Below are 57,385 nucleotides of genomic sequence, written 5' to 3' on the forward strand. Positions count from 1 at the left end.
CCGTATAGCGCAGTGCCTGATATGCCCCGGTCGGCGGCTGGTTATAAATGGTTTCCAGCGCGTAATCGACTGCACTGTCATTAGTTTCTGCACCGGCGGCAAAGCCGGTTGTAGCGCCCGTGTAGGCCATTCTCACCCCATAAAAAAAGGCCGCTCAGTGGCGGCCTGTGAAAGACAGATGATGGCTGGCTGATTAGCCGGCCGGGGTAGCAGAGCCGCCGGAGCTGACGGTTGAGGCGCTACCAGAGGTTGTCGCCGCAGCAGATGTCGTGCCGCTGGAGGAGGCCGGTGCGGGCGCTGCTGCCGGTGCGGGCTTTTCACCCTGCGGGATCAGGCCCAGCCGGAAACCGAAGAACCGTTCCAGAGAAAGCGCCATCCCGCTGGCATCAGTGGAATATGAGCCGAACACCTGCCCGCTGGGGGCGAAATTGCCGGTCGGGCCTGCAGGCTGGGAGAGCACATCATAGAGCTTCCCGACTTCATCAGCTGCTGGCGCCTGACTATCCGGGAGGCCAGCGACAGCCTTGTACGGCCAGACGCCTGTGCGGCAGCCTTCCGGAGCGGACTGCTCTGCAATGGCGACGGCCGCAGAGGTGCTGTCTGCCTCAATCTCGGCAGAGCCAAGTTCGTAGGTGCCGGCACCGGGCGCGGTTTCGTAAAGGGGGAAGAATTTCATGTCAGAATATCCTGATACTGATAGTCGATCCCAAGACTGAAGCGTATGCGGTTGCCCGTCTGATTCAGGTCCGGTGGGTCGAAACTGTGTTCATGATAGGCGAGGCCTTCCGGCAGGCCGGTTGCGGCCCTGAAGGCATTGGACATGGCCTTGCGGCTGGTCAGGGCTGGCAGAGAGCCGGTGCCTCTGGGCACCATCAGGTGCAGCCAGATAGTGCCGTCTTCCACATTGACCGGATCACCGGCCCCGGCGCGGTCAGACGTGCCGGACGTGGTTTCCATGACCCAGAATGGCCCGGTGGGCACGTCCGGGTTCTGTGCGGCCTGATCCAGCACCCGCGTCCCGTCCGCCTTTGCAGCGGCTGTGGCGCGAGCCCAGGCATCAGACCAGACTGCCGGTGTCGTCATGGCTTTCGCCTCCTGCTGCAATGAGCGTCCAGCCGCAGAGGGTTGGCCCGTCATAGACCGGCGTCGCGTCTGTCAGCGTGTAGGTTTTGGGACCGTCCTGCACCGTGTCGTCCTTGGCAGGCGTCCCATGGGCCGTCAGAGCGTCCGCCATCACCTGGGCAAGAAAGGCGGCGCTCCCCATGCCATCAATGATCTGGGCAGCCTGTGCCGGAGGCGCATAGGCCTGCATGGTTACGCCTGCGGGTTTGCCGGGGCGCTTAATGACCATGGGGCGGCCTTTGGCGCTGATCTGGCGGCGGCGTGCCTGTGTAATCCATCCCATGACCTACCCCCTGAATGGTGTCAGCATGTCAGCAGCACTTTGCGGCATGCCACCGGTGCCGGATGCTGTGGCCCAGCTGGTTGAGCCCACCCCCTGCACGCTTTCCGATTTCAGGTTTGGATCCCGGTCCCCTGCCGCCCATAGGGCAGATGCTGTCAGGATGACCGCCCGACTGATGACAGGCGGCAGCGTGCCAGTCTGCACCGTGCCGTCTATCATGGACGGCGGCACGTATCCGGCCTGATAGGTCAGGACGTAATGGCCCGGATGCCAGTGATGACGCGCCTCTGGCGGGCAGGAGAGCAGTCCGGCCTTGCGGTCGATAACGAGGCCGGAAATCTGCTCTGCCGTCCAGTCCGCCCCGTTGCGTTTCAGGCTCTGGATTGACAGCAGAGGCCGTGCAGAAAGCACGATCTGCCGCAGGCGGTCCGCCCGTTCGATCTGAATCTCTTCTGTCCAGAGGCCGGAAAGGATGGGCTGACCGATATAGGCCAGCGCCATGCTGGAGGCATCCAGCAGCAGGCGCGTAAGGCGCGCATCACTGCTGTCATCTGTGAGTCCCAGATCCGCCTTGAGGTCCGCCAGCAGCGCCAGCGGGACCGCATCGGCAGGACCATCAAGAGCGAGGCTGATCACGGATTATCAGCCCCCTGTGGGTTCAGCCGGAGCAGCGGCAGACATCACCAGCTTTTTGAGCGGCTGGCCTGCAGTCGGGAGACCACCACCAAACCGCGCATAGCCGAAGTAACCGGTCTGGAGAGCGTCAGCGTAACGCTCATTCAGGCGCACGATGGAGACCGCTTTGGTCGTGCGGAACTTGTAGTTTTTCAGGTTGCCGAACAGGAGCGGCGTTGCACCTGCCGTCGGGTCGGGCATGCTGTCATTCGGCACTACCGGATAACCGCACAGCGTATCCGGAACGCCAGATGTCAGGCTCGGAACCCACAGCGGCCGCCCGATGGTGTCTTTCAGCAGCGCGAACTGCTTCGTGGTTTCGTCGTTGCACATGAATTTCGCGCCCGAACGATAGGCACGGTCCACGCTGTAAATCAGTTCCTGCAGATCATCGTAGCTGATGCCTGCTGCTTTGGAAGTCGGGCCAGCTGCTGCTGCCGTCAGCACGCCCAGCGGCATGCCATCCCCGGTCCCGGTCGTCAGATGATCCGCCAGCGTGCGGCCAAAGCATGTCCCCAGACACGTCCGAATATAACTGTCCAGATCGATGAAGCTATCCTGCATCAGCGTCCAGGGCACCAGGATAGCGTCCGTCGCATACAGGAACACTTTCAGGGTGGAATTCCCGAAGTTCATTCCACTCTGGCCGATCTGGGTATTTTCGCCCACGATCTTGGCGCGACGGGACGTATCATCATTGGTCGGCCAGGGCAGATCTGCACCAGTTCCGGTGGTGATATCGTCAAATTCATCAAGGCCCGTGAAATACGCCTTCAGCGCCACCAGAAGCTGGTCAGAAAAGGCCGGCGGAACGAGGAAGCCACCGCCAGCCGGAGTGCTGGTGCCCATGCTGCCATCGTTTTTGAAGGACTGCTGACTGGCCATGACACGGTTGATGGCCAGCGTGCGGTCCGCACCATGAAGCGCTTCAATGCCACCACGCAACCAGGAAGAGAACACACGCACCTGCTGCTTCTCTTCGCTTTCCTGCTGATCCGGGCTGACGCCGCCGTCTTCTGCGCGGGCTGCGATGCCCTCGGCCAGCGTTTTGGTGGCATTCTCAGACTGCTCGATGCGGGTGATATGCCCCATCATCTGCTCGGCTTCGGCCATCATGGCATCGAACTGGGAGGCCTGCTCGGCTGTCATGGTCTCGCCGTTGGCCAGAGCGCGTGCGTCTTCAATCAGCTTCGCCCGTTTGGCGCGCAGTTCCTTGGATTTCATCAAATTGTCTCCGCTGAGGGAATGAAGGTGAACTGTCCGGAAAATCCGGAGAGTTGGGCGTCAGCTTTCGGCTTCGGCCAGACGGACCATGCGGCGGCGGGCCGCAATGTCCGGCACGGAAAGGGTGTTGGCGGCCGGCTTAGGCTGATGCTCAAAAACACCAGCTTTCAGCGTGGGGGCTGCCTTGTTCTGGCTGGCGGGCAGAATGGTGTCGATAAACCCGGCATCCTTGGCTTCCTGCGCGGTAAACCACGTTTCGGCATCCATCATCTGGGTGATGGCATCGGGTTTCTGTCCGGTTTTGCCCGCGTAGAGGCTGGCAAGCTGCCCATCAATCTTGGTCAGGACTCCCGCCGTATCCGTCATGTCGCCCTTATTTCCGACGACGACGCCCCATGCGTTATGGATCATCAGGAAGGCATTGGGGGCCATGCTGACGGTTGTGCCCGCCAGTGCAATGAACGATGCGGCAGAGGCTGCCAGACCATCCACGATCACATTCACAGGGCCATCGTGGCTTTGCAGGGCGGAATACATGGCCAGACCGTCAAACACATCCCCGCCAGGGCTGTTGATGTGCAGATCCACCGGACCTGTTCCGACAGACAGCAGTGCCTGAGTAAAGTCTTTGGCCGTAACGCCCCACAGGCCGATCTCGTCATAGAGGTAGATCTCCGCAGGCTGGTCTGCTGCGGCACGGGGGCGCGTGCTCAGCTCCTGCGGCAGTCCGGCCTGCGCATGCGCCAGGAGCGCCCGGCTGGAAAACCGGGCGGCTGCCGAATTGTATTTATACATGGTGCCTCAGTTCTTGTTGGGCGCTGGATTAACTTGCTTCACTGCCTGCTGCTCCAGCGGGACGTTCGTGCTGTTGACCAGCACGGTATCCCCACCCGGAACCGGCGGACGGCTGCGTTTGGCCCGGCCCTCATTAATGGTAATCTGCCCGCTGCTGATTTCCTGCGCTGTCACCTGAGCCGCCTTCAGCGGGTCCATGGAAAGCAGGCCCTCACGGTCGAACTCCACAAAGCAGGAGCCGGACGCAAACAGCTTGGCGTTCAGTTCTGCCTCAATCCGCTTCAGATCCGCATCAAGCGTAAAAATCAGGTAGGCCAGCGTGTTTTCAGACAGGCCGGTGCCCCATGAGGTGGTTTTCTCCGTCTGGTTCAGCAGATGAAGCGGGACACCAAAGAAGCGGGAAATATCCGCGACCTGATAGCCCCGCGCCTCAATGGTTTGCAGATCCTGCGGGCTGAGCTGGAAAGGCGTATATTTTGCCCCCTCATCCACAATGACTATGCGGCCCCAGTTGCTCACCCCGGCATAATTCTGCCGCAGCTGCGCCTGCATCCGGCGAAAGGCAGGGTCACTCATCTTGTCCGGCACCTGCATCACCCCGCTGGGGAGTGCTGCGTTCTGGTGCATGCGGCCGGTGCGCTCTTCCATCGTGCTGGCCAGCCCGATAGAGCCACGGGCAAAGGCCTGAATGCGGGACAGCCCCTTGATCCCGTCAAAGCCGGGTCCGGGAATGTGCAGCATCTCGTCCTGAGTGAAGGTCTCCTTCGTGCCATCCAGATGGGTGCAAACATAGAAATTCACACCGCGGATATCGGGCAACCGCACCACCTGCACCTGCCAGGGCTGGAAACATTCAAACCCGACCACCCTGCCCGCACCATCATACCGGATGGCACTGAAATGGTTGCCCGACAGCAACAAATTGATGCCCCACAGTTCCCGCCAGGCGAATGCCGTCAGAGACCGGCCCTGATACGGGATGACGTTCAGCAGAGGGGCAAGCCGGTGGTTTGGCTGCTCAATCCGCTGCCCGTCTTTCTCCCGCTTCCAGATCTTCAGCGGGAGGCCCGCAATCACGCCGGCTTCCAGCGTCACGCACCGATACACGGCGGAGCAGGACATGGCCGTGCGTTCCGTGACACGCGGTGCCCAGTCCTGATGATCCGGCCCCAGCCCGAGAAATTCCGACCAGCTGGGGATCTCGGTCAGCGGTGTCGTCGGGTTTTCCGGATTTCCGGAAGCCTGAAAACTTGGCTCTATGCGTTCCGTGCGCGGGGCCTGCGTGCTGCCGAACAGCCTGTTCAGGACTCCCATAATTCCTCCCGATCATAAATGCTGCGCTTAGGTGGCTCCGGGTTGCGGGCCATGCAGGACACAGCATCAAACAGCGCCATAAGCGGGTCGATTTTCTTCCCGCCTGCCAGCTGTTTGGTGATTTCCACGTTATTGCCCTTCGCCTGGGCTTTTGCGTTGCCAACAGCCCAGGCCATGATGGGCCGCGCCCCGTGCGAGAACGTGCCATCCGCTAGCTTGCGCTCCAGGGTTTTAATGGCCCCGGTCATCTTCCAGCCCTGGCTGACGCCGACGATGCGTTCCTGCTCAATGCCCGCCGCATGCAGAGCAAAGACAATTTCCGCGACCCCGGCCGGGTCCAGACCAACCATGCAGAGCTTGCCCGTCTGGTCGAGCTCTTTCACCAGATCCGCCAACTGTAGGTTGTCGTCCCGCATATCCTTAAGGATGACGAGGTCGCCTTCTTTCTCGAAATCCAGATAGCGCGGGGCCTCTTCTTTCCGGTGCTTCAGCACGTCATGAAACACCCAGCTGCGCTGCCAGTGCAGCCACTCGCCAGTCTCAGCGTCCCGCCCCAACACAGCCAGAGACAGGAAATCGTCCAGACCGCCGCCATCAATGCCGCAGACGATCAGGTCAGAGCGTTTCTTCAGCTCTTCCAGCGTCAGAGACTTGATGCCTCGCCGTTCCCAGTATTTGGCCCCGGCCCATGCTTTTTCCCGCAGGGACAGACCGACCTGAACATTCAGGTGCTTGGCCATCCAGACCCGCAGGACGCCTTCTCCGGCCTCCTTGGCCTGCGCGTATTTGTCACGCAGGAACTCTTCCGAGACTGATACCCCGAGATTGGGGTTAGTCATGTACCAGTTGTCCGGATCATGCTGGCCCTGTTTGTCCAGCACGGACTGGGGAAACTCGTAGATGACCGGCAGGAAGCGGGGTGCGCTGATCTTTCCATCCCGCACCGAGCGGGCATAGTCCAGACGGCTTTTGAACACCCCGGCCGGCTCTTCGTCGGCCTGCGTGCTGAGGTAGATCACGAACCCTTCCGGACGCGAGGCGATGCCACCCGTCGCTTCCATCAGCATGTTTTCCGCTGCGGGCTTTTTCCCGAACTCCCAAAGCTCGTCCACCAGAATGCCGGTGGCTTTCTTGCCGACAACGGAAGATCCGTCAGCCGCTACAACCTTCAGCGTCGCACCGGTCTCCCGGTGCGTGATGATGCGGGTGTAGTCCTGCACATGAAACAGGGCTTCAAGATCCGGATCAGCCCGGATCATGTCACGGGCGGGCTTGAAGGCGTTGTCTGCGGCTTCCTTGGTAGGTGCGAGGATCAGGAACTCAGCAGACTGCCGCCAGTTCAGGATCAGCACCGTCAGCATCACACCGGCGGCAATGGTCGATTTCGTGTTCTTCTTGCTGACCAGCAGGAAGAACTCTGTAATCAGGCGCGTGCCGGTATCCGGGTCATAGGAGCCGAAAATCGCCGCAGCGAAGTCCTTCAGCCAGTCCCGGCAGGACTCCCCAATGGTCGGCTCATGCAGCACATCCACGATTTTGAGCGCATTGAAGACCGCCATGCCCTGCTCTGCCGCCGCAGGAAACAGCGGTTTGCAGGGCACAAGGCTCTCCCCGGCCTTGATGCGTTTTTCCCAGTCTGGGCAGGCTGTGGTCCATGTCAGACCGGCGGCTTTCTCCGCTTTGGCCATCGATATGCGCTTGCGTGGCGCGGGCTTACGACGAGCCCTTACAGGCTTTTTCGGCGCGTCACTTGCCATTACTCACAACCAATTTTGGAGACGGCATGCGCGCAAAACGGCCCGATGCGGCCTTTTCTGCGGCCTCTTTCCGCTCTTCCTTCACGCCTTTTTTGCCAGCCTTCCCCTGCTCCATTTGCTGGATCTGTTTCAGGGTGCGCAGCGTTTCTGCACGATCCTTGGTGCTGATGGCTTTCATCATGGCGTTCCGGCGGCGCTCATTGTTGTCGTCTGCCGTTTCAGCCTCAATCACCTGGGCAATTTCCCCGTGATGGGCCGTCGTATCTTCCAGCTCACCGAGCAGGCGCGATGCCAGTGCGCTCATGCGCTCGTTCAGGAGATGATCGACAGGTTCAGCCGGGTTGGAACGGGGCTTTTCGGCAGGTGGAGCAGTAGTGCGCACGGGATAGTGCGCACTTTGCGTGGAAGTGCGCACTTTTCCCGGTTTGGTGCGCACCCATCCTTCTGCGCTGGCGCGCTTGCGGATGGCACTTTCAGAGACGCCATATTTTTCCGAAAGCTGGCGGTTTGATTGACGCCCAGCGCGAAAGCCAGTCTCGACCGCTGCCCAGTCGATAGCGGATTTTCTGGCCAACAGCCCCTCCCTTTGCGCTCAAAGTGCGCACTTCAAAAACTCAGAAACGGAAAAATTTTCACGCGTGGCACTGGCGCGGTTCAGGTGCCGGATGCCGTCTCAAGATTGACACTCCCCCCTACCCGCTAAGCGCATGCATGGCGGCCATGCATGACGTGCGAGCATATCGAGAAAATGCATATCAATCCCGCACCTCATGATGTGGCTGCATACCTTCACAAAATGGCGGAAAACTGCCGTTTTTCAGTATTCCACCGCGTTCCGCTTCGCCCGCTCCTGCGCCGTCTTGGCCGTGTGGCAGGAGCCGCACAGAAGCTGGATGTTCCGCTTGTCCAGGGGAGCGCCACCATCCTTCAGTTCCACGATATGATCCCCGAACAGGCGCGCGCCGGTGCGTCCGCACCGCTCACAGCAGTTTGGCCGCTCTGCCCTGATCTCTTTCATCAGGGCACGCCATTCAGGGCCGGTATAAAAGCCGTCAGCGCGCTTCGGCGGCTCTTTGGCTATGCTGGTGTCCAGAACGCCCACAAGCGGCTTCAGGCACGTCAGAACGGCTTGTTTGCGGCTCATGTGTCCAGCTTGGCCATATCGAATGACACAAGCTCCCATTTGGCTTCCGCGCCAGAGCGTTTGTGCAGGCGCACATAGTCCTTGGTCACGTCCAGGCGCACGCTGTTGGAAATGGCGGTCATGGCGCGCTGCCACTCTTCGTCATCAATTTCCAGACGGCGCAAGGCGAGGATCTTCGCGGCCTGAAGCTTGCCAGCCTGCCCAACGTCAAACGCATCCAGCACGATGGCTTTCAGGTTGGCGTTGGCACCTTCAGACCACCGCGTCAGCAGGCCATCAATGATGCTCTTTGCCGCCTGAATTTCCGGGCCGAACGAAATGCAGTTGCCGACTGCCACCGTAACGCGCAGCGTGCCGTCATAGCTCGACAACGTGACGTTGCCTTTCTCGCCGCCGATCCTGGTGCCGTACTGGTCGGCAACCAGCTCAAGAAACGCATGAACCTCAGCGAAGCAGAGCGTCTTGAAATCCCGCATGAACTGGCGCACCGGGTCGCCCTGCTGGTGCAGGCGGCGCACAAGGTCATCTTGCAGCTTGTCGGATGGGCGCACATTCGCTTCCGGTACCAACCGCCCGCGACTGTCCATCATGAAACCGTCAGGCACGGTTTGCATCGTCGTTCTCCGTCATTGTCAGGGTTGCCCGCCCTCGTTGCGTCAGGCGAGAAGATCCGCGCCGACCGCATCCGGGTTGGCGTGGCTGTATCGTGTCGTCGTGGCCAGCGAACTGTGACCGAGCTGCGCCTGCACCCAATGGACCGGCTGCCCGGCATCCAGCTGGTGAGACGCAAAAGCGTGGCGGAGCCAGTGCGCTGACGCATCATCAGGCAATCCCGCACGCTTCGCGGCCCGCTTCACCACGCGATGTGCTGCGCGAACGTGAAGCGGACCGCCATCATGGCCGGGGATTACGGGCGCATCTGGCCCGCCATCGACCTTCACGGCCACGATCTCTTTCCACAATGACGCCGAGACCTGGACGTGCCGGGTCTTGCTGCCCTTGCCGAATACCGTTGCAATGCCGCCCGACTGGCGGCGTGTCATGTCGCGCCAGCGCAGGCCGCACGCCTCGGAAAGCCGCAGGCCTGTGCCATACAGAAGCGCCAGCAATGCGTGACGGCGCGGGTCTTTCTCCGCCGAAAGCATGGCCAGCATCTGCTGACGCGAAAGGATGCGTTCGTTCAGACTGTCGCGCCCGCGCTCCAGACGGAACGCGGCACCCGCGTCATGCGGCAGAAAGCCCAGCTTTGCGCCGTGCGTGAGAACGGATTTGACCGCGCTCATTCGCCGCCGTCGCGTGGCGTCTGACGCGCCGCTCATGCTGTCGTGCCACTCCTGAAGGTCGGCAAGCTGCACCTCAGCCATCGGCTTTCCGGTGAAGCGGGCGAACTCCGCAACGTCTGCGCGGTAGGCCCGCGCCGTGTTCTCGCTGCGGTTATGGAGCCACGTTCTGACCAGCATGATATCAGCCGGGCAAAATGCCTCTTCTGGCTTCGCTGGCGCGGTCGATCTGGGCTGATCACCGCTAACCATTTGAAAATCCTACGTTATAGGGTCTTTCTGACCCCTCAAAAAGCGTCAGATAACTCCGGTTATCTGACGGGTTTGATGGGGTGTTTGCAGGTTATCTGACACATTGCCAGATAGGCCGTGTCAGATAATACCGCGTTATCATGTCGCTTTTCAGCGACCGTTTATGCCGTTATTCCGCGTGGGGTGCGCCGCCGATTTTGCGGCCCGTGCTACCGGGGCGATACCCGCGGGCCAGAGCGCAGCGGACCACGCCGGGGCGCAGGCGCTCCAAGTGGCGGGCCGTGTGTTCCGCTGCCAAAGCGGCATCCACCCGGCGCAGACACTCTGCGCTGACTGTTCCGAGAATGCCGCTAAGGCCCCCTGCCCTGACAAGAACCGACGCGCCGCACCGGGCAATGAGGCCACGGACCGCAGAGCAGCCCGCCAACGGCACATCTGCCCGGTGATGCGGCAGGCAAGGCGCTGCCAGCGGCACCACCGCACACAGCACACCGCGAACAGCCACCACAAGAACCGGCCATTTTCCGCGCAGCACAACGGCCCCACGGCAGACGCGCTGCTCATGATGGCTCATGCTTCTTCACTTTTCTGGAAACATAAAAAAAGCCATGGGCCCAGTTTGGACACACGACTTCGAAGATTCTAGCTGTTTAGTGTAAGTTAGGGGTAAGTGTCAAGCTATCACTATCGTGCCAACTATGAATATCAGAGCGATTTTTAATGGTCTGATATTCACCAAAAGAAGTTTAAGTTCAAATTTTTTCAGTTATAATTTAGTTTTTCTTATTGAGATCTGATTATGTGCAAAAGCTCCTTTGACTTGGGTAGTTGTAAAAGAAAGCGTATTCTTGTCGAAAGTTCTCCTGGAGTGTGGAGATATATTGCAAAAATTATTCCATATGGTTTGCCTGATGGTGGGTTTGCGCTAGTACCTAGCTATGAACATAATGAAGTGGGTATCTTTAAGATTCAATTATTAGACACTTTTTCCCACTTAATTGCTCCACCAGACCCTATAGCTACAGATTACCAGAAGGCGAGTAATCGTATTAAAATCTCTTTCCACCATGATGGTGCAACTCAAATTTCTGGAGCTGATACGACAGGCGCCATTATATCAGGCAGACATAAAGAAAGCGGAGAATTCAAAGGCTTAGGGATATTGGGACGCCCTTTCTCAGCTCCAACATTCACTGGAGCTGTATTGGGAATGACCGCATATGGATTATCTTTGTATCCGCGTACAAATATTACCAAAAATACCATTCGATTTTCTCGAGATGACATTGGTCGTAAATGGCAGCTTTCTCGCGGAGCGGTGATTTTAGAAATATATTTAATGCATCGAAAGCAAGAAGTGGAATTTTATAAGGTTGATAATGAAATTAGATGTCACGCTATACGTTGGAACGGCGCCACCGGGTTAAGGGAGAAAATGGATTTAAGGGTATTTAACCTCAGGTCAGAAGAAGTGTATTTAGGCGTTCGATGCTATACAAGAACTACGCCTAAGACAGACGGAAATATCTCTGGATATATGTTATCTACTCAGCGAGATAAAAACACCAACATGGGATTGCTTATTCTTTGCCCTCCCCCTCGTAAGGCACTGAACAGTAGATCCCTTGACAGAGGCTTACTACGTCCAAAAGTATGGATGCCCTTGGGCAGAGATATTGATAAATAATAATTCCTAATCACAAGTGGGAAATTCACTAATTCTATAGAATGATTTCCAACACATTGTGCTTTCCTATTTAATACACGAGAAATCTTGACGCTCTCTCTTTTAAGACTAGAATTAAACGCTAAAAATGTGGTCTGGAGAGTATTTCTAACGTTCCGGAGATATTAAGTCGTGACTTGGCAGCTTTTCAGTCCAGATTTGCCGTTTTTGAATCAGATTACTGTTTTTCAAGTTCGGCATGGCATATGGGAAAACATTGTAGCTTCTGCACCAGCTCTGGGAGTTGCAGCATCAATTTTCAGCGCTGGAGTTGCTCTTTATGTCGCAAAACTAGCAAGAAACATTGCATCTGAGCAAAAAGAGATAGCAAAAAACAAACTTGATTTAGACCTATTTGATAAAAGGTTAGAGATATTCAATTCATTTTTCAATAATGGAGGAGAAATATGCTTTAAAAAATTTAAAACAGAAGAAAATTTACAAGAAGTAGCACAAGATCTAATCAATTCATTTTCTAAAGTCCCATTTTTATTCAATGAAAAAGAAACCGGAATATTATCAAAAGCACGAGAAAATTTAATATTAATTGCAAGCATTAAAAGGAGTCAAATAAAAGAAAAAGGAGAGACGGAAGAAACAAAAGAAATAATTTCAAAATCAACAACTTTTACAAATACCGATCTTATTGATATTTCTAATATCATGATATCTTGTACACCGACCTTCATTTATGAAGGTCGTTCTTTACCCAAAAAGACCCCGGCAATAAATCCAATACCTCAACCAACTGCTCCAGAACAAGCTCAATAGCGCCTGAAACGCGCAGTTTATGGGTGGAGCCGGCCTCTGCAATAGCCTGCACGCTCATGCCGTCCAGCATCATGCGGCGCAGCAGGGTTTCTCCTGTTGTGCCCAAGGCTTTACGCACGTATTCGCACCGGCTCACAGCGGCGGCGCGGGCCAGCATGATGGTATGGGGGTCTGCTACGCCGCCTTTGCGGCCTGCTTCCGGGTCTCTGGCACCCAGCACACCGGTCTCATAGTCCCGCGCCCATAGCTCCGCAGCCGCCACATGGGCGTCTGTAATGGTGCCGGCCCGGCGCAGCGCATACAGCGCCCCAGACGAACGAAACCGCCTCTGCGGCGGCTGTCCCTTCTGCTCTTCAACGTAAACTTCCGTTACGTCGCCTTTGGCCAGTCTTTCCGGTGTTGGTTTAATCTCGCGCACGTTGCTGCCCCGTATTTTCTCGTGTACCGTCCTTTGGCGTCACGGGGTTTCTCGTGTGCATGCAAACGGCGCTGCAGAGTGGTGATTTCCAGTTCAGCCTCTGCGCGCCGTTTTTGTTCCTGAGCCAGTGCGGCCTTCAGACTTTCCATCGCATCAATGGGGTTTGGTCGCCCTTCCGCCCGCAAGCGCAGGTTACGCAACAGCATGCTCAGCCTGCTCGGCTTCATGCCGCCACCTCCAGACCCTCACGGAAATAGGCCTCATAGGCCGCACGGCTTCGCTCACAGGCAGGCAGACCATGTTTGGCCGCTATCTCTGGCCACTCACGGTTGAGGCGGCCAAAGTCGCCCAGTTGCCGCATGCTGGAGCTGTAGACTGAACACTGTTTGCGCCAGGCCTCATCAGCTTGTTGCTTCCATTCAGGCGCGGGCGCGGTGTCCGGAGCCGCATCAGCAAGCAACTCGGCCACCCCTTCCCCGGATATTGCACGCTGCACCGGAGCCTTAAACACGCCCATGGTACGCGGTGTTTCCCGGTTTTCGTCCATTTTCCGGCGATGCGCTGCAATGGCAGAGACGATCAGATCCTCAGAAACGCCCTGCCCCAGCCATCCCCGAGCAAAAGAGACCGCAAACCCGGCCTGATCTGCACCCAGACCAGAAGCTGACATCATCCGGGCAGCAAGTTTCTGCACCAGGGCATCATCCAGAGGCTGGGTTTTGGGTTTTTCGGTTTCTCCAGAAATAGAACTAGAAGGAATATGTATATCTCTCTCTTCTAGATCTATGGGAAACCCAGAAACCGAATTTCCCGTAACCGAAAACCCATTGGGTTTCTTGTTTGGGTTTTCTGTTTGGGTTTTTCCGCCAGATACAACACCCATCAGCGGCATGGTGCGCTGGGCCTGCTGCTCCTGCAGTTCACGCGCCCGACGGGCTGCATGAGCTTCCGGCGTCTCACCTTTGCGGCGGCGTCCGCCCTTTGCTCCATTCAGGCGCGCAGAGATCTGTTTCCGCGTCAGGCCTTCCGGCATAACGCCAGTCTCTTCCGCCTGCTGCCAGTATTGGTCAGCAAGAGCCTTGCGGGCTTCGCGCTCTTCCTTCTTCAGCAGCTTATCATACAGGTGCGGGCTATAGAGCGCGCCTGCGTCATCCTTAGCCATGAACCCTGCCTGCATGATGACTGGCAGCGTACGGGCCAGAGCATCAGGCTCCAGCCACGCTTGCCGCGCCACCTGTTCATCCGTCAGCACCAGATTACCTGCACGAAAGACGCATGAGCGCATTTCCTTCAGAGCATCGTGCAGGTTGGTAACAACCCCACGTAGCTCTGGGGACATGCTGCGCAGCATCCTCCATGGTGTGATTCCGTTCTGGTCAAACTCTGCCAGTTCAGGGCGCATTATTTCTTGCCCTTTGTCTTCTGAGCTGGCTGCTTACGGCGGAACATGACAACCATTTCCAGCCCCAGCGCATCCAGCAGCTTTTTGCTAATCTTGCGGCGGCAGTTCGCCATATTGCTCAGACTCGACTTATTGATGCCATGCAGCGCAGCAAACGCATCATTGCCGCCTGCCTCAGCCATCTTTGTATTCAGTTCTGAAAACAACTGGGAGGCAGTAAGAAGGGTATCGCGCACCATCATCCGGCCTCTCTATCTGAGACCAGGTGCGGCATGTTATCCGTCTGGATCTTATGTACGCAGGCAAGAGCCCGCTCCAGAATGAGCTTGGCATGGGCCAGCTTAGGCGCGATTTCCTGCGCCTCATGCGGGTCTATCCGTCCATCAGACAAAATGCGCATTGCCGTGGCGAGGATATCACCTGACGTTTCAGCAAAATCCCCCATATCCCGCCCAAAGTCTCCGGGGCCGATATGGTTGGGTATGGCCCAGTATCCCAGGGCATGGGCATAAGCTGTCAGGATAGGCGCATGGCCGCTAAAGCTGTTGGCAGCCTGATCCAGATCTATCGCGACATCCAGCGGCACAATATAGGGCTGGTTGACGTTAGCGTATCCGTGCAGCTGTGTTTTCTGCACCCGCGTATAAGACGCAGCGACATCAAACCCACGGATGATTGTCACGGCCTTGACCGTAGCCTCTTTGATTGCCGGAACCAGATCTTCCGAAAACGGCCTGATGGAATGATTTGTTTTCACTTTTGAAAACACCCCTGACCACGTTCACAAGCGGCATTGGGCGGCACGTTGCCGTGCCGCCCGCCATCGTCCATTCTCCCTTTACCACAAGCAAGAAAGGATGATTCCGATGTATTCTGATGATGAAGAAGCTTCTGTATCTTTGACAGAGTTCCAACAACTTCAGCAAAAAGTCTTGTCTCTTGAGTATGCCGTTCGTGCGCTGTTTGTTGCAGCATCCCGCACAGACAACCCTGATCGCTTCTGTCTCGATTTTCAGAAAGAGATGGACCGGCAGGTTGATCAGGACATTCTGAAAGAAGCCCGCGCGTTACGGGAGAACTGGGGCAACGTAGACCACGCGAAAAATCAGCCTTATTTTGGCCCGGAAGCCTGCAATTTAACAACCTACGTTTCCACTGGTGCATGGGAAGAGCCAGAAGGCGAAGCATCCAATGTCTATGACTTGCCCAGCAGCCAGAGCAGGCAGACTCAGAAAAAGCTGAAGGAACTGGAGGCGCTTGCAAAACAAGCAGGCGTTCAATCTGATCCAGAAGACTGACAAACTCAGCGTCTACTTTCTTCCAATCGGGTGTAACGCTGCTTTCTCCAGCACCCCGAACACCATTCAGCTGACACGCATCAGACGGGGTGGCATGGTTCTCTGCATGGATACTCATGCCGCTACTGCCGTATTGTTCCGCGCTTTACTGAATGCAGAGCTGTATGTGCTGGCTGGAATCTGGATACCGTTATCACCAGCAGCCTTTTTAAGTTCAGCATCGCGCCAAGCGGGAATTCTTTGAGCACGAACCCAGCCATAAATAGTGCTGTGATTTTTATGCCCCATTATCGCAGCCATCCGCTTCAGGCCGCCAAACAATGAGACAATCTCTTTGACCGGGTTATCTTCACACATACGAAGTCATCCTCCAGTCCAATAATTACGATTATCGCAATAACTTAGTCAATAGCTCCATTGCGTTTTTCGTAATTCGAACCGGACGAACGCAGTCCTTGCTGGTATTAAATAATCCATGAAGAAGACGATTGATAAAGATTGGTTTAAAAAAGCAATAAAAAAGGCTGGCTTTAAAAGCCAAAACGCCTTTGCGGAAGCTGTCGGCCTAACCGGACCAAAATTCACCAATACGTTAAAAGGTGATCGCCGCATTCAAGCCGACGAAATAGAAAAAATGGCTTCGGCTTTAGGGGAAAGTGATAAAGACATAAAAATAGCTTTGGGAATAGAAATTAAAAGTATATGCGAATATAAAATTGCAGGATATGTTTCTGCAGCTGATAGAGTTGTTCTTTATGATCAAGATGAAATGGAAACTGACGTAATAGAATTACCTATATTCTATTATAAGGGTGTCACTCTCAGGGTGAAAGGAGAGTCTATGACACCAAGATACAAACCTAATGAAATAATAGGTATCAGACTTCCTGGCTTAGAAAAACCGACTATGAACTTATTTGGAAAAGATGTTGTCGCGCAATTGGCGGACGGAAGGCTTGTTTTAAAGACCATTTATAAGGGTGAAGATGAAGGAAGTTATTCCTTGATATCTGTCAATCCAAACGTTCCACCAATAATAGGCGCAAAGATAGAATGGATTGCACCTGTAGATTTTCATATTTCGCTATAAGGAGTTTTTCCATGAAGAAGTTCATTTTTTTATCATGCATATTGATTTGCTCTTTCCTTAAACCAGCACATGCAGACTGGAAGCAGGTCAGGTGGGGAATGTCTGTAGATCAAGTTCAATCAAAGGTGAGCGACGCTCATAGTGTAAGCACTGACCCAGCTGTCCAATATCAGTATAACGTTGTTGGATCAGAGAGGGTTTTACTTGCAGAAGACGTCTACCATGTGGCTGATATGGTATATAGCGTTAGGTATATTTTTGGAACAACCAATCAATTAAAAGCTATTGTTATGAGGGGAGATGAATACAACTATATCAGGACATTTGATTTGCTGTCTGGTAAATACGGGAAACCAGCAAGTTACTCTGGCAATGGCGATGATATGTCGTATGCGATATGGAATGTACCAGAAAAGCATCTCATGATTAAACTCAACGAGTTGAGGGGGACCTCAATCAGATATGAACCTATAACTGACGCCTTATAATTTCGTTTTTCGAAATTTTTATGTTGCGAAAATCGCAATTATGAGTTTATGGTCTCTTTATCACAACCCGTGATGGAGAAACCGCTATGTCGCCCACACAGGCAAACAGATCCATTGCAACCCCACTCACTGTGGATGAAGGCAAGGCTGTCCTGCAGATCATTCGCCGCGTTATTGATGCGTCCTCAGCAAAGGACACAGCAGGCCGGAATAAAGTTTACGATCTGACAAATGAACTTCTGCGTGTGTGCCATAGCCGCACCTGCACGCTGGACCTTGCCGCCATGGCTAACCGCGAAACAGATCTCGCCCTCGTGCTGGAAGATCTGGGAACGCTCAGGCGCAGCCTGAACCGCAAGACGGGCCATATGGACTATGGCACCCGCCTGAATTTTGCGACGAACATGGCTTTCAAGAAAAAGCCTGCGCAGGTGGCAGCATGAGCATGCCCAATCTCTCGCCTGAGAAAAAGCGTGCAGAAGCTGCCCGTCATATCGCGCTGCTCCATGCACAGAACGAGACATTCCTTCTACATGCTGATGCGCTTGACCGCTACTGCGAGGCCTGCACTGTAAGCGGAAACATGGCCGCAGCTGCTGCATGGCGTCGGCTGGCTAATCAAACCCGCGGCGAAGCACACTGGTTTTCATTTCGCGCAGAAGTCCTTGAAGACAGCGCAAAGCACATTCTGGAACCGCAAAAATGCGCCTGACATCACTCCGCAAATTCGGCCGTCGCTTCCATTCTGCCGTGGTCGGCACGCCCCTGCCCTCAGCTCCGCCGTCCTATGGCATCCAGTCCCACGCCTGCACCGGCAAAGCCGAGGTTTATGATGCCACAGGGCAGTTCCCGGAATTTGCCTTTCCGCAGGTCTGCCAGCTGGAGCGCAAACGCACCCTCTGCGGCCATCCGCTCAATTACCGCCTAACCCTGCCGGATGGCTCGCAAGCCACAGCACCGGCGGCTTTGGTGCATATCCTGCCGGAAGATGCTCCCGGAACAAACCTGCTCGTGCTGGATATCCCGCGGGGCAGCGCCCTGCGTAATCCCATTCCGCTGCATAGCCTGGGAGGGGTTGATGGGTGAGACGCTGCCTGACCTGATGAGGCTGTCGGACGTATTGAAACGCCTGCGCGGCATTGTCGGCCGCACCTACCTGCTAAACCATCTGCGCGATTATCCCGAGTTTAACGGCCAGCCAACCCACCGAAGGATTGGGGGAAAGCTGGTGGTCCGCGCTGAAGATTACCCTCGCTTGCTCGAAAGTCTGGAATGCCGCTCAAAATCGTCAAACGCAAAGGAAGGGAAGCGCTTTACGTCCGTGGTACCGTCGGCGGAGAAAGCGTTTACGAATGCACAAACACTTCTGACCCGAAACTTGCAGAAGCTTTCCGGGCCAAAAGAGAGGCGGAACTCTGGCAGGCGAGCGTCTACGGCAAACGGGCGGTAGTCACGTTTTCTGATGCTGTGGTGGGGTACGTTAATGCCGAGCTGCGTAGCCAGACGACGCAAAGGCATTTGCTGCGGTTGGTTAACTACTTCGGCAAGATCAAGTTATCCGCCATTGGCCAGCATGAGTTGGATGGTGCCTATACCGCCATCCTTACCCAAGGCAACGAGGCCAAGGGCTCCACAAAAATACGGGCCGTTCTAACGCCCCTGCGTGCCGTGCTGGAATGGGCGGCAATCCGCGGCTGGTGCGATAAGCCGGCCTTTGAGCGGCCCAAAGTTGAGCAGGTTCGTATGCAGTTTCTTCGCCCGGAAGAGGCGACGGCGCTTGTGAACGAAGCTGCCCCCCATATCCGTCCCCTGCTCGTCTTCCTGATCGCGACCGGTGCCCGAATGTCTGAAGCTCTGGAACTGGACTGGCAGGACGTGGATCTGGATGGAGCGCGCGCGGTCGTCTGGCAGAAACAGGGGAACGAGCGCCACATCGACTTGTCGCCAGTGGCACTTATTGCCTTGTCTGGCATCCCGTGGCGTGAGGGGCGCGTGTTCCGCCCAGTCCAGAAGCGGCGCGATTCTCGGGGTGTGCTGCGCTGGGTGGTTGGGGATGCTTATCATGACACCAACCGGACTGGCGGCGGGCAGATCAAAAGCGCATGGGCTGCGGCGTGTCGTCGGGCTGGTTTGTCAGGGCATGAGCGCGTGTGGACACCCAAGGGCGAACGGTGGCCGAAAAAAGTGTTTGTGCCGGATATGTCACCGCACTGCCTGCGCCATACGTTTGCGACATGGCATTACTGCGTGCATCGGGACTTACTGAAACTGAAGGAAGATGGGGGCTGGCAGACCATCACTATGGTCGCGCGCTATGCTAAAAAGATGCCAGACCACTACCGGTCCCAGATCAGGAAATGGTGGACGTATGACGACTGGGTGGAAATTCAGAAATGTGTGCCATATCCGGGCCAAGTCGCCAGTGAAGAGAAAAAACCGAATTAAAACAGCAAGTTAAGAAACAGGTGACAGGCCTTCACACGGCGGGGGTCACAGGTTCAATCCCTGTCGCACCCACCACGATAAACCGCAGTTTTGTGCGGGTCTTGCGTGGTTTCCGGTTATTTCCCAAAAATACATTGGTCCGATTTGGTACGGAGTATTGGCCTTTGGCACGAGTAAATCCGTGCCAGGCGCCCGCGGCTTTTTAGCTATACTAGTATCTAGCAGCCTGTCGGGTTGGGCATTTTGCGGCTGATAACGCCGAGGCTGACCCGGCTTATGCTGCGTGAAGCCGTGCCATTCTTTTGCAGTTGTATGCGAGAGCGACGAGTGTCCATTCGGTCGTGACTTTTGCAAGGCTGCGCAGACTGAATCTTCTGAACCCCATGATGCTTTTGATAATTCCAAAGACCGGTTCAACGGTCTGTTTTCGTAGTCTGTAAACATCTCCGGCTTCTGTGGTTTCCAGCCTGTCCTTCATGGCAAGCCGCCAGGGTTCGGTTATCCGGCGTGGCTCCGTGTTTTCAGGAGGTGGCCGGAAATCATATGGCCTGCGGGCGCGAGGCCGTCCGATGGCGACCAGCGGATCGATGCCTTTTTTCCGCAGGTCCCGGACCGCCTGCCCGTTGGCGTAACCGGTGTCGGCGAGCACTGTCTTTGGGAGACCGATCGTGCTTTCCATCGACAGCACGGTGCTGGCAAAGGACGGCGCGTCCGCTGATGTGGCGACAACGTCGGTTGTCACGATCAACTGACTGCCTTCGGCGCAGACCACGGCCTGGGCATTGTAAGCCTGCCGGAACTCGTGAGCGTCCGAACGCCGCATGAGGCGGCTGTCGGGATCGGTCAGACTGATCTGCCGGTCGGGTGGTGGTTCATCATCGGGCGGTTTGGGCGCCCGGCCGCGACGCCCTGTTTTTGCGTCATACACCGCCTTCTTTTTCTCGTATGCCGATCGCGCCGCCTCGGCCTGCGCCTTCGCATCTGCTTCCAGCCGGGCGCAGGCTTCGTCCAGCTTCGCTTTCAGTGTTTCCCGTCGGGCAAGCGCTTCCGGCAATGCCTGCGGATCGCTGTCTGTGGCATCTGCGTGCTCCGCCTGGTCCATCAGTTTCGCGATATCCACCGCCAGCTGTTCGCGCAGCGCCCTGATCCGGTCGTAGCGCAGGGAACGGTATTTCGAAGCGTCGGCATCAATTTTCGTGCCGTCGATCGATACTACACCCAGACGCAGCAGACCCGTCTCGCGCGCCAGAAGCAGGACCTGCGCAAATGCAGCTTCAATGGCTGTCCGGTTCGTCCGGCGGAAGGTCGCAATCGTATCATGATCCGGATGCAGGTTCGCCGCCACGAAGCGTACCCCGATGTCGCGATATGTCGCCCGCTCGATCCGGCGTGAGGAAAACAACCCGTTCGCATAGCTGAAGATCAGAAGGGCCAACATCAGACGCGGATGGTACTGTGCCTTGCCACCCGTGCGCACTGGCACGCAGAACGCACTCATCGGAACCCGCTCAACGGCTGCGACAATGAAATGCGCCATATCGTCAGCAGGAAGCCACGACTTCAGATCAGGAGGCAGAAGATACGGCTGAGACCGGTCAAACGGGATGAAGCTGCTCATCTCACCACCTTACAACCTCACCCCTTCACAGGGTACCCCAACCCGACAGGCTGCTAGAGCGCCCACAAATCGAAGGACCAGGCTCCCATTTATTTTCCATGCCGAACCGTTTGCGAAGGTGCTTATAATCCTTGGCGGTGTGGCGGTTGCTACGCTGTCTTTGCGGCCAGCTTCCGGGGCTGTGGCGCTATAGAGTTCCGCAACCAGCCCTGTAGAATTCTGTAATGGTTTCGGCCCGGTGCAACGCATACAGCGCCTCAGCCTAACGATACCTCTTCGGCTGCGGATGTCTCTTCTGCTTTTCAATGTTAAATTTTCATTATCTCGTCTTGGGTATTCCATTCTTTTCTAGCCGCAAATTTTTTCTGCCCACCCTATAAACTAACAGCCAAGAATATAGTGCAACGCTCACCTTCTTCTCACTCTTGCCAATTCATGCGACGCTTTTTGTAAGCAGGGTGAATTTTCCTGTGCAATCTGCTTTCTTTACAAATGTGAAAACAAAAGGTGTCATAATGAAGCTGTATTACGCACCAGGCGCATGTTCGCTTGCGGCCCATATCATGCTGAACGAAACAGGCTTGCCGCATGAGCTTGTGCAGGTGAACCTGAAAGAGAAGAAAACGGCCGATGGTCGGGACTACACAGCCATCAACCCTCGTGGAGCAGTTCCGGCCCTCGAAGTTTCTCCGGGCGTTGTTCTGACGCAAAATGTTGCCGTTCTGACCTATATTGGTCAGCAATCTGACAATAAGGCTTTCCACCCTACTCCAGACACCATCGAATTTTACCGTCTGCTTGAGGCAGTGGGCTTCTGTGAGGATGTGCATAGCGCTATTGGTGCGCTCTTCGCGCCGGATGTGCCTGACGTCACGCGTGAGAAGTTGCTGGTCCTCATCAAACGGCGTCTAACGCAGGTCGAAGCGCAACTGGCAAGCGGCACAAATAGCTATCTGCTCCCTGTCGGGTTCACGCAGGCTGATGCCCTTATGGCTGTTATCCTGAACTGGACCGGGCCGCTTAAAATAGACATTTCCGCTTACCCCAAAGCCGTGGCGTTGCGAGATAGCGTTTTTGGCCGGCCAGCAGCCCAGAAAGCCCTGAAAGAAGAAGGTCTGATCTGAAAAATTTCAGATCATTTAGACAAAAAAATACGGATCAGACAGAGCAGTCTGATCCGTATTAGCGTTCTTATGCCTTAGCTTTTCAGTGCGCAGGAACTGCCGCCACTTCCGGGTTCAGGCGGTAGCCACCCCCTTCTGTAATCAGCAGCGTTGCATTGGCCGGATCGGGTTCGATTTTCTGGCGCAGGCGATAGATGTGCGTTTCCAGCGTATGCGTGGTAACTGCGGCATTGTAGCCCCAGACCTCATTCAGCAGCACCTGGCGCGGCACCGGGCGTGTGCCTGCACGGTAGAGGAACTTCAGAATGGCCGTTTCTTTTTCCGTCAGACGGATACGGCGGTTCTTCAGTGGTTCCTGAAGCAGCTTGGCAGACGGGCGGAATGTGTATGGCCCGATACTGAACACTGCGTCTTCACTGTTTTCAAACAGACGCATCTGAGCGCGCAGGCGGGCCAGCAGTTCTGCAATCCGGAAAGGCTTGGCTACGTAATCATTGGCGCCAGCATCCAGTCCGCGCACAATATCCGCTTCATCGTCTGAACCCGTCAGCATGATGATGGGCATGCGCAGACCGTCTTTCCGCAGTTCAGCACAGAAGTCACGTCCATCGCCATCGGGCAGGCTAACATCCAGCAGAAGTGCATCAAACCGGCTATCCGGCGTCTTCAGTTTTTCGCGCGCCTCAGCCAGAGACGCTGCTTCCTGAACGGTGAATTCTCCCTCAAGCTGCAGTTGCTCAACAAGGGTCTGGCGAAGTATCCGGTCGTCATCAACAACCAATATTGGACGTGCACCCGTCATTGGGTTTTCATCTCCTCAGTGTCAGCCTTCTGGTCGGGCTGTCTCGTCTGTTCGTCTTCTCATAAACTTGTCACGATTTCGCTCAGACCTCTAGTGTGAGCGTGCTATGCGACCTTCATGAAAAATCTGCGAACGGGCAATCTTTGACTATGATGATACACCTCTTGTCCGCTTCATACAGCGGTTCTGACGCACAACTGCATTGCGGACACAAAGTCATGAGCGCCGTAATTGGAAAGAATGGTCTGACAGAGCAAAAGCAGGAGGGCGATCATGCGACCCCCATTGGTATTTTCCCTCTCAGAAAAGTGTATTACCGGGCAGATCGGCTATTAAAGCCGAAAACAATACTTCCGGTTGAACCACTTAGCCCCCAAGATGGGTGGTGTGATGCCCCGCAAAGCCCTGATTACAATCGCTTTGTCAGGCTCCCTCACCCGGCCCGGCATGAGCAGTTATGGCGTGAAGACCATGTTTATGATCTCATAGTCGTGATGGGATACAACGATAATCCCGCCGTCTCAGGGCGCGGTTCGGCCATTTTTATGCATTTGCAACGTCCAGATCGCACCCCGACTGAAGGCTGTCTTGCCCTCAGCGAATCAGATTTACGCACCGTTCTGGCTGCCGGAGCGGATGCCGTGCAGGTCCACTCTCCGGGCTAAAGAAGGCTAACCGGCCTTCTCTTCCGGCTTCTCGTGTATGGGCGGAACCAGAGCGATGACGCATTGACCAACTTCAGGCGGAGACAGAGCTTCATCTTCTTCCGAGACAATCGTCATCGAAACCCCCTTCTGCAACACGAGGACCACCAGAAGGTTGCTGCTTTCCTGCAGGAGAGTTTCCTGATTGTCCGCTGTGACCTCAACGCTTCTAAACTGCCAGCCTTCCCGAATAAGTGTGTCCAGAAGCGTGAAATTCCACGAAGGTTCCCCCAGCACCTTGCCACGAGCATCCCGGCTCAGGCCGCGATACAAGTCCAGCCGCGCAATACCCGGACTGACCTGATAGACGCGCTGACGGCCAAAATGGGGGGCAAGATGGGCGCAGACCAGTCCATTATAAATAGCGTCAGGTGTTGCCGCGATCAGATAATCACCGGGACGCTCTTCCAGACTTTCCGCCCCTTCTTCTGATAGCACTTCTGCTCTCAGCACAGGAACGCCAGCCTTTTCAGCCCTCTGCAGATCCTGCCGGGAATTATCGACCAGCAGAACAGGTGCCCCTGCCCGATGGACGGCGATGGCGAGACCGGTTGACCAGTCATTCGCCCCGACAATCGCCAGAGCCTGTTCATCCGACAAGGTCAGCTTCAGTTTACGGCCAAGCGGACGCAGGGAAAAACCATGCAGGATCATGGTGGATGCGATCACAGCGAACACGGCGGGCATGACCAGATCGGCCCCCGGATACCCGGCATCCTGCAACCGCAGCCCGGCAATGCCGGCTACAGCAGCCGCAACAATCCCGCGCGGAGCAATCCAGCCTACAAAAATACGTTCTGCCCAGCTCAGGCTGGACCCCATGGTGGCAAGAAAAATCCCCAGCGGTCGCACCAGAAACAGAACGGCTAGTGTCAGCGCGCCAATGGACCATGAGAGGTTGGAAAGCTGTGTCCGCTGGAGGTCTGCCGTCAGCAGTACAAACAGCACCGAGACAATCAGAACAACCAGAGATTCTTTCATCCGCTGGATTTCGGCCATGCCCGGAATACGCAGATTAACGAGCGCCATGCCGAAGACCGTGGAGGCAATCAGCCCGGCCCCATCCATTGTAAGGGTGCCGAGGGCAAAAAGGACAAGTGCAATGGTGATCAGGATAGAGCTTTTCAGCACTTCCGGCATCAGGTCCCGCACCAGAAGCCAGCGCACACCCATTGCCGCCCCAATACCCAGCGCAATGGTCAGCCCGGCACTGGCCAGCATATGCGGCAGAATGAAGCCGAAGAAGGTGCCGGACCCCTCACCTGGGCGCATCAGCAGCACTTCCAGCACCAGCGTTGCCAGAATAGCCCCGACCGGATCATTCACAATGGCTTCCCATCGTAGAAAAGCCGCTATTTTAGGTTGGAGCTTGGCACTGCGCAGCAAGGGCAGAACAACTGTCGGCCCGGTGACGACAATAATGGAGCCAAACAGAAATGCCGGCCCCCAGCCCATCCCGCCAATATAATGGGCCGCCAAACTGCCCAGAATGAGATTGAGCGGGAGAGCTACGAGGGTGAGGCGCAGAACCCCTTCCCCCGCTTCTTTCAGTTGCCTGAAGTCCAGTATCAGGCCGCCCTCAAACACGATCAGAGCAACGGCAAGCGAGACCAGGGGATGAAAGGCCGCCCCCATCATCTCAGATGGATGCAGAATTTCCAGTACAGGCCCATAAAGCAGGCCAAGACTAAACAGCAGCACAATGGCTGGCAGGCGGAAGCGCCATGCCGTCCACTGCGCGAGCATGCTGCCGCCCAGAACACAAAAGAGGAAGATCAGTACACTTTCACTCATGGGTATCCATCTTAATAAACCCTGCTTCACGCCTGTGCGTGACACAACGGCAATGAATTATGCACAGGCCTAATAAGTTAGATACTCAATTTTTTGTCGAGCAGATCTACTCTTAAAGCTCTGTTGTCTCAGCGCCCTGTTCCGGCTTGCGCTCTAACACGGCAGCAAAAAAACCATCGGTTTCATTTTGATGCGGCGTCAGTGAAAACATGGACGTGCCGCGCAAGGATTCAGGCAGCGCCGTGCTGTCTGACGGCACAAGCTGGAAATCAGGATGGCGTTTCAGGAAGGCTTCTACCTGACTGGCATTTTCTGCCCGCAACACGGAACAGGTCGCATAGACCATCCGGCCACCCGGTTTGACGAGAGATGAGGCTCTGTCCAGAATTTCGGCCTGCTTGACCAGCAATTCTTCCAGATCCTGTTCCGTCATCCGCAACCGGGCGTCAGGATTACGCCGCCATGTGCCTGTGCCGCTGCACGGCGCATCGACCAGAACGCGGTCAAACGACTTCGCGCGACGCTTGGCCCATTTGTCCCCGGTTTTCAGCAGGTGACGTTCTACATTATGCACACCGGCGCGACGCAGGCGGCGCACCGCGCCATCCAGACGGACTTCAGACACATCGCACGCAGCAATATGTCCTTTGTTTTCCATCATCATGGCCATAGCCAGCGTCTTGCCACCGGCCCCGGCACAGTAATCCAGAACGCGCATTTCCGGGGTTACCCCCATGATGGCAGCAACAAGCTGGCTGCCTTCGTCCTGAATTTCGATCCGACCATCCTTGAAGGGCGTGGTGGACGTAACAGGCAGACGCCCGTTCAATCGCAGGCCCCAGGGAGAAAGCGGTGTTAAGATCGCATGCAGCCCTTCACGCCCCAGCGCATTTTGCGCATCCCGCCGGCTTGTGCGGAGGATGTTAACGCGCAGATCCAGTGTTGCAGGCTCAGAAAGGGCTGCCAGTTCGGCATCCAGCGTGTCGCCAAATGTTTCTTCCAGACGCGGCAAAAGCCAGTCTGGCAATTCCAGCCGAACCGCACGCGGCATATCCGCGTTATCCAGCGTGCCGCCAGCCAGAGCGGATACAACATCCTGCTCGGCATAGGTCAGCGCACCCGGAGCAAAGCGGCCCTCAGCAAAGAGGTCTGCAATTTCCCGCGCAGGCCAGCCCTTGAGCACAAGGTTGGCGGCAGCAAGAGTGCGCGGGGTAATATCGGCTCCGCACTTGGTCAGCCACCAGCCGAGCCGACGCCAGGCCCGCATGATTTCCCAGACCATGCCGGAAACTGCCCGACGGTCTCCCCCACCGATATAACGCCGTTCACGAAAAAAGCTGTTGGCAACGGCGTCAGCCGGTTTTCTGGGAGCAGCCTCCATAGCTGTCAGAAGATCAATGGAGGCACCCAGCCGAGCAGAAGGAGTCATAGGTAAGGTTCAGTCCCGACGATAGTTAGGGGCTTCACGCGTGATGGACACGTCATGAACATGGCTTTCACGCAGACCGGCACCAGTAATGCGACGGAAACGCGCATTCTGCTGAAGGTCTTTGAGTTCCGGAGACCCGGTATAGCCCATACCGGCTTTCAGGCCACCCACCAGCTGGTGGATAACGGCTGCCATCCCGCCTTTATAAGCAACGCGGCCTTCAATCCCCTCCGGCACCAGCTTCAGAGAGTCCCGCACTTCCTGCTGGAAGTAACGGTCTGCCGAGCCACGCGCCATGGCGCCAAGGCTGCCCATGCCGCGGTAGGATTTGTAGGAACGGCCCTGATACAGGAAGACTTCACCCGGAGCTTCTTCCGTGCCAGCCAGCAGAGAGCCCACCATCACGACATTAGCGCCGGCACCAATCGCCTTTACAATGTCACCCGATGTGCGGATGCCACCATCAGCAATGCAGGGAATGTTCAGTTCACGGCAGGCAACAGATGTTTCCAGCACAGCAGAGAACTGCGGCACGCCCACACCGGCCACGATACGCGTGGTGCAGATGGACCCCGGACCAATGCCGATTTTCACGCAGTCGGCGCCGGATGCAACCAGTGCCTGTGCGGCTTCCGGCGTGGCCACGTTACCGGCAACAATCTGAATGTTGCTATCAAGCGCTTTCAGGCGTTCGACAGCCCGCAGCACGCCGGAGGAATGACCGTGGGCAGTGTCCACCACCAGCACGTCCACCCCGGCGTCTACCAGCAATTTTGCGCGGTTAAACCCGTCATCACCCACACCGGTCGCCGCGGCGCAGCGCAGGCGGCCGAGGCTGTCCTTGATAGCCAGCGGGTAAGCAACGGCTTTATCCATGTCCTTGACGGTGATGATCCCGACGCAACGGTCGGCCTCATCCACCACCAGAAGCTTTTCAATGCGGTGCTTATGCAGAAGCTGGCGAGCTGTGTCCGGGTCTGCCCCGTCACGCACCGTCACCAGTCCGTCATGCGTCATCAGCTCGGAAACGCGCTGGTTGGGGTCAACAGCAAAGCGCACGTCACGGTTGGTGATGATGCCGATCAGCTTTTGCGTGCCCTGCTCAACCACCGGCAGACCGCTGATGCCGTTGCGCTGCATGATCTCGCGCACTTCAGCCAGCGTCTGATCCGGTCCGACGGTTACAGGATTAACCACCATGCCCGATTCGAAGCGCTTGACGCGGCGAACATGCTCAGCCTGTTCTTCCGGCGTCAGGTTCTTGTGAATCACGCCAAGGCCGCCCTGCTGCGCCATGGCGATGGCCATCTGATCTTCCGTCACCGTGTCCATGGCGGCAGAAACCAGCGGAATATTGAGCTCAATGGAGCGTGTCAGACGTGTGCGAACGGACGTCTGGTTGGGGACAACCTCAGAAGCAGCGGGAACGACGAGAACGTCATCAAACGCCAAGGCTTCGGTAACACGGCTGTAGGGGGAAGAAGTCATACAACGGGAACCCTTGACCAGATTGCGATTGGGGGCACCCGACAGCAGAGTATCGCCGCAGGTCACCGACCATTGGCGCTTCCTCTTATGGTCTTGCCCGCTTAAAGGCAAGAGAAGAGACGCAAAATTGACAGCTTTTTAAAATTGCTGCGGCTTCAGCGTTCCGGTTTTTAACGCCCTGCGGAACGCTTCCAGCGTGGCATCACTCACAAAATGCTCCATGCCCTCGGCATCCAGACGGGCTGTGACGGCATCCACCCCAAGGGCGAGCAGAAACTCTTCCACCAGTTGATGCCGCGCCCGGACAGTTTCCGCCAGCGCAACGCCAGTCTCAGTCAAAAATACGCCGCGATAGGGCTTGCGGGTGACAAACCCCTCCGCTTCCAGACGGACCAGCATTTTGGCGACTGTCGGCTGAGAGACGCCGAGCCGGTCGGCAATATCGACCTGACGGGCCTCCTGCCCTTCTGTCAGCAGGTCATCAATCAGTTCGACATAGTCCTCAATCAGAACATTGCGTCGTGCCTCCCGTGCATGCCGAAAGCCCTCACTCTGGCTTTCAACATCCGGCATGACGGGCTGGCGTTCTTTCACCTGAGGATCTCCGCGTAACAGCATGGTGAGGGAGCTATAGCGAATTCGGTCCGTCAGCAAAAGCATCTTCACGCCGAGGTTGTTTGGATTCTGGCGCGCCACAAAAACGCAAAGACTTTACCTTATAGCCTATTGCATATTTCTGGAATCCGTTTGTAATGTTCGAAATCACTTTTCGATAAAGCCCTTCATCGCATGCCCGTATCTCCCGCCTCACACCTCCGCACAGCCCTGAGTTCTGTTTTTTCGGCACAGGAGAGCAGGCTAAGTCTGCCCGAAGCGCACGCCTCCATTGCTGTGCCGGAAGGTGCGTCCAGACTGCGGCGCTTTCTGGCGTTTGTGGGCCCGGGTTACATGGTGTCCGTCGGCTATATGGACCCCGGCAACTGGGCGACCGACCTGGCCGGCGGGGCGCAGTTTGGCTTTACGCTGCTGTCCGTCATCATGCTGTCCAACCTGATGGCCATTCTGCTGCAATCCCTCGCCGCCCGGTTGGGGATTGCGACAGGGCATGATCTTGCGCAGGCGTGCCGGGCTTATTTTCCGCGGAGTGTGAACATTCTGCTCTGGCTGGCTTGTGAGGTCGCGATTATCGCATGCGATCTGGCCGAAGTGATTGGGACCGCCATAGCGCTTCAACTGCTCTTCGGCATGCCGCTCCTGCTGGGAGCCTGTCTTTCTGCGCTCGATGCCATTGTGCTGTTGCTGTTGATGCGTCTGGGTTTCCGGTGGCTGGAGGCATTTGTCATGGCGCTGCTCAGCCTGATTGCCGTGTGCTTTGCCTTCCAGATTGCTGCGGCATCCCCGCCAGTTGCGGCCATTATGAAGGGCTTCATCCCCTCCCCGGTTATTCTGACCAACCCACAGATGCTCTATGTCGCCATCGGCATCGTCGGTGCGACAGTCATGCCGCACAATCTCTATCTGCACTCCGCACTGGTGCAGACACGCACCTATGCGCGGACATCTGCTGGCAGGCGGGAAGCTATTCGCTGGGCCACGCTGGACAGCACCATCGCCCTGATGCTCGCTCTGTTTGTGAATGCGGGCATCCTGATTGTTGCCGCTGCGGCTTTCCATACAACCGGACATCAGGACGTTGCGGAGATTGATCAGGCCTACAAGCTGATCTCTCCACTTCTCGGACTTGGTATTGCATCCACGCTATTTGCCGTAGCCCTTCTGGCGGCGGGCACCAATTCGACCGTAACCGGCACGCTGGCCGGGCAGATTGTCATGGAAGGGTTTCTGCACCTCCGCATGGCGCCGTGGGCACGACGGTTGCTGACGCGTGGACTGGCTATTCTGCCGGTTATTCTGGTCACGCTGTTATGGGGCTCTAAAGGGACCGGAGATCTGCTGGTATTCAGTCAGATCGTCCTCTCCATGCAGTTGCCCTTTGCGGTGATTCCGCTCGTCTGGTTTGTGTCTGATCGCCAGAAAATGGGGGAGTTTGCGCTCTCTCGCCCTGTCTCATTTCTTTCATGGGGTGTGGCTGGTCTGATCCTGATCCTGAATTTCAAACTACTTTACGACACGGTGTGCGGGTAACGCGCTCCCTCTTCTTTCTGTCTGCTTCCTTCTGACTTTTTGCCCGCGAAAGAGACGCACAAGGTGCTTCAGTTTAACCCTCAATATAGCAAATGCTATGATAAAATGGTTCTTGTTAGTTGTAATGCAAACGGCAAATCATGTCCGATTTTGCCGCATGGCGTAAAATCAGTTCCCTATGCTGCGCTGGCGTTATGGTGCGCACTTCCGGTTGCGCAGAGCTATGCGGAAACTCTGCCCGCGATCCACGCCGGGCAGAGTAAAACATCGGGGCATCTGAAAGCTGGCACTCCTCCTCCCGGCGTTCTGCCTGTGTCAGAACAGCATAAAATGGCACAGGCTGAGCATACGCAGCAGCAGCAGCAAAGGATGGATGTCGCGACAGGCAAAACAGAAGCTGTCACAGTCCATGCCGCATTCAATTCTGCACGCGCGCGTATTGCGCCGAATCTGGGGGCCGTCGCCTACCGTATGGGGCAGGCGCAGATTAATACGACACCGGGGGGAGAGAACGCAGCCTTTAATCAGGTGCTGCTCCGCATGCCCGGCGTGGTGATGGATTCATTTGGGGAAGAGCATGTTCGGGGCGAGCATGGCGGTCTGACCTACCGGATTAACGGCGTTCTGTTGCCGGAGGGTCTGAACGGGTTTGGGCAGGAACTGGATACCCGGATTATTGACTCTGTCACACTAATGACCGGCACCCTGCCCGCTCAGTTCGGCTTTCGGACTGCGGGAATTGTCGATGTTACGGCCAAATCAGGCAGTTCTCTGAATAACCGGGAAATCTCTCTGTATGGCGGTAGCTATAACAGCTTTAACCCGTCTTTTCAGGTTGGCGGCAGCAAGGGGCAATGGGAGTATTTCGTCTCAGGGTCATTCAACCGGAATAACATTGGGATCGAAAACCCTACCCCGGCTTTTCGCGCCACACATGATGTGACTGAGCAGGGAAAGTCCTTTGGCTACGCGTCCTACCATTTTGATGACACAAGCCGCCTCAGTCTGCTGACCAGCGTTTCCGATGCAAATTTTGAAATCCCCAATGCCGCCGGCCTTCCCAAGCTATACGCCATTCAGAATGTAGGCGATGTGCACTCTCAGGACGTGAATGACCGGCAGAATGAACAGAATTACTATGTCGTTCTCTCTTATCAGAAAACGGGGAACAGGCTGAATTACCAGATTTCTCCCTATTTCCGTTACGGCGGCATTCATTACACGCCGGACCCGGTGCGGGATATGGTGTTTCAGGGTGTGGCGGAAAAGGAAAACAATACCTTCACCACAGGCGGCCTTCAGTTTGATGCCTCGTATGAAGCCCTCAAGACGCACACCATCCGTTTTGGCGTGCTGGGGCAATATACGTCTGAAAAATTGTGGACGCGCACGGATGTCCTGCCGGTTGATGAGGCTGGCTTCCAGACCTCCACGCATCCTACATCCATTCAGGATAATAGCGGCAACTGGGCCGCAGAGGCTGGCGCTTATCTTCAGGATGAATGGAAACTTCTGAAAGGCGTCACGCTCAATTATGGCGTGCGGTATGACCGGTTTGAAGCCTCTTTCGACCATGAAGGGCAAGCCAGCCCCCGCGCTAATCTGGTCTGGGAGGTTGACCGGTCCACCACCGTACATTTTGGCTATTCACGCTACTTCGCGCCCCCCACTGCCCAGTATATTGGCCAGTCCACTCTGCTGAAATTTGCGGGCACCACCAATTCCCCGGAAAATTTCAACGCGACAGCCACGAAGGTCGAGCGGTCAAATTATTTCGATATTGGTCTGTCTCATCGTTTTGCGCAGGGGCTCTCCATCACAGTAGACGGCTTTTACAAACAGGCCAGAAATCTTGGAGACCTCGGGCAATTTGGGCGTGCTGTTATTCTCACCCCCTTCAGCTACAGAACAGGCAAGGTTTACGGCGCGGAATTTGGTGGAAACTACCATTACAAAGGCCTGACGGTTTTCGGGAATTTTTCCTTTGTGAATACTGCGGCCAAAGACGTGAATTCGGCCCAGTATCAGTTCCCGGCTGATGAGCTGGCCTATATCAGGACCCACGCCATCAAACTGGACCATGAAGGCGAATTTACATCCAGCGCAGGGGCCTCTTATGGCTGGGCAGGTAACAAAGCCTATGTGGACTTCCTGTATGGCTATGGTCTGCGCTCAGGCTTTGCCAATACTGAAAAGCAGCCCAGCTATCACATCATCAATATTGGATATGAGCACACCTTCAAAAACATCCGCCCCTTCAAAGGGCTGAAACTGCGCGTGGATGTCATGAACCTGTTTGATGAACGCTACCAGATCCGGAATGGCAGTGGTCTGGGGGTTTTTATGTCGCAATACGGGCAAAGACGGGCTGGATACCTGACAACGGTAATCCAGTTCTGATCCCACTCCACTCTGGGGGATGACGTTCCAAGCGCTTGATAATGAGGCTATTTTATTCACCAGACAAAATTTGTTCTGCAAATGTCCCTTACATTTTGTCCCGTCAGGCCCCATAACAACGCCAGAGATTTTTGCGTGGCTTCCAGCCCTGCAAACTGAGTTCTGGAGAGATGACACATGGATTTAGAGCGTACGGAAGAGGTTTCCATCACAACGGAAACACCGCAGCCAGAACCTGTTCCGGCTCCTCCCCCGTCGCCTGTCCTCAAAGTCTCCCTGCAGGATGCCCTGAACGCCTCGCTTTGGGAAAACAGTGTGCCCGTTCTGCTGGAACTGGCTCTTCAGAACGAAACGGACCGCAGCTTTTCCCAGATTGACGTGACAGTCAGCAGTGAACCGCCGGTTATTCGCCCTCGTGCATGGCATCTTCAACAGGTCGAGCCGGGGCAGTTTCGTACCCTGAAAGACCTTGATCTAAAACTGGACGGGGCGTTTCTCAGCAGCCAGACCGAAGCCTCTCGCGCCTCTGTCACCTTTGTGGCGACGAATAAGGAAACCGGAGAGGAGCTGACCCGCCACACAGCCGATGTGCGTGTTCTGGCCCGCAATGAATGGGGTGGTCTGTCCGGTATTCCAGATATTCTGGCCGCATTCGTACTGCCGAATGACCCGGCTATTGCCCGTATCCTGCGCAGCGCGACGGAGATCCTGAAAAAGGAAGGCCTCTCCCCCTCTCTGGAAGGATATCAGGGCACCAAGGAACGGGTCTGGCAGCAGGCACAGGCGATCTGGTGCGCCGTCTGCCAGCTTGATCTGGCCTATATCAACCCGCCCGCATCTTTTATCGACCACGGGCAACGCGTTCGGCTGCCCAGCCAGATTGTGGAAGAACGTCTGGCGACTTGTCTGGATACCACAGTGCTGTTCGCGGCCTGTCTGGAAGCTGTCGGTATTCGCCCGGTTATTGTGCTGACGCAAGGCCACGCTTTTACCGGCTTCTGGCTGGCAAAACTGGATGCAGGGGTTTCCGTCATGCAGGATCTGCCTGCCCTGCGGAACCGCCTGAAATTGCAGGATCTGGCGGTGTTTGAAACAACGCTGGTCACGGCAGGTCGCAAGCCCAGCTTCTCTGTCGCATGTGAAAAAGGAGAAGCCAACCTGCGCCACGCGGGCGAGGGCGAAGACAATACGTTCCGCGAGATTATTGACATCCACCGCGCCAGATTGCGCCGCATCCATCCGCTGTCCTGCACCCTGCCCTCAGCGCCGACGGAAGACCTGCCCGACGCAGAAGAGCCGGAAGCCGCCCTGCCCGTGTTTGAAGCGGCCCCCGCTCTGCGGGAAGACCCACAGGACGCGGAAGAGGACAAGCCCGCCACGCCAGCGGACCGGCTACAGCGCTGGTGTAACCGCCTGCTGGATATGTCGGGCCGCAATCGCCTGCTTAATCTGCCACGCTCAGACAAGCAGCTGATTGTTATTGATTGCCCGAACGCGTCCGAGCTTGAAAATCATCTGGCCGCCATGCGCGCAGGTCGGCTGACAAAGCCTCTGCGGTTCTGCCCCCGGCCGGACATGATGGACGAGGACGACCCGCGTCAGGCCAGCCTGCATCATGAACGCTACCATGAAGATGCGGCCCGCGCTTACGCTGAGGAGGCTCTGGAGCGGAATGAACTGCTGGTCTCCCGTAAGGAAAACCAGCTTCAGGCCGCCCTGACAGAGCTTTACCGCCGCGCCCGTGCGGCCGAGCATGAGGGTGGGTCTAACGTGCTGTTCCTGACCATCGGCGCTCTGGCGTGGACGGCAGAAGGACGGGACAAGCCATTCCTGGCCCCACTGATCCTGATTCCGGTTATTCTGGAACGGCCCAGCATCAAATCCGGCTTTGTCCTGCGTGCGCATCCGGATGAAAGCCGGATTAACGCAACATTGCTGGAAATGCTTCAGGCTGATTACGATCTGCGTTTCCCGGCTTTGGAAGGCCAAACGCTTCCGGAAGATGAGTCCGGTCTGGATGTTGAGCGTATTCTGGAACTCTTCCGTGTTGGCCTGCGCGCCGTGCCCGGCTGGGAAGTGCGGGATTACGTCACACTTACCACGCTCTCCTTCGCCAAGTTCCTGATGTGGAAAGACCTGCAGGAACGGAGTGACAAGCTCCGCACCAGCGAAGTCGCCACACGCCTGCTGGATGGCATCACCGCAGAAGATACCGAGGCAGCGCCCCTGCCCCGTTTTTTTGAAGTTGATGGCTCTCTGGACGAGGCACTCGTCAAGGCGGACCTTATCTGCCCGATGGAAGCTGATTCCTCACAGCTTAAAGCCGTTGCCCGTGCGGCATCCGGGGAAAGCTTTGTGCTCATCGGGCCACCCGGCACCGGGAAAAGCCAGACCATTGCCAACATTATTGCCAACACACTGGCGCAAAACCGCACCATTCTGTTCGTCGCGGAAAAACGGACGGCGCTGGAAGTGGTGCGCAACCGCCTGAAGCAGATCGGGCTGGCGGAATTCTGTCTGGACCTGTTCTCGCCCAAAGCCAGCAAACTCGCTGTGCTTGGCCAGTTGGAAGCGGCTCAGACCGTGCTGGAAAATTTCAGCCCGGATGAGTGGGCTCACAATCGCCAGCAACTTGACCAGATCCGTGCAGAACTGAACAACTACGTTGTTGTGCTGCATCAGAAATGGCGCAACGGCTGGACAGCTTATCGCGCCATTGGCGTGACGCTCCGCGCGGATGATGCGCAAACGCTCGTTATCCCCCTGTCATGGCCTGATTGTAATGCTCATACCGCGCAGGACTATCAGACGCTGGCCGATACGGCAGAAAATATTGCCAGCCTGTATGAACGTATTGGCGATGTTGTGCAGTCGCCCAAACTGGCCGGGCTTGAGCATGTTGAATGGTCGCCCATCTGGGAAGGTCGCCTGCTGGATGCCGTCACCGCAGCACTTGCCAGCCTGAGCCGCCTGCGCACCACCGCAGAGGAGGCCGCGCGCGCTTTGGGACTGGAGGCGTCAGACTTGTCTCTGCGCCGCCTCCGACAGATGAGCATTCTGTGCACCCAGCTCCTGAAACCGGAAGCCTGTGCATGGGCTTTTCCGGATACCTCTCAACAAACTCTGAATACTCTTCTGGCCGAAAAAACGCCCATTGCACGGCACGCCCAGCTCAAAGGCGAACTCCGTACAGACTGGAAGCCGGAAGTGCTTACCCTGCCGCTGGAAAGCATGGTGCAGGAATGGCAGGAGTCCAAGGAGAAGTGGATTTTTGCCCGGTCTAAAATTCAGAAGACCCTGCGTAAAAAGCTGGAAAACCATACAAACGCCCTGCCGGACGAGTGTGAGGATGATCTGGTCCGTCTGGCGGAAATACAGGCTCTGGAAAAGCAGCTGAAGGACGCGCCGCACCACACTGTTGTTGGCCCGGTCTGGCAAGGTCTGGATACAGATTTCAGCACAATTGAAGCCATGCATGCATGGGGCGCGGAAACACGCTCGGCACTGGCCGCCTGTGCGGGCGATACAGCTGGCTTGCTTGCCGCCCGGACCCATCTGAACGCTCTTCTGCGTGATGGAATGGACCTGTTGCGCACTGGTGGGCCGGTCAATCATACCCTGAAGGCATTTCAGGCCGCTCTGACCGAGTGCCTGACGAGCCTTGAAGCCCTCGGTACCCTGAGTGGGTCAGACGGACTGGCGCTGGTCGAAAGCAGCCAGAAAACTTGGCCGGACGCCATGACAGAAACCCTGCAGGCCTGGAAACAGTCCGCGCGGGATCTGCGCGACTGGTGTTCCTGGAAACATGCCTGTCAGGATGCGGTCCGGCTTGGCCTGACCTCGCTGATTGCCGCCATTGAGCATGGTCTGGTGGCATCACACGATGTCACACGGGTGTTTGAAGCCAATTACGCCCGCTGGTGGGTCCGCTTTGCGATTGATCAGTCGCCCCTGCTACGTGGCTTTGTGGCGGCAACGCACGAAAAGCAGATTGAACGGTTCCGCACACTGGACCGCAACTTGATGGAAATGTCTGTCAAACTGATCCGCTCACAACTGGCCGGGCAGATCCCGGATGTCAGAACCCGCCAGACAGACCCGGAATATAAGGTTCTGACACGGGAACTGGCCAAGAAAATGCAGCACCTCCCCATCAGGCAGCTGGCAGAAAAAATGCCCACGGCCCTGCGCCGTCTGACACCCTGCCTGATGATGAGTCCGCTCTCCGTCGCGCAATATCTGCCTGCCGATGCTACCGCGTTTGATCTGGTGATTTTCGATGAGGCCTCGCAGATCCCCACATGGGATGCCATCGGGGCGATTGGCCGCGGCAAGCAGGTCATTGTGGTGGGTGACCCCAAACAGCTGCCACCCACAGATTTCTTCAACCGGACAGCCTCCGATACGGATGAGGTGATGGAAACCCAGACCTGTGATCTGGAATCCATTCTGGATGAATGCCTTGGAGCGGGTGTGCCGCCCGTTAATCTCTCGTGGCATTATCGCAGCCGGCATGAGAGCCTGATTGCGTTCTCTAATCAGGCCTATTATGGCGGCCAGCTCATTACTTTTCCGTCGCCCGTCACCAAAGATCAGGCGGTATCCTTCCGCTTTGTGCCGGACGGCGTTTATATGCGCGGCGCTGACCGCACTAACCCGGTGGAAGCCCGCGCTGTTGTGGCGGAAGCCCTGCGCTTGTTGCAGGATGGCTCAGAGCGTTCTCTGGGGATTGTCACTTTCAATAGTGACCAGCAAACTCTGATTACGGATCTGATGGACAAGGCGCGGAGTGAAGACCCTGCCCTTGAACGGTTCTTCAGTGATGAAGCCGCGGAACCTGTACTGATCCGCAATCTGGAAAACGTACAGGGTGAAGAGCGTGATATCATGCTGTTTTCCCTGACCTACGGGCCGGATCAGGCTGGCAAGATCACTCTGAATTTTGGTCCGCTGAACCGCGATGGGGGTGAGCGCCGCCTGAACGTCGCCATCACCCGTGCCCGTGAGCGCCTGATCGTGTTCGGCTCCCTGCATGGAGATCAGATTGATATTGCCCGCACGCAGGCCGTCGGGGTGCATGATCTGCGCAAATTCCTCACCTTTGCCGAACATGGTGCGACTGCTCTGGCCGGATTGCATGAAGGCTCTGTGGGCGACTTTGATAGTGATTTTGAAAAGGAAGTCGCCGCCCTGCTCCGCCTGAAAGGCTGGCAGGTTGTGCCGCAGATTGGCGTTTCCGGCTTCCGGGTTGATCTGGGCGTTGTGGACCCGGATCGGCCGACCACTTTCCTTGCCGGCGTGGAATGTGATGGCGCAACCTATCATCGCAGCGCCACGGCGCGCGACCGCGACCGGCTGCGGCAGGCTGTTCTGGAAAATCTGGGCTGGACCATCCTCAGAATCTGGTCAACCGACTGGTGGACCAACGCACAGCGCGAATGTGACAGGCTGGACAAAGCCCTGCAGGCCCTGCTGACCAAAACACGGGAAGAGCGTACCGCGCAGGAGGAAGAGGAGCGCAGCCGTGCTGCCCTTCTCCCTGCGGCAACTGATCCTGCTGAGGCACAAGAGGCTGCCTTGTCACAGGATGATGCCGGGAACACGGAGGGAGCCTCAACTCTCCCCGACAGTTCTGCAGCCGGTGGAACTCCATCAGGCGAGCCGGGTCTTTACGCACGGGCACCGGAGCATGTGTCGTCGCAGACCGCCCCAGTGTTACCCGTCATAGAACCTGAGGTCCCTGAACCTCTGCCAGATGCCGTCCCCGATCAGGCTCTGTTCTTCAAGGAAACCTACACACCAATGCTGATCCGTCTCATCCAGCAGGAGGCAGACAGGCATGGTCCGGTGCGGGAAGATCTGCTCGTCCAGTCTATCTCTCGTCAGCACGGCTTCGCGCGGGCCGGGCGAGAAATCCGCGAGCGTGTTCAGGGGCTGATCCCCGCCTCTCTCCCGCGCACGCAGGAAGATGTAGGCACCTTTATCTGGCCGGAAAACCTCTCGCCGGATGCACCGCTACCTTTCAAAGCTCCTGCCCCGCAGGAAACGCTGGACCCGGCAACCGTGCCGCTTGCCATGCTGGTCAGTCTGGCAAAAACACTGTTGGTTACCGGGCTGCCCGATGAGGAGCTTATTGCCACTATGCGTAAAGCCTGTGGCATGGGGCGTATGGGAGCCGCCACGCGCGCCCGGTTTGAAGCAGCTTTAGCGCGCAGCCGTGGTGCGGAAGACGGTATCGCCTGACAAAGCCACCTCCATCAGCTTCGTTCAACCCGGCTGCGGAACGCTTGCCCCCTGCATACCGTTCAGACTGAAGAGTTCCTTCTTCTGCACAGGATGCCGGTATGTCCTCTCACGATCCGTTTCCGCGCCGCATTCTTCCCCTCCCTATTGAAGACTATGCCCTGCTGGGGGACTGCCATACTGCGGCACTGACCGGGCGGGATGGCACTATCGACTGGCTCTGTCTGCCGCGTTTTGACAGCCCAGCCTGTCTGGCGGCGTTGCTGGGAACAGCAGAACACGGGCACTGGGCTTTACACCCGGCAGAACCCGTTCTCAGCGTGCAGCGCCGTTATCGTGATGACACCCTGATTTTGGAAACCACATTTAGCACCCAAAATGGTGAAGTGATGTTGACGGAGTGCATGCCGGTTGAGCAGGAGCACCGCACACTCATCCGCCGCGTTACGGCTGTCCGTGGACAGGTGCATATGCGTTGCAGCCTGCGTCTGCGGTTTGATTACGGGCAAACCATTCCCTGGGTTACCAAACTGCCTGATGGAAGCGGTCTTTGCGCCATCGCAGGGCCGGATCAGGTGATTTTACGGTCCACAGTGCCGCTCCAGGGACGACATCTGACGACAGAAGCCTTTTTCAAGCTGAAAGAAGGTCAGACAGAAACCTTTGTCCTGCAACATGCCCTCTCGCACGAGCCTCTTCCTTCCGCACTGGATACGGAGGCAGCGTTGGCCTACACCGAGCAATGGTGGCGGAACTGGTGCGCACACTGCACTTATAAAGGGCCATGGCGAGAGGCCGTTCTCCGCTCTCTGATTGTCCTCAAGGCCCTCACCTACGCGCCAACCGGCGGGATTATTGCCGCGCCCACAACATCTTTACCAGAAGATCCCGGCGGTATCCGGAACTGGGACTATCGCTATTGCTGGTTGCGGGATGCAGCCCTGACCCTCTCCGCCTTTATTTCCTGCGGGTATCACACGGAGGCTCAGGCCTGGCGCAACTGGCTCCATCGCAGCATTGCGGGAGAAGCCAGCCAGATTCAGATCATGTATGGCCTGTGCGGAGAGCGGAGTTTGCGGGAATGGACTGTTGAAAGCCTGCCCGGCTACCACAAGGCCTATCCTGTTCGTATAGGCAATGCGGCGGCGGATCAGGTGCAGCTGGATATTTACGGCATCATGGCGCATGTCGCCCAGCTTGGACGGGCTGCAAGGCTGCACAACCGCCACTCTGCCTGGGCTCTGCAAACAAAGGTCGTCAACTGGCTGCAGCACATCTGGAGGCAACCTGATCAGGGCATCTGGGAAGTGCGGGGAGGCCCGAGGCAGTTCGTGCATTCCAAAGTAATGGCCTGGTTCACGTTTCAGGTCTCTTTGCAGGACATGGAACGCTACGGCCTCCCCGGCCCCAAGGAAAGCTGGACCCGGACCCGCGATGCCCTACACGCCGATATTTGTAAAAATGGTTTTAACAAAGATCTTGGCAGCTTTGTGCAGTTTTACGGAGGCGATACTCTGGATGCTGCTTTACTGCTCCTCCCCCGCGTGGGTTTTCTGCCGTATGATGACCCCCGTATTCAGAAAACCATTGCGATGATTGAAAAAAACCTTCTCAGGAATGGTTTTTTGCAAAGATACAAAACTTACAACAATGTTGATGGCCTGAATTCCACGGAAGGAGCCTTTTTGGCCTGCACTTTCTGGCTGGCCGATGCCTATGCGCTGACAGGCCGGCGAGAGGAGGCTGTGGCCTTATTTGAAAAACTGCTGAGCCTGCGCAACGATGTCGGCCTGCTGGCCGAGGAGTATGATCCGCAAAACAACACACAACTTGGCAATTTTCCGCAAGGCTTTTCCCATCTGGCTCTTATTCATACAGCATTAACGCTTTCCGCTTAGCGTAATGGGGCCTCTATCCTTTCAGACGGTCTGCTTTAACTGAAAATTAACACGGATTAGTGATAATAAACAGATCGTATCCTTCTCTCTTCAAATGTTGCCTATCCGGCACATGAATGCGATGATACGTTTACGTTAACCGATACGCAGATCCTGTTGCCTGTTTTTAAAACCATGCGGGACCCTCTGGCGTAGCCTTTTCCAGATGGTGCGAGGTCAGGCATGGCGCAAAGCTCACGTCGTTTTTTTCTGCGGGACAGAACACATCACGAACATACAGAGCTGGATCAGCTCATTGGCCCTCTGACATCCGAGCCTGCGTATCGCCGCTATCTGAAAAGCCTTGCCGCGTTCCGGATCGGTGCAGAGCAAGCCATGAGCACGGTCAGATGGCCAGAGAGCCTAGCTGGCTGGGCCCCCGTATCCCTGAGTGTCATGATGCAGGCGGACCTGAAGGATCTGCAGGAAATCCATCATCCCATGCCTGATTTCCCCCCTCCGGCGTCCCTTCCGGCGCTGCTGGGGGTGCTGTATGTTCTTGAAGGCTCGTCCCTCGGCGCACGCTTTCTGGCCAGACAGGTTTCCGCTCTGGGTTACACGCAGGATTTTGGGGCACGGCATCTGGCAATCCAGACAGCGTCTCCCGATAACTGGCAGCATTTCCTTCGCCTTCTGGAGAGCGCTCCTGAGTGGGATGCAGACGTCGCTGCAGATGCTGCCCACGGTCTTTTTCGCTATGCCATTGATGCCGTAAGGCACACAGATCGTCTTACGGAAACATCTCATGGTTGAATTCGGTCAGGCAGACCTTACCAGCTGCGATAAAGAACCGATCCATATCCCCGGCAGTATTCAGCCGCATGGCTGTTTACTGGCCTGTGAGGGCGATACATTCCAGGTGCGACGTGTTTCTGCCAATGCTGCTACCATGCTGGGGTTCGCCGGGCTGGCTCCGGGTGTCCTGCTTTCGGATTATCTGAGCGCCGCTACACTGCACGCCCTGCGCAATGGTCTGGCGCATAGCCTCTCCCTTGGGCGGCCGGCCTATATGTTTGGCGTGCATCTTGCCGGGGCGACTGCGTTCGATCTCTCCATTCATGTCTCTGGCGAAGATATTGTCATTGAGTGCGAGCCGGAAGGCGCGCCGGAAGACAACAGCCAGTCCGTCGCCAGTCTGCGGATGATGCTGGACCGCCTGCGGAACATGTCGGACATGGAAACCCTCTTCAGGGCCGTCGTGCGGCTGATGCGGGGGATGCTGCATTATGACCGCGTGATGATCTATCGCTTTGACCCCGACTGGTCCGGCAAGATCGTGGCGGAAGCGCGTTCTTCGGTTCTTGAGAGCTTTCTGGGCCAGCATTTCCCCAGCGCTGACATTCCAGCTCAGGCCAGAGATCTGTATCAGCGCGCCCTGATCCGCATGATCGGGGATGTCAGCTACACCCCGGTCCCTGTGCAGGGAATGCCGGGGCTTGGGCCGCTGGATATGTCTCTCTCCCAGTTGCGCAGCGTCTCACCCATTCATTGTGAATATCTGACCAATATGGGCGTGGGCGGGTCCATGTCCATTTCCCTGATCGTGGATGGGAAGTTGTGGGGCATGATTGCCTGCCACAACTATTCTCCCAAAATCCTGACATTGGGCGAGCGTACAATCGTCAAGATTTTTGGTGAGTTTGTGGCGCTGCGGATTGTGGTGCTGCTTAGAACCAGCCGCCTGCAGGTGACTCAGCAGACCCATACCCTGATTGAAAATTTTTTGAGAGAGGCTGTCCCGATGTCGGACATGCCTTCTTACCTGCGCCAGCATATTGCGGATCTGGCCCCCCTCATCCCCTGCGATGGGATCGGGTTATGGATCAATGGTCAGTGGACCACCCACGGAGCGGCTCCCTCCGCGCCGGATGTTGTGCTGGAGCTGGTTTCCATCGCGCATGAACGCGCCGGGCACCATATCTGGCATACGGATCATCTGACGGGCCTCACCCCGGATGCGGCAGCCTTCCTGCCGGATGTCGCAGGCGTGATGATTATCCCCATCTCAGCCCAACCGAAGGATTACGTCTTCCTCTTCCGGCGAGAAATTCTCCAGACTCTGAACTGGGGCGGTGACCCGAACAAAACCTATACAAGCGGCCCGCTCGGGCCCCGTCTTACCCCGCGCACCAGCTTTTCCATCTGGAAGGAAGAGGTACAGGAAAAATGCCTTCCCTGGACGGATAATAATCTGGAAGCTGCCGGACTGGTCCGCTCCGGGCTGATTGAGGTGATGGGCGCCTACCATCAGCAGCAATTAAAGGAACGCTCTCAGGCTGACACGCGCCAGCGCATGCTGAATGAAGAGCTGAGCCACCGGGTGAAGAATATTCTCGCTGTAGTGCAATCCCTCATGGCGCGGCCCGTGCCGGAAGGCCGCACGATGCAGGAACATTTCGTTATTCTGCAAGGTCGCGTGAAGGCTCTGGCGACCGCGCATGATCAGGTGGTCCGCACCGATGGCGGTGGCCTGCTTTACCCGCTTCTGGAAGCCGAACTGGCCCCTTATCGGCTGCTGCCCGATACCATTACACTTTCTGGCCCGCAGATCTGGCTGACAGGGCGCGCCTTGTCCGTCATGGCATTGATTGTGCATGAACTCGCAACCAATGCCGCCAAATATGGGGCGTTTTCCAACCGTGAAGGCCGTTTGCATGTCTCATGGTGGCAAGATCAGACAACGCAGGACTGGGTGATCACCTGGCAGGAAGTCGGTGGCCCACCCATCAACGAGCCTGAGAGCAAAGGCTTTGGTTCCATTTTGCTGGATCGGGCTGTTCCGCATGAGTTGCATGGCAAAACAATAAAAGAATTTCGAACGGAAGGGCTTTTCATCCGTTTTACTCTTCCCAGCCACCATGCTGAGGTGATCACACAGGAGAACAGCACCATGCAGGCCCCCCTGAAAGCAGAAGTCATGCAGGCAGACCGCATGCGGCTGCAGGACAAGAGTGTCCTGATTGTGGAAGATCAGCTTCTGATTGCGATGGATGTTGAGCAGGCTCTGGCGGACCACGGGCTTTCTGATGTGCTGACAGTTTCTTCTGTTTATGAAGCTCTGCAGGCCATACGGACCCACCACCCTGATCTTGCTCTGCTGGACTTTAATCTGGGCGATGAAACCTCGACCGATGTGGCCCGCACGCTGCGGGAGCGAGGCATCCCCTTCCTGTTTGCTACGGGCTATGCTGACCGCTCCATGATCCCCACAGAATTTCATGACGTACCGGTCGTGCGTAAGCCCTACTCACCCGCGACCCTCATCCGGGAAATGGAAAAACTCATCGGCTGAGAGGTTTTTTTCAGGGACAGAGATCCCACGGCACGGGGATTGTTCCAATCCGCCGTGTCGTGACCTGATACACATCCCGCACCAACGTTTCCGCCAGCACGTTCTCCGGTACGCCGTGAGCACGGATTGCCCCATCCTGCATCAGCACGAGCTGGTCGCAAAAGCGGGCTGCCAGCGCCAGATCATGCAGCACGACCACCACGGCCTTGCCGTCCTGATGCGCGGCTTTCTGAAAAAGTGACATCACCATCAGCGCATGCGCCGGGTCCAGTGCCGCAACAGGCTCATCAGCCAGCAGAACTGGCGCGTCCACACAGAGCATCCGGCAAAGTGACAACCGCGCCAGTTCACCGCCGGAAAGACGATGGGCGGGACGGTCTGCACTCTGCAACAACCCCGTTTGCTCAAGAGCTTCCGTCACTTTGGGATGATGAAACGCCACGGAACCGCTTTCTCCATGCGCCAGCCTGCCCAGGGCCGCGACATGGCTCACGCTCATGGGCGGTGGACGCACAACCTCTTGTGGCATGAACGCAATCTGGCGGGCACGCCAGTGTGCCGGGACTGAGGCAAGGTTCTGGTCATCAAGCAGAAGACCCCCCGTATCCGGAACCTTTAACCCGGCGAGCAGACGCAACAGGCTGCTTTTCCCTGCTCCGTTCGGGCCAATCAGCCCTACCACAGCGCCGCTCTGCACAGACATGGTGACAGACCGCAGGATATGCCGGCCGCCGAGGGAAAGAGATACATCTGACGCGAGCAGGCAGGTCATACGCCATCCTTCCGCAGCTTCAACACCCGATGGAAGAAGACCGGAGAACCGACCAAAGCAGTCAGAACACCAAGCTGAAGTTCCGGTCCGGATGCCGTCATCCGGACAACATTATCAGCCACCAGCAACAAAGCAGCTCCGCCCCAGAATGACGGCCAGAGCAGGCGGGAGGGTTGATAGCCCGTCAAACCGCGCAAGACGTGCGGCACCACAAGCCCTACAAACCCAATCGCGCCTGAGACCGCTACACAGGACCCAACAGCCAGCGCTGTTCCCAACACAACCCGTATCTGTACGCCTCGCCAGCCGGTGAGGACAAAACCCATACTGGTAGCGACCTCTTCCCCCAATGTCAGAGCATCCAACGCCCGGCCTGTTGTCAGCATCAGAGCACTCCCCAGAACGGCCCCCGGCAGGCAAATGGCGACATCCGTAAAGGTCCGGTCTGTCAGGGACCCCATCAGCCAGTGCATGATTTCAAAAGAGGCATAAGGGCTTGGGACCAGGTTCAGTGTCAGCGCTGTCAGGGCTGCGGTAAAGCCGCTTAAGGCCGCGCCCGCCAGCAGGAGCACGAGCACACCTCCGTCCCCCACCAGCAACATCAGCAACGCGACTGCGGCAAAAGCACCAATCAATCCACCAAGCGGAAGGGCTACAAGCGAGACCTGCATCAACCCTGTATAAAAGACGCACACAGCCCCCAGCGCCGCCCCTCCGGATACGCCCAGAATACCCGGGTCTGCCAGCGGGTTGCGCATGTAGCCCTGCAAAGTTGCGCCGGAAAGACCGAGCACACCGCCCACCAGAATGCCCAGAAGCGCGCGTGGCAGACGTAACTGCTCCAGAATAATGGCTCCGGCAGTAGGACGGCCTGCCAGAACATCCTGCACAGCCTGCACGCCAGCAATGGAGCTTTCCCCGTGCCAGAGGGACACAACAAACAGCACACCTACGCAAGCAGCCAGATAAAAAGAGAGGCCTCGTCCCTGTTGACCTGTGATCATCGGAGAGCCTCCAGTGCGGCACGATTAACTTGAAGGCGACTGATAACGTCCAGTGTTTGCGGTAAGCCACATAGCCATAATCTGGCAGGAATATCGGCCTTATGCGCTTCGGGAAAAGCGTTCTGCAGAACCGGATTATCGAGCATGGCCTGAGCGATGGAGTAGCCTTGCCCGGAGCGATCAAGAATAAGCAGATCAGGCGGATGAGCGATCAGGGTTTCCAGAGGGAGCTTGCGCATATGACTCATCCCCTTCTGGCCCGTATAGTTCTGAAAACCGGCATGGCGCAGGACATCATCCGGTAGACTGTCCGGCTGCGTTACAAAGCCATTGGCAGCATAGATGGCCGCGACGGGACCCTTTGGGTCTGTCGCGCTCAGTTCAGCCAGACGCGCGCGAAATGCCGCTACAAGCTGCCTGCCACGCTCAGGCTCGCCAATAGCTTCCGCAACCGTCATGATCTGTATGGGAATATCGTCCAGCTTATCCGCTGGTCTGAGCGCCACCACGGGCAACCCTAACGATCTGGCGACCTGCATGGCAACGCGTGCCGTATACGTGCCACCCAGCACAATATCCGGTTGATGCGCCACAACGGCTTCGGCTGAAACGTGCACAGTGGGCACTGCACGGGCCTGTTCGCACAGCACCGCGTTCTGGCAATCCCGCACCATAGGGCTGAGCCCCACAATGTTTTCAGGGTTTGCCAGCATCAACACCAGCTGATCGGTACACAGATTGAGCGAGGCTATCCGGTGCTTTGGCTCGGCCAGAGCCACATGCGCCCAAGAACACAGAACCAGCCCCAGCAGGAACCGTCGCCACATCAGCACGTCAGATGGCTAAAGGAACATTGGAAACAGAGGGGCATAGCGGCCTTCATCCCGTGACACATCACTCTTGTCACCAGACCGTATCTCTACAAAGCCGCATAGACCGCACCAGATGGCGGCCCCTGCCCTGTAAACATACCCGCCAGATCACCGCGTCCGACAGTATCCAGTCACGCCTGCCTCAAAAACCCGCAAAAATGAGGTCTGTCAAGCAGGCGGCGGAAACGGCTCATGTAAGGCACGCCGTCGGACGCAACGAGGCAGCAGCGTTTGCAGCATGCTCAGGGTTGCGGTGTCAGAAAGCCCGGTTTCATTGGAAAACTGGGTCAGTTCCTCAGGCGTGAAGAATTGCTTGATTTCAGCTTCCGTCGCAGGCGGCGCGTTATCCTGTGCCTGCCAGTCACGAATGACATCAATCATCCCGGCAGCACTGGCGCGTTGTTCCAGTTTGCTCGGCGCATCGGGCTGGGGGACCGGGCCAAGCAGATCATTCAGGACAGAAAGCATGCCGGAGACATCCTTGCTGGCCAGAGTCATGAAATCCCCAACCTGGGTGACGGCAGATGTGAGTTGTTCTGTAATTTTCATAGGAACCACCTTGCCTAGGGCCCAGAGAACGTCCGCTGTGGCTGTCTTCCCGCCTTATCGGATCATCCTGCTCAACCGGATAAGCTCTCTTCGTGGAAAGGGAGCTATCCATCCAACGCCGGCCAGGCTGGACACGTTGCGGCCTCGTCCGCATCCTCACTGAAATGTGTTGGCAACCGTTTAAAGTCAGGCAGCCAGACGGCTTACAGCCCTAGCATCCTGCACCATAGGGAAATGACATGATCCCGACTGAACAACGCCATCCGGTCTTTCCCCTCTCTGGAAAAAGCCAGACGTTTTTCCGGGTTTGCCATCAGGTTTAAAAGCCCTTCAGCCAGCCCCGCCACATCATTCTGCGGCACCAGAATTCCTGTCTGATCGGGGATAATAATTTCAGCAGGCCCGGTTTCACAATCAAACGCCACAATCGGTACACCAAAAGCAGCCGCCTCCAGCAGCACCATGGGCAGCCCCTCAAACCGCGAGGACGACACCATGAGGCCTGCCTGAGCAAATAGCGCGGCAACATCCTTTTGCGCCGGCCCAACACTGGCGCGTTCAAGGGTGGCAGCCTGTTCTGTCAGCCGGGTCTTTTGAGGTCCCTCACCCACAATCGTCAGTTTCCAGCCCGCAGAGCGAGGATCCTCTTCAACCAGCTTCCAGGCCTGCAGGAGCCGGTCGAACCCTTTTTGCGGGCTTAACCGCCCCAATGCCAGCACCGTGCGGGCCGCGATATCATAGGGCTTTTCAGAAACGGGGGGAGCCATATTGGGAATACAGTGCACCTGCGCTTTGGGCTGTGCCTTTTGTTGCCAGATGCTCTGGTCCCGATGAGTCAGCGTGACAATATCATTCGCCCATTTTGCAGCGATAAGACGCCCCCAGCGTCTCTTCTTTTTCCCCAGATCGACATTGTAATTGAAATGTTCCCACACAATACACCGCACGCCGGCCAGTCTGGCCGCCGCAACCGCGTAGAGTGCATGCGTTGATTCCACAACAACCAGCGTTTCCAGCTTTTTACGTTTGATAAGATGATAGAGGCGCATGATCAGCGTGGGCGCAGACCACAAAAGCGAGACATGCTGTGCTGATAAAACATCCCGCTTGATGCGCTCATCCATAGAATAGGCAGGCGGCCCTTCTGAGAGAACTTCTATCAGCGTGATGTCCGCATAGTCAGCCAGACCATTCATTACAGCGCAGCACGTACGCTCCGTACCGCCCATCAGGCCTATTGTGTGGATAACAAACCCGACGCGCATCTCTGCTCCTCTTTAACCAATGCACCAAAGCGCATCTCAAACACTGACCTAATGTTTTTTTGCCGTTTCAAGCAAAGTGGACATCAGGTGAAGGTAGGCCTGCCCACCATAATCAATTGAAAAAGGCCTTACAGCCTCAGCCAGCCTTTGACTATCCGGGGCAGGTTTTTCCAAAACTGCAATCATGGCCCGCGCAAGAGCGCCACTGTCTCCCACCGGCACAACATGCACAGCCTCGGAACATCCAACAAAATCACGGGCAGCAGGAGTGCAATCCGTTGTGATGACCTGACGACCGGCCGCAAGCGCTTCCAGAACAACGGCGCCATATCCTTCCCGTCGGGATGAAAGGACAAACAGACGAGCGTCATCCAGATAGGGCCGGATATCTGTGACATAGCCTGTGAGCCGAACCTTGTCCTGCACGCCCTTGCGGGCAGCGAGATCAAGCAGCGCCTTCTGATCAGGCCCTGCCCCGCAAATCGTCAAAGTTGCGGTGGGATAGTGTGTGGCGACGGATGCGAAGGCCTCAATTAGCAGATCAAACCCTTTTGCGTGCGTCAGTCTGCCTGCTGCCAGAATATTAAAATTGCCTGCGTCTGGCATCCGGGCCGCCGGAAGACTTCCGCAGAGCGCGGGTAACGGAATAACATCCGCGACAGGCCGCCTGAATAAGCAGTTGGCTTCCTCTGCCGTGGTGTGGTCAAGCGCCACCAGTTTGTCAGATTTCCTCAACAGAAAACGCATTCGTATGTTGAAGATTTTTTGCGCCCAGACAGAACGCCCGGGTTTATAAATTGGAGAACTGATTTGCGTCAGAATAACAGGGCGTACCTTCGGGGGCAGTCTCCCCAGTGTATAAGCCACAGGCCAATGATAATTCCCTGGCACAAAGCATGCTTTTACCGGGTTTTTCTGGAAATACTTCGCCGCCTTTTTGGCGAGCTCTGCCATGGATGACCGGGAACGGCAAATCGGTTTAGGGGCAATAACCAGCCTGACTGCCGGAGCCAGCAAATCCCGCATCTCGCCCGCTTCTGCCCCGGCGAACACAACAACAGGATAACCCTGCAGAGACCAGTAATTGGCAAGCCTAATAGCAATCCGCTCGGACCCACCAAATACAAAGTCATGGATAACAATGCCGATTGAAAAAAGGTCTTTGTTTTTCAGCATTTTTTTTGCAGAAACTTCTTAGACTCTCGAATGAGTTCAATAGACAATCCATGGGCAGATAGTTCTGTCCGTTTGACGTCAAACACTGTGACAGGCCCTGCGGCTGAAAGCGTATGCATGCCTTCTGTATACGGTGCAAACTGTGCCGGGATCCTGATCCTGGCACCAGCATGTGTCACGACCCGATCAGGGGTCAGCACTTCAAACCATAACGGCCGAATAGCCCCGCCATAGGTCCATGAACAATCCTGCACCGGCAGCATGACCCGTCCATTCAGAACACGCGGTGTTCCGCCGGGCCGTGTACTGGCTGAGTCAAACCGGACAGGGTTGCGGGGGTGGCGTGTCCACGGCCCCTTTAACTGCTCGGCAAAAGCCAGATGCAGTTCCCCCACCGGCTTGGGCGGCTTGCTGGCTGGTGTATAAAAAAGCCACCACAGACCGTCATGGAAAAAGGGAGTGGCATCCACAGCCACATCGGGCCCCAGATCAATCACGCAGGCAGGCTCCCATACGTCGGGGAATGAGGCCGCGCGATACAGGGTCAGTTTACCTGAGTGATACGCTTCCGGCAGCATCCAGATCTCACCGTCTGCTTCAAACACATACGGATAGGACAAATGCCAGGGCTCAGAAAGTGCAACGCGCCGCCCCAAAAACTTGAAGAAGGCGTCATAAATAAAGACTTCTATAATTCCATGACGGGTTCGATAGTCAAAAGTTTCAACAAAGATATAGAGCGTGTTGTCTTTCCAGAACCCGAAGGGATCGGCCATAAACTGGAAAGACTTCATCTCAGGAAGCCAGGTTACAGTTTCTGCCTTTACACCGGCTTCTTCAATAATGGCATCCAAAGGCGTAGCAGAAATACCGACATGCCATATATCTTTACGGAGACCCAATTAAGAAACCTTTTACATTCATAAAAATTAACACAAGAACGTTTCTGTTCTTGGAAAGTCATAATGAGCACTTAAATTTTTATCAAGGTCAACAACCCGGAAAGCAGAGCAGATCCGCATCTTATTAAAGCCTGCTGCCCTGCCCCGTTTCCCCCGTTCAGCCATCTGTCAGTGTTTGCAGGAATGCAATAATGGCCTGCCGTTCTGCCCTGGTCAAAGCGGGAGCCTGCCCAGGCTTGCGGTCAAACGGCGCATCGATTGTATCGACGTTGCCCCGATAAGCCGCCGGAATATCATTATAGGTCTGAACCTTGCCGTCCGGCCCTTTGGGGTAAAAGCGCTCCGGCTCAAGATCCCGCAACACATAAAAATCCATGACATCTTCTAAGGAATGAAAAACGCCATTGTGGAAAAAACTATGCCGGGTTGCGGTATTCCGCAAAGTCGGTGTCGCAAACATCCCGCAATAAGGCGCAAGGTCTTTCCGGCCTCCCGGTTTCTGATCACACACCCCAAGATCATAATATGCCGGATCATGCGTATGCTGGAGGGCAAAATTACGAGGCGCAGCAAGCGCTTCGTATTGATGGTCCGTAAAAAGAGGCGGTAAACCGTCGCTCCGCACCGTATCGACATGACACGCCGCACAGTTTCCCTTCTTAGGGTCATTGAACAAAAGATACCCTTCCCGCTCCATAGGAGAGAAGCGGGCTTTGCCTTGCAGCCAGGCATCAAACTTGCTGCTATACGGATGAAAATTCTGGTCCTCAATCTGATAGCGCGCCAACGCAAACAGGCCTTCGGAAAGCAGAAAATCAGAAGATGCCTTACCGCGAACACCAGCCAGATCCCGCAAAGGTGCAGCATAATCCACGGTTTGCAGGCGCGCGCTGACTTTCTCCGGTGTAGCCGCCATTTCATCCGGGTCAAACATGGGGCCGCTGGCCTGCTGGTGCAGTGTATCAGCCCGACCATCCAGAAAAAGACCGCCCTGCGGCACCAGATTGGCTGCTGAGCTTGCCGTGTTCACGGCACTTTTTGCAGCATGATTACCTCCCGTCACGGGTACCGCGATTGTGGGGGCAATATCATCAGCAACAGCATCATCAGGCCCAATGCTGAACGGCGGTTGACGCTCCAGATAGGTCAGGCTGGGGATCGCACGTCGCCCCTCTCTGTCGCCCGTTGCGCCGCCTTTGAAAACCGGAGCGTTCCCAGATGGACCATAATGCAGACTGGGCACATGGCAGGAGGCGCAGGATAACTTGCCGGAACCTGACAAGGCCGGGTCAAAAAACATCGCCTTGCCCACTGTCGCCATCATGGACAAAGGTTGCTGTTTTTCCAGACGCAGGCTCCGGGGACACGGGTTCCTCCCATCTGCCGCAGGGTTACAGGCTGCACCAGTCGCAGGCTCAGCTTTAGCCACCTGCCCGCTCAGCCCCAGTGCCAGCAGGAGAGCACATCCTGTCACCAGAAATGTTGATTGCAGCAGTCTGAAAGAGCGCACGAATGAGAACCTTCTTTTAAACTGGCCGCCCCCAAGCAAGGCCACCGCTTCCCCTTATCTACAAAAGCCAGGAAGGCGGTTCAATGCGAGGTTTTTAGCCGGTCTGCAAGCCTCCCATTGCGATATCCGTCTTCCCAGGCCGCGTCGTTTCAACCCGACCGGCAAAATGGTACAGGAATTCAGGCTCCTCTGCAGCCGACACCATAATATCATACCACATAGCACTTTCGGACAGATCAAACGGAACAGCCAGCGTCTGTCCGGCAAGCAGACGTACGGTGCGGTTTATCTGTCCGGCTTTGGAAATGCAGGTGAGTTCAACCTTTTTCTTTCCATGATTGCTCAGACTCAGCACCAGATCTTTTTTCTTACCGGCCAGATAACGGCAAGACGCTTCTATCCGCAGGCCATCCTGCTGGCCCTTGTAGCGCCGGTAAAAACCATTGGGAGCATGAACACCAACGTCATAATGCCCCTGAGAAAATGAGGCCATCTCGAATGACGCATCCAGCGTATCGCCTGCTGCCACAGCATAGGTAGCCACCTGCATGCTGTTGCTTTCCGGGCTGGTGTAGCAATGCACGTTAAACGGCAAACCTGCGGCCTGCCGACCATACAAAGCCGTACCTGCTTTCATATGCAGTTGAATGCTCCGGCCATCCGCGCTTACACCGCCGTCACAATAGGGTTCATAAGGCAGCGCACAGGCTGGCCGGACACCCGGCTCCTGCCTTACGGTCTGCTGTATTTTTTCCGGATTGTTCCGCAACTCCGTAATTTCGGCCGCTTCAAGCGCCTTGAAACCGCTGGGCATTGGGCGATCTTTAGCATCTTCAATCATATGCAGATGGGCATCACGATTCAGATAAGGCAATCCTGGCACAGAGCCATCATAGGGCCGGAAGCAGGAGGTCAGATCACCGCTGATTGCACGACGCCATGGAGAAATATTAGCCTCAGAAATCTTTTCCCCGAACTTTTCCTGAACAAATCTTTCCAGAAACTGCAGTGTGGAGGTGTGTTCAAACAACTGTGAATTCACCCACCCCCCTCGGCTCCAGGGAGAGGCAATAATCATCGGCACGCGAAACCCCAGCCCAATCGGGCCGCTGCGCGCCTGATGTTCTGGCACGCCACGGGCAATTTCATCTTGCGCCGTTGTATATTCCAGCCCCTCCCCGCCAATGCTGCGAGAAAAGCGTCCTGTTTCAGGGCGCTTAGGATCTGGTGCGACATAAGAACAGCAATGGTCAAAATAACCGTCATTTTCATCATAGGTGATAATGAAAATCGTCTTTTTCCACACATCCGGATTTTCTGTCAGAATATCCATCACTTCCGAGACGTACCACGCCCCATACCAGGGGGACGTCGGGTGATCGGAAAAATGCCCGGGCGCTGAAAGCCAGGAGACGGCAGGCAGCTTACCCTCTTTCACATCCTGTCGGAACTGATACAGGATGTCGCCCTTCGGAGCCTTCATGCTGATGGATTTTTCTCCATCATGGAACGTCAGCTTTTCAAGCTCGCGATAATGTTTGTCACCCTTGTTGGTCACAAAGGCTTTTTCAAACAAGCTACGCTCTTCAGGCGTCAGCTTCTCCAATGGTCGGCCAGACTGTGCCTTGCGGCGTGTCAGAACAGCCATCAGTTCCCGCGCTTCAGCTACCTTTTCTGCCTGTGTTTCTGACACCAGCATTTCCCGGCTATTGAGCCGGTCCAGATGGTTCTGGCAATCACTGATGCGGTCATCAAGCCAGTCATCATAGCCCGGATTGGCAGACACGACGTACTGATCAAAGCATTCCAGCACATTGGTGCTGAAATTGCTCAGCCAGCCCCGTTCCGCATCACTCATGCCGCCGGTTTGAGACAACTCGTTCTGATAATATTTCCAGGAGACACCGACACTCTCAAGTCGTTCAGGAAACGTGTCCCACGTCATCCCGCCTTCAAGAATTTCGCCATTACGCATGTAAACATTGGATGACGGGTCCTGACGATCCCGCACAGTCCCAGTCATGAACAACAGACGGTTAGGCGTCGTGCTGGTCATCGCGCCACAATAATTCTGGTCACAGACCGTAAACGCATCTGCCAGTGCATAATAAAACGGCAGATCTTCTCGCGTGTAATATCCCATCGTCAGGGGATAGCGGTCATACCCTTTATGGTGGGATTTTTTGGCATCAATCCAACGATCATGGCCGCCATCATGCCAGGCATCAACCTGACTATCACGAGAATGCGGGATAGACCCCATCCACGTTACCCGCGTATCCCGAATATTCAGCCGCCAGGGCAGATAGGTCTCCCCTGACTGGCTCGACTGCAGAAAGACCGAATTGCCGTTTGGCTGACGCATGGCACGCGGATCATTAAACCCACGCACGCCCTGCAACGTGCCAAAAACATGATCAAACGAACGGTTCTCCTGCATCAGGATCACCACATGTTCTGCATCTTTCCACGTAGAGCCGGCATCGGGCGCAATGGCAAAGGCGCGACGGACGGATTCAGGTAAGACTGCGCTGGAACCAGCCGCCGCACCGGACATAAGCGCGTATTTCAGGAAGTCTCTGCGTGTTGCCATGATCTGTGTATCGTCCAACTCAGGTTACAAGAATACCATCGATCCTGCTCAGCACAGGGTCGTTCTTTTTTATGTCATCAAAAATCGGCTGAAATGGTCGCCATCACCACAAAGGGAGACGCAATGACATAGGTTGGCTGCGAGCCCGAAAACGCCTTCCCTGTCACAATACCATGCTGGGTCTGTGCATTGGTTGTATAGCCATACATTGAAGACAAATAGTGATTATTTCCAAGATTAACCAGATTGAGCCTGATTTTCGGGCGTACCCGACCAATCTTGGGCAGTTGTCTGCCAACTGCCAGATTTGCACTGACATAGCTTGGAATACTCTGGTCATTCATCAATGTGGAATACTGAGAGTCTGTATATTGCAGCGTGAAATTCCCAAACCACAGACCGTCATTATAGGTCAGACCGAGTGAACCGGAGAATTTTGGTGCCCCGACTTCCTGCTTGCCCTTTGTCGCCAGGTAATCCCCTTCATAGGCAATATTGTTGCCGTTTTTAGTGTGCATATACTGGCCAGAAGCATAAAAACTCAGATGATGCCAGGGATGTGTCGCCAGCTCTGCCTGAATCCCATAAGCCTCCATTCCACCCGCATTGATCAGCTGAGAAATGGTGGAGGTTGACCCCGGCTCATAGCTTTCAGCCGAAACCTGATGGTTGGTCACATTGTAATGGAAACCGGCCACGTTGGCTGTCAGAAGCCCGCTGTAGCGATACCCCACTTCCTCGGTAATCATATATTCCGGTTTATAATCTGACATGGGGAGCGAGGTCGCCTTGCCGGTTGAATAGCTGTAAGACGAAAGCTGCGAGCTTAATGATGCAGGCAGATGGTAACCCGTTGTTCCATTAACATAAATCTGATGCTGCGGGTTAAAGCGATAGCTGATAAGGACCTGCGGGGCCGGAACAAACACGTTCTTGATGGATTTGTAATTACTACCCGTCACACCCGGCAAATCCTGCGTATATTGACGGTTGGCCATTGCCATTCTGATGCCGCCATCAATCGTCAGGCGGCCGTTCAGGAAGACCATTTTGTCATCAACAGCAAAGCTATTGAGCTGCTGCAAACCGTTTTCGTTATCTTCACTAATAAGCTGCCCACCGTTCGCCGTTAACGGCGCACCATGAGCACTCCATTCCCCCTTACCGTTCACGGGATAGAAATTCTGGCTCGCCGCTTCCTGCGCGTAGGAGTACCAGTAGGTCAGACTCAGGGTATTGAATTTATGCTTCCAGCGCCCTGTCAGCGTCAGGCCGGAAGACAGCGTATACCAATCCGAAACCTCAACAGATGTCAGCTTGCTGACAGCCGGGTCATAGCCCGGAAGATCCTTATAATTATCGAGATGTTTATATTTTTCCGCCCCGGCATAGCCATTTGAAACAGGCACCGTTTCGCCATACGTGTAGGGACCATGAAATTCTACGGAATAAGCTTCTGCATCAAGACTGAGGCCATGACCAAACGTGAAATGATTTTTCAATGCCCCATAAATGGCACCGGTATTTTTGGCATTTAAACCGGAATAATGGGTATCCCCATTGTAATACTGCTTATTCAAACCATAATCGACGCCATATTTGTTCCAGTTCGCAAGAGAGGGATAGAGCCACTCCCCCTGCTGCGCCTTGGTAAATCCAAAAATAACTTCAGAGTCACTGTGGTCTGCCCAGCTCTTTGTAACGGCTGCATCGACATGCCACTTTCTGATATTCCCATCCCCACGCCACATATCACTCCGTGCGTAGGAGCCAGAGGCAAAAGCTCTGACACCGGAATTTCCAATCTCCCCTGTATCGTAGCGGATGAAATCCTTATTGGTCCCATAGGAACCACCAGAACCTGCTACATGAATATTCTGCCGATCCGTCGGGCGGCGTATTGTCGCAGATATCTCAGCGCCGGTCGCGTTGTAGGTGGGAGAATTGATATCAACCGCCCCCTGCATCACATTCACCTGCCCCATATTCTCACTGTCCACCAGTGAGGGCGTGTAGGTGCTATAGGTAAACGGGTTGGCGGCTGGCATCCCCTCAAACGTGACGCCAATTTCAGGCTGCGACATGCCTCGAATATGGATAGTTGAAAAAGACGTTGTCAGCGGGCCTTCGCTGGCCGACACCACGCCCGGCAGCGTCTGAATAAGAGATTCAATGGTTGAGGTCGGAGATTGCATTTCGATATAGGTGTGAGACAGAGAACTCACCGTCCTCGCCGTGGTGTGCCTTACCATCATGCCGCCGCCATCTGACTTGCGACGTTC

53 protein-coding genes (2 of these 53 cut by a window edge) are annotated in these 57,385 nt (G+C 56.0%); 17 read left to right on the plus strand and 36 right to left on the minus strand.

The window, feature by feature from the left end; genetic code table 11:
* The 14 genes from ACHQGU_RS07465 to ACHQGU_RS07530 form a co-directional block, all read right to left on the minus strand.
* Positions 1 to 130 carry the beginning of a phage tail tube protein gene (locus tag ACHQGU_RS07465; protein WP_395494505.1) on the minus strand. It extends 1,130 nt beyond the left edge of the window, so the window shows 130 of its 1,260 coding nt (coding positions 1-130); it begins with the start codon at positions 128 to 130; its stop codon lies off the left edge, out of view.
* A 63-nt stretch (positions 131 to 193) separates the two neighbouring features.
* On the minus strand, positions 194 to 676 hold the full coding sequence (locus tag ACHQGU_RS07470) for a hypothetical protein (protein WP_395494506.1): 483 nt from the start codon (positions 674 to 676) through the stop codon (positions 194 to 196).
* On the minus strand, positions 673 to 1,083 hold the full coding sequence (locus ACHQGU_RS07475) for a hypothetical protein (protein ID WP_395494507.1): 411 nt from the start codon (positions 1,081 to 1,083) through the stop codon (positions 673 to 675). Before ACHQGU_RS07475 ends, ACHQGU_RS07470 begins: the two co-directional genes overlap by 4 nt.
* Positions 1,058 to 1,405: a hypothetical protein gene (locus ACHQGU_RS07480; protein ID WP_395494508.1), complete on the minus strand. Its 348-nt coding sequence runs from the start codon at positions 1,403 to 1,405 to the stop codon at positions 1,058 to 1,060. Before ACHQGU_RS07480 ends, ACHQGU_RS07475 begins: the two co-directional genes overlap by 26 nt.
* A gap of 3 nt (positions 1,406 to 1,408) precedes the next feature.
* Entirely contained in the window at positions 1,409 to 2,041 is a 633-nt protein-coding gene (locus tag ACHQGU_RS07485; protein ID WP_395494509.1) for a phage head-tail connector protein, read from the minus strand.
* A gap of 6 nt (positions 2,042 to 2,047) precedes the next feature.
* Entirely contained in the window at positions 2,048 to 3,304 is a 1,257-nt protein-coding gene (locus ACHQGU_RS07490; protein WP_253550797.1) for a phage major capsid protein, read from the minus strand.
* A gap of 60 nt (positions 3,305 to 3,364) precedes the next feature.
* Positions 3,365 to 4,099 (minus strand): head maturation protease, ClpP-related, encoded by a 735-nt coding sequence (locus tag ACHQGU_RS07495; RefSeq protein ID WP_253550800.1) that lies wholly within the window; start codon positions 4,097 to 4,099, stop codon positions 3,365 to 3,367.
* Positions 4,100 to 4,105: 6 nt separating this feature from the next.
* Complete coding sequence (locus ACHQGU_RS07500) at positions 4,106 to 5,413, minus strand: phage portal protein (RefSeq protein WP_395494510.1); 1,308 nt, start codon at positions 5,411 to 5,413, stop codon at positions 4,106 to 4,108.
* Positions 5,401 to 7,170, minus strand: coding sequence for a terminase large subunit (locus ACHQGU_RS07505; protein ID WP_395494511.1), 1,770 nt, complete (start codon positions 7,168 to 7,170; stop codon positions 5,401 to 5,403). Before ACHQGU_RS07505 ends, ACHQGU_RS07500 begins: the two co-directional genes overlap by 13 nt.
* Positions 7,160 to 7,744: a terminase gene (locus tag ACHQGU_RS07510; protein ID WP_395494512.1), complete on the minus strand. Its 585-nt coding sequence runs from the start codon at positions 7,742 to 7,744 to the stop codon at positions 7,160 to 7,162. The genes ACHQGU_RS07505 and ACHQGU_RS07510 overlap by 11 nt, the downstream gene beginning before the upstream one ends.
* Before the next feature lie 243 nt (positions 7,745 to 7,987).
* Entirely contained in the window at positions 7,988 to 8,314 is a 327-nt protein-coding gene (locus ACHQGU_RS07515; RefSeq protein WP_395494513.1) for an HNH endonuclease signature motif containing protein, read from the minus strand.
* Positions 8,311 to 8,928: a DUF3164 family protein gene (locus tag ACHQGU_RS07520; RefSeq protein ID WP_395494514.1), complete on the minus strand. Its 618-nt coding sequence runs from the start codon at positions 8,926 to 8,928 to the stop codon at positions 8,311 to 8,313. The genes ACHQGU_RS07515 and ACHQGU_RS07520 overlap by 4 nt, the downstream gene beginning before the upstream one ends.
* A gap of 42 nt (positions 8,929 to 8,970) precedes the next feature.
* Entirely contained in the window at positions 8,971 to 9,846 is an 876-nt protein-coding gene (locus ACHQGU_RS07525) for a tyrosine-type recombinase/integrase (protein WP_395494515.1), read from the minus strand.
* Positions 9,847 to 10,015: 169 nt separating this feature from the next.
* Positions 10,016 to 10,420, minus strand: coding sequence for a hypothetical protein (locus ACHQGU_RS07530; protein ID WP_395494516.1), 405 nt, complete (start codon positions 10,418 to 10,420; stop codon positions 10,016 to 10,018).
* 225 nt (positions 10,421 to 10,645) lie between these two features.
* On the opposite strand from ACHQGU_RS07530, the gene ACHQGU_RS07535 reads away from it, so the two are divergent.
* Positions 10,646 to 11,533, plus strand: coding sequence for a hypothetical protein (locus tag ACHQGU_RS07535; protein ID WP_395494517.1), 888 nt, complete (start codon positions 10,646 to 10,648; stop codon positions 11,531 to 11,533).
* Positions 11,534 to 11,704: 171 nt separating this feature from the next.
* Complete coding sequence (locus ACHQGU_RS07540) at positions 11,705 to 12,343, plus strand: hypothetical protein (protein ID WP_395494518.1); 639 nt, start codon at positions 11,705 to 11,707, stop codon at positions 12,341 to 12,343.
* Here ACHQGU_RS07540 and ACHQGU_RS07545 read toward each other — a convergent pair.
* The 5 genes from ACHQGU_RS07545 to ACHQGU_RS07565 are packed head-to-tail and all read right to left on the minus strand — an operon-like array spanning position 12,258 to position 14,920.
* Complete coding sequence (locus ACHQGU_RS07545) at positions 12,258 to 12,761, minus strand: hypothetical protein (RefSeq protein WP_395494519.1); 504 nt, start codon at positions 12,759 to 12,761, stop codon at positions 12,258 to 12,260. The genes ACHQGU_RS07540 and ACHQGU_RS07545 overlap by 86 nt on opposite strands.
* Positions 12,713 to 12,988: a hypothetical protein gene (locus ACHQGU_RS07550; protein ID WP_395494520.1), complete on the minus strand. Its 276-nt coding sequence runs from the start codon at positions 12,986 to 12,988 to the stop codon at positions 12,713 to 12,715. The genes ACHQGU_RS07545 and ACHQGU_RS07550 overlap by 49 nt, the downstream gene beginning before the upstream one ends.
* The gene (locus ACHQGU_RS07555) at positions 12,985 to 14,163 is read right to left on the minus strand and encodes a hypothetical protein (RefSeq protein ID WP_395494521.1); all 1,179 of its coding nucleotides are present in this window, start codon (positions 14,161 to 14,163) and stop codon (positions 12,985 to 12,987) included. The genes ACHQGU_RS07550 and ACHQGU_RS07555 overlap by 4 nt, the downstream gene beginning before the upstream one ends.
* Complete coding sequence (locus ACHQGU_RS07560) at positions 14,163 to 14,405, minus strand: hypothetical protein (protein WP_395494522.1); 243 nt, start codon at positions 14,403 to 14,405, stop codon at positions 14,163 to 14,165. Before ACHQGU_RS07560 ends, ACHQGU_RS07555 begins: the two co-directional genes overlap by 1 nt.
* Positions 14,402 to 14,920, minus strand: coding sequence for a hypothetical protein (locus tag ACHQGU_RS07565; RefSeq protein WP_395494523.1), 519 nt, complete (start codon positions 14,918 to 14,920; stop codon positions 14,402 to 14,404). The genes ACHQGU_RS07560 and ACHQGU_RS07565 overlap by 4 nt, the downstream gene beginning before the upstream one ends.
* A gap of 109 nt (positions 14,921 to 15,029) precedes the next feature.
* On the opposite strand from ACHQGU_RS07565, the gene ACHQGU_RS07570 reads away from it, so the two are divergent.
* Positions 15,030 to 15,461 (plus strand): hypothetical protein, encoded by a 432-nt coding sequence (locus ACHQGU_RS07570; RefSeq protein WP_395494524.1) that lies wholly within the window; start codon positions 15,030 to 15,032, stop codon positions 15,459 to 15,461.
* 114 nt (positions 15,462 to 15,575) lie between these two features.
* Here ACHQGU_RS07570 and ACHQGU_RS07575 read toward each other — a convergent pair whose 3' ends face one another.
* Complete coding sequence (locus ACHQGU_RS07575) at positions 15,576 to 15,818, minus strand: carph-isopro domain-containing protein (RefSeq protein WP_395494525.1); 243 nt, start codon at positions 15,816 to 15,818, stop codon at positions 15,576 to 15,578.
* 118 nt (positions 15,819 to 15,936) lie between these two features.
* Here ACHQGU_RS07575 and ACHQGU_RS07580 point away from each other — a divergent pair, with 118 nt between their 5' ends.
* The 6 genes from ACHQGU_RS07580 (at position 15,937) to ACHQGU_RS07605 (ending at position 19,484) form a co-directional block, all read left to right on the plus strand.
* Complete coding sequence (locus ACHQGU_RS07580) at positions 15,937 to 16,551, plus strand: helix-turn-helix transcriptional regulator (RefSeq protein ID WP_395494526.1); 615 nt, start codon at positions 15,937 to 15,939, stop codon at positions 16,549 to 16,551.
* An 11-nt stretch (positions 16,552 to 16,562) separates the two neighbouring features.
* Positions 16,563 to 17,039: a hypothetical protein gene (locus ACHQGU_RS07585; RefSeq protein ID WP_395494527.1), complete on the plus strand. Its 477-nt coding sequence runs from the start codon at positions 16,563 to 16,565 to the stop codon at positions 17,037 to 17,039.
* 86 nt (positions 17,040 to 17,125) lie between these two features.
* Complete coding sequence (locus ACHQGU_RS07590; RefSeq protein WP_395494528.1) at positions 17,126 to 17,482, plus strand: hypothetical protein; 357 nt, start codon at positions 17,126 to 17,128, stop codon at positions 17,480 to 17,482.
* Positions 17,479 to 17,751 carry a hypothetical protein gene (locus tag ACHQGU_RS07595; protein WP_395494529.1) on the plus strand — a complete coding sequence of 91 codons (273 nt, stop codon included), beginning with the start codon at positions 17,479 to 17,481 and terminating at the stop codon, positions 17,749 to 17,751. Before ACHQGU_RS07590 ends, ACHQGU_RS07595 begins: the two co-directional genes overlap by 4 nt.
* On the plus strand, positions 17,742 to 18,125 hold the full coding sequence (locus tag ACHQGU_RS07600) for a hypothetical protein (RefSeq protein WP_395494530.1): 384 nt from the start codon (positions 17,742 to 17,744) through the stop codon (positions 18,123 to 18,125). Before ACHQGU_RS07595 ends, ACHQGU_RS07600 begins: the two co-directional genes overlap by 10 nt.
* Positions 18,126 to 18,311: 186 nt before the next feature.
* A complete protein-coding gene (locus tag ACHQGU_RS07605; protein ID WP_395494531.1) occupies positions 18,312 to 19,484 on the plus strand; it encodes a tyrosine-type recombinase/integrase in 1,173 nt (390 codons plus the stop codon).
* 274 nt (positions 19,485 to 19,758) lie between these two features.
* Here ACHQGU_RS07605 and ACHQGU_RS07610 read toward each other — a convergent pair whose 3' ends face one another.
* Entirely contained in the window at positions 19,759 to 21,102 is a 1,344-nt protein-coding gene (locus ACHQGU_RS07610) for an IS1182 family transposase (protein ID WP_395494532.1), read from the minus strand.
* A gap of 515 nt (positions 21,103 to 21,617) precedes the next feature.
* Here ACHQGU_RS07610 and ACHQGU_RS07615 point away from each other — a divergent pair.
* Positions 21,618 to 22,226 carry a glutathione S-transferase N-terminal domain-containing protein gene (locus tag ACHQGU_RS07615; RefSeq protein WP_062140381.1) on the plus strand — a complete coding sequence of 203 codons (609 nt, stop codon included), beginning with the start codon at positions 21,618 to 21,620 and terminating at the stop codon, positions 22,224 to 22,226.
* Between the two features lie 82 nt (positions 22,227 to 22,308).
* Here the strand turns inward: ACHQGU_RS07615 and ACHQGU_RS07620 are convergent, their stop codons facing one another.
* The gene (locus tag ACHQGU_RS07620; protein WP_395494533.1) at positions 22,309 to 23,028 is read right to left on the minus strand and encodes a response regulator transcription factor; all 720 of its coding nucleotides are present in this window, start codon (positions 23,026 to 23,028) and stop codon (positions 22,309 to 22,311) included.
* A gap of 149 nt (positions 23,029 to 23,177) precedes the next feature.
* Between ACHQGU_RS07620 and ACHQGU_RS07625 the strand changes: the two genes are divergently transcribed.
* Positions 23,178 to 23,693 carry a L,D-transpeptidase gene (locus ACHQGU_RS07625; protein ID WP_395496399.1) on the plus strand — a complete coding sequence of 172 codons (516 nt, stop codon included), beginning with the start codon at positions 23,178 to 23,180 and terminating at the stop codon, positions 23,691 to 23,693.
* Between the two features lie 6 nt (positions 23,694 to 23,699).
* On the opposite strand, the gene ACHQGU_RS07630 is transcribed toward ACHQGU_RS07625, so the two are convergent.
* The 4 genes from ACHQGU_RS07630 to mntR all read right to left on the minus strand — a co-directional run bounded on the left by ACHQGU_RS07630 (position 23,700) and on the right by mntR (position 29,061).
* A complete protein-coding gene (locus ACHQGU_RS07630) occupies positions 23,700 to 25,526 on the minus strand; it encodes a sodium:proton antiporter (RefSeq protein WP_062140385.1) in 1,827 nt (608 codons plus the stop codon).
* Between the two features lie 112 nt (positions 25,527 to 25,638).
* On the minus strand, positions 25,639 to 26,955 hold the full coding sequence (locus tag ACHQGU_RS07635) for an RsmB/NOP family class I SAM-dependent RNA methyltransferase (RefSeq protein ID WP_395494534.1): 1,317 nt from the start codon (positions 26,953 to 26,955) through the stop codon (positions 25,639 to 25,641).
* Positions 26,956 to 26,964: 9 nt separating this feature from the next.
* Positions 26,965 to 28,443: an IMP dehydrogenase gene (guaB, locus tag ACHQGU_RS07640; protein ID WP_395494535.1), complete on the minus strand. Its 1,479-nt coding sequence runs from the start codon at positions 28,441 to 28,443 to the stop codon at positions 26,965 to 26,967.
* Between the two features lie 138 nt (positions 28,444 to 28,581).
* On the minus strand, positions 28,582 to 29,061 hold the full coding sequence (gene mntR / locus ACHQGU_RS07645) for a manganese-binding transcriptional regulator MntR (RefSeq protein WP_062272389.1): 480 nt from the start codon (positions 29,059 to 29,061) through the stop codon (positions 28,582 to 28,584).
* A 171-nt stretch (positions 29,062 to 29,232) separates the two neighbouring features.
* Here mntR and ACHQGU_RS07650 point away from each other — a divergent pair, with 171 nt between their 5' ends.
* The 6 genes from ACHQGU_RS07650 to ACHQGU_RS07675 all read left to right on the plus strand — a co-directional run bounded on the left by ACHQGU_RS07650 (position 29,233) and on the right by ACHQGU_RS07675 (position 44,460).
* Entirely contained in the window at positions 29,233 to 30,588 is a 1,356-nt protein-coding gene (locus ACHQGU_RS07650; RefSeq protein ID WP_395494536.1) for an Nramp family divalent metal transporter, read from the plus strand.
* 105 nt (positions 30,589 to 30,693) lie between these two features.
* Positions 30,694 to 32,988, plus strand: coding sequence for a TonB-dependent receptor (locus ACHQGU_RS07655; protein WP_395494537.1), 2,295 nt, complete (start codon positions 30,694 to 30,696; stop codon positions 32,986 to 32,988).
* A gap of 177 nt (positions 32,989 to 33,165) precedes the next feature.
* On the plus strand, positions 33,166 to 39,231 hold the full coding sequence (locus tag ACHQGU_RS07660) for a DUF3320 domain-containing protein (protein WP_395494538.1): 6,066 nt from the start codon (positions 33,166 to 33,168) through the stop codon (positions 39,229 to 39,231).
* Between the two features lie 101 nt (positions 39,232 to 39,332).
* A complete protein-coding gene (locus ACHQGU_RS07665) occupies positions 39,333 to 41,129 on the plus strand; it encodes a glycoside hydrolase family 15 protein (protein WP_395494539.1) in 1,797 nt (598 codons plus the stop codon).
* Between the two features lie 222 nt (positions 41,130 to 41,351).
* The gene (locus tag ACHQGU_RS07670) at positions 41,352 to 41,921 is read left to right on the plus strand and encodes a biliverdin-producing heme oxygenase (RefSeq protein ID WP_395494540.1); all 570 of its coding nucleotides are present in this window, start codon (positions 41,352 to 41,354) and stop codon (positions 41,919 to 41,921) included.
* On the plus strand, positions 41,914 to 44,460 hold the full coding sequence (locus ACHQGU_RS07675; protein ID WP_395494541.1) for an HWE histidine kinase domain-containing protein: 2,547 nt from the start codon (positions 41,914 to 41,916) through the stop codon (positions 44,458 to 44,460). The genes ACHQGU_RS07670 and ACHQGU_RS07675 overlap by 8 nt, the downstream gene beginning before the upstream one ends.
* Before the next feature lie 10 nt (positions 44,461 to 44,470).
* On the opposite strand, the gene ACHQGU_RS07680 is transcribed toward ACHQGU_RS07675, so the two are convergent.
* From ACHQGU_RS07680 to ACHQGU_RS07725, 10 genes are all read right to left on the minus strand, one after another.
* Positions 44,471 to 45,232: an ABC transporter ATP-binding protein gene (locus tag ACHQGU_RS07680; protein ID WP_395494542.1), complete on the minus strand. Its 762-nt coding sequence runs from the start codon at positions 45,230 to 45,232 to the stop codon at positions 44,471 to 44,473.
* Positions 45,229 to 46,236 (minus strand): FecCD family ABC transporter permease, encoded by a 1,008-nt coding sequence (locus ACHQGU_RS07685; protein WP_395494543.1) that lies wholly within the window; start codon positions 46,234 to 46,236, stop codon positions 45,229 to 45,231. The genes ACHQGU_RS07680 and ACHQGU_RS07685 overlap by 4 nt, the downstream gene beginning before the upstream one ends.
* Entirely contained in the window at positions 46,233 to 47,063 is an 831-nt protein-coding gene (locus ACHQGU_RS07690) for an ABC transporter substrate-binding protein (protein ID WP_395494544.1), read from the minus strand. The genes ACHQGU_RS07685 and ACHQGU_RS07690 overlap by 4 nt, the downstream gene beginning before the upstream one ends.
* A 213-nt stretch (positions 47,064 to 47,276) precedes the next feature.
* Positions 47,277 to 47,657, minus strand: coding sequence for a hypothetical protein (locus ACHQGU_RS07695; RefSeq protein ID WP_062250018.1), 381 nt, complete (start codon positions 47,655 to 47,657; stop codon positions 47,277 to 47,279).
* 203 nt (positions 47,658 to 47,860) lie between these two features.
* Positions 47,861 to 48,922 carry a glycosyltransferase family 4 protein gene (locus tag ACHQGU_RS07700; RefSeq protein WP_395494545.1) on the minus strand — a complete coding sequence of 354 codons (1,062 nt, stop codon included), beginning with the start codon at positions 48,920 to 48,922 and terminating at the stop codon, positions 47,861 to 47,863.
* A gap of 48 nt (positions 48,923 to 48,970) precedes the next feature.
* Positions 48,971 to 50,098 carry a glycosyltransferase gene (locus ACHQGU_RS07705; RefSeq protein ID WP_395494546.1) on the minus strand — a complete coding sequence of 376 codons (1,128 nt, stop codon included), beginning with the start codon at positions 50,096 to 50,098 and terminating at the stop codon, positions 48,971 to 48,973.
* Entirely contained in the window at positions 50,092 to 51,000 is a 909-nt protein-coding gene (locus ACHQGU_RS07710) for a formyl transferase (RefSeq protein ID WP_395494547.1), read from the minus strand. Before ACHQGU_RS07710 ends, ACHQGU_RS07705 begins: the two co-directional genes overlap by 7 nt.
* Positions 51,001 to 51,157: 157 nt before the next feature.
* Entirely contained in the window at positions 51,158 to 52,510 is a 1,353-nt protein-coding gene (locus ACHQGU_RS07715) for a cytochrome-c peroxidase (RefSeq protein ID WP_395494548.1), read from the minus strand.
* A gap of 94 nt (positions 52,511 to 52,604) precedes the next feature.
* Entirely contained in the window at positions 52,605 to 55,103 is a 2,499-nt protein-coding gene (locus ACHQGU_RS07720; RefSeq protein WP_395494549.1) for a phosphocholine-specific phospholipase C, read from the minus strand.
* Between the two features lie 77 nt (positions 55,104 to 55,180).
* Positions 55,181 to 57,385: the 3' portion of a TonB-dependent receptor gene (locus ACHQGU_RS07725; protein ID WP_395494550.1), read on the minus strand. It continues 351 nt past the right edge of the window; 2,205 of the gene's 2,556 nt are visible here — the last part of the coding sequence; the start codon falls outside the window, past its right edge; its stop codon occupies positions 55,181 to 55,183.

Origin of the sequence: Acetobacter sp. KSO5, assembly GCF_044094635.1 — a bacterium.
GTDB classification, from domain to species: domain Bacteria; phylum Pseudomonadota; class Alphaproteobacteria; order Acetobacterales; family Acetobacteraceae; genus Acetobacter; species Acetobacter cerevisiae.

Bases quoted from the DNA above. Each gene is read 5' to 3' on its own strand.
- ACHQGU_RS07470 (WP_395494506.1), bottom strand. From the start codon at position 676: ATGAAATTCTTCCCCCTTTACGAAACCGCGCCCGGTGCCGGCACCTAC.
- ACHQGU_RS07475 (WP_395494507.1), bottom strand. From the start codon at position 1,083: ATGACGACACCGGCAGTCTGGTCTGATGCCTGGGCTCGCGCCACAGCC.
- ACHQGU_RS07480 (WP_395494508.1), bottom strand. From the start codon at position 1,405: ATGGGATGGATTACACAGGCACGCCGCCGCCAGATCAGCGCCAAAGGC.
- ACHQGU_RS07490 (WP_253550797.1), bottom strand. From the start codon at position 3,304: ATGAAATCCAAGGAACTGCGCGCCAAACGGGCGAAGCTGATTGAAGAC.
- ACHQGU_RS07495 (WP_253550800.1), bottom strand. From the start codon at position 4,099: ATGTATAAATACAATTCGGCAGCCGCCCGGTTTTCCAGCCGGGCGCTC.
- ACHQGU_RS07500 (WP_395494510.1), bottom strand. From the start codon at position 5,413: ATGGGAGTCCTGAACAGGCTGTTCGGCAGCACGCAGGCCCCGCGCACG.
- ACHQGU_RS07505 (WP_395494511.1), bottom strand. From the start codon at position 7,170: ATGGCAAGTGACGCGCCGAAAAAGCCTGTAAGGGCTCGTCGTAAGCCC.
- ACHQGU_RS07515 (WP_395494513.1), bottom strand. From the start codon at position 8,314: ATGAGCCGCAAACAAGCCGTTCTGACGTGCCTGAAGCCGCTTGTGGGC.
- ACHQGU_RS07520 (WP_395494514.1), bottom strand. From the start codon at position 8,928: ATGCAAACCGTGCCTGACGGTTTCATGATGGACAGTCGCGGGCGGTTG.
- ACHQGU_RS07525 (WP_395494515.1), bottom strand. From the start codon at position 9,846: ATGGTTAGCGGTGATCAGCCCAGATCGACCGCGCCAGCGAAGCCAGAA.
- ACHQGU_RS07530 (WP_395494516.1), bottom strand. From the start codon at position 10,420: ATGAGCCATCATGAGCAGCGCGTCTGCCGTGGGGCCGTTGTGCTGCGC.
- ACHQGU_RS07535 (WP_395494517.1), top strand. From the start codon at position 10,646: ATGTGCAAAAGCTCCTTTGACTTGGGTAGTTGTAAAAGAAAGCGTATT.
- ACHQGU_RS07550 (WP_395494520.1), bottom strand. From the start codon at position 12,988: ATGAAGCCGAGCAGGCTGAGCATGCTGTTGCGTAACCTGCGCTTGCGG.
- ACHQGU_RS07555 (WP_395494521.1), bottom strand. From the start codon at position 14,163: ATGCGCCCTGAACTGGCAGAGTTTGACCAGAACGGAATCACACCATGG.
- ACHQGU_RS07560 (WP_395494522.1), bottom strand. From the start codon at position 14,405: ATGATGGTGCGCGATACCCTTCTTACTGCCTCCCAGTTGTTTTCAGAA.
- ACHQGU_RS07570 (WP_395494524.1), top strand. From the start codon at position 15,030: ATGTATTCTGATGATGAAGAAGCTTCTGTATCTTTGACAGAGTTCCAA.
- ACHQGU_RS07575 (WP_395494525.1), bottom strand. From the start codon at position 15,818: ATGTGTGAAGATAACCCGGTCAAAGAGATTGTCTCATTGTTTGGCGGC.
- ACHQGU_RS07580 (WP_395494526.1), top strand. From the start codon at position 15,937: ATGAAGAAGACGATTGATAAAGATTGGTTTAAAAAAGCAATAAAAAAG.
- ACHQGU_RS07585 (WP_395494527.1), top strand. From the start codon at position 16,563: ATGAAGAAGTTCATTTTTTTATCATGCATATTGATTTGCTCTTTCCTT.
- ACHQGU_RS07590 (WP_395494528.1), top strand. From the start codon at position 17,126: ATGTCGCCCACACAGGCAAACAGATCCATTGCAACCCCACTCACTGTG.
- ACHQGU_RS07595 (WP_395494529.1), top strand. From the start codon at position 17,479: ATGAGCATGCCCAATCTCTCGCCTGAGAAAAAGCGTGCAGAAGCTGCC.
- ACHQGU_RS07600 (WP_395494530.1), top strand. From the start codon at position 17,742: ATGCGCCTGACATCACTCCGCAAATTCGGCCGTCGCTTCCATTCTGCC.
- ACHQGU_RS07605 (WP_395494531.1), top strand. From the start codon at position 18,312: ATGCCGCTCAAAATCGTCAAACGCAAAGGAAGGGAAGCGCTTTACGTC.
- ACHQGU_RS07610 (WP_395494532.1), bottom strand. From the start codon at position 21,102: ATGAGCAGCTTCATCCCGTTTGACCGGTCTCAGCCGTATCTTCTGCCT.
- ACHQGU_RS07615 (WP_062140381.1), top strand. From the start codon at position 21,618: ATGAAGCTGTATTACGCACCAGGCGCATGTTCGCTTGCGGCCCATATC.
- ACHQGU_RS07620 (WP_395494533.1), bottom strand. From the start codon at position 23,028: ATGACGGGTGCACGTCCAATATTGGTTGTTGATGACGACCGGATACTT.
- ACHQGU_RS07625 (WP_395496399.1), top strand. From the start codon at position 23,178: ATGATGATACACCTCTTGTCCGCTTCATACAGCGGTTCTGACGCACAA.
- ACHQGU_RS07630 (WP_062140385.1), bottom strand. From the start codon at position 25,526: ATGAGTGAAAGTGTACTGATCTTCCTCTTTTGTGTTCTGGGCGGCAGC.
- ACHQGU_RS07635 (WP_395494534.1), bottom strand. From the start codon at position 26,955: ATGACTCCTTCTGCTCGGCTGGGTGCCTCCATTGATCTTCTGACAGCT.
- guaB (WP_395494535.1), bottom strand. From the start codon at position 28,443: ATGACTTCTTCCCCCTACAGCCGTGTTACCGAAGCCTTGGCGTTTGAT.
- mntR (WP_062272389.1), bottom strand. From the start codon at position 29,061: ATGCTGTTACGCGGAGATCCTCAGGTGAAAGAACGCCAGCCCGTCATG.
- ACHQGU_RS07650 (WP_395494536.1), top strand. From the start codon at position 29,233: ATGCCCGTATCTCCCGCCTCACACCTCCGCACAGCCCTGAGTTCTGTT.
- ACHQGU_RS07655 (WP_395494537.1), top strand. From the start codon at position 30,694: ATGGTTCTTGTTAGTTGTAATGCAAACGGCAAATCATGTCCGATTTTG.
- ACHQGU_RS07660 (WP_395494538.1), top strand. From the start codon at position 33,166: ATGGATTTAGAGCGTACGGAAGAGGTTTCCATCACAACGGAAACACCG.
- ACHQGU_RS07665 (WP_395494539.1), top strand. From the start codon at position 39,333: ATGTCCTCTCACGATCCGTTTCCGCGCCGCATTCTTCCCCTCCCTATT.
- ACHQGU_RS07670 (WP_395494540.1), top strand. From the start codon at position 41,352: ATGGCGCAAAGCTCACGTCGTTTTTTTCTGCGGGACAGAACACATCAC.
- ACHQGU_RS07675 (WP_395494541.1), top strand. From the start codon at position 41,914: ATGGTTGAATTCGGTCAGGCAGACCTTACCAGCTGCGATAAAGAACCG.
- ACHQGU_RS07680 (WP_395494542.1), bottom strand. From the start codon at position 45,232: ATGACCTGCCTGCTCGCGTCAGATGTATCTCTTTCCCTCGGCGGCCGG.
- ACHQGU_RS07685 (WP_395494543.1), bottom strand. From the start codon at position 46,236: ATGATCACAGGTCAACAGGGACGAGGCCTCTCTTTTTATCTGGCTGCT.
- ACHQGU_RS07690 (WP_395494544.1), bottom strand. From the start codon at position 47,063: ATGTGGCGACGGTTCCTGCTGGGGCTGGTTCTGTGTTCTTGGGCGCAT.
- ACHQGU_RS07695 (WP_062250018.1), bottom strand. From the start codon at position 47,657: ATGAAAATTACAGAACAACTCACATCTGCCGTCACCCAGGTTGGGGAT.
- ACHQGU_RS07700 (WP_395494545.1), bottom strand. From the start codon at position 48,922: ATGCGCGTCGGGTTTGTTATCCACACAATAGGCCTGATGGGCGGTACG.
- ACHQGU_RS07705 (WP_395494546.1), bottom strand. From the start codon at position 50,098: ATGCTGAAAAACAAAGACCTTTTTTCAATCGGCATTGTTATCCATGAC.
- ACHQGU_RS07720 (WP_395494549.1), bottom strand. From the start codon at position 55,103: ATGGCAACACGCAGAGACTTCCTGAAATACGCGCTTATGTCCGGTGCG.